Here is a 56,574-nt window from a genome sequence, read left to right on the forward strand (position 1 = left end):
TGCCCCCACCCCAACCCTCCCCCGGAAGGGGAGGGAGCCAATCCAGGCCGAGTGGAGCAAAGGCCCATCGTCGTAGAGAGAGCCAAATCCAAGCCGAGCGAAGCGAAGGCCCGCAACGTCTCGAAAGCCGAGCGCAGCAATGGCGCGTCCGAAAGCCCTTCTGTATGCGCCGAGGAGCGCAGCGTTTCGCGGATCAGGGCTCGCCCTTGTTTGAGCGAAGCGAGTTTGGGCGAGACCCCGCGAAACGCGAGCACCGCAGGTTGCCCGTAGCGAAGCGAAGGGACGCAGACAGCAGGGTCGCCTTTTCTTTGCTTACGTTCTTTTGGCGAAGCAAAAGAAAGTAAGTCGCCCGCCGGGGCGAGACCCGGCCCCGGACCAAAAAACCAAAACCACAAGAAAAACCAAAAACCAAGTCATAAGCTAGCAACGAAGAGTTCGTTGGGAAACCCAAGCCACACCCCTACATTCCCGGCATGACAGCCGTTCTCTCCCCTAACGAACCCGAGGCCGTAAGCCAGCACTTCGAAGTGCGCCCCTTCGCCGCCCCGGTAGGCGCCGAAATCCTGGGCCTCGACATCTCGAAGCCGATCAACGCCGAAGACTTCGCCCGCATCCACCGCGCCCACCTCGACCACCACGTCCTGGTGTTCCGCGACCAGCAGATCACCCCCCAAGCGCACATCGATTTCAGCCGCCGTTTCGGCTCGCTCGAAATCCACGTGCTGCACCAGTTCCAGCTCAAGAACCACCCCGAGATCCTCATCGTCTCCAACATCAAGGAGAACGGCGAGCCCATCGGCCTGGGCGACGCGGGCGTCTACTGGCACTCCGACATCTCGTACAAGCCCAAGCCCAGCCTCGGCTCGCTGCTGCACGCGCAGGAGCTGCCGAGCGAAGGCGGCGACACGCTCTTCGCCGACCAGCACCTCGCATGGGAAGCGCTGCCGGCCGACCTGCAGCAGCGCATCCTGCCGCTCAAGGCCGAGCACAGCTACCTGGCCAAGTACGAAGAGCTGCGTGCCAAGAATCCGTGGCGGCCCAAGCTCTCGCAGGCGCAGATCGACCAGGTCGCGCCCGCCGTGCAGCCCGTGGTGCGCACCCACCCCGAGACCGGCCGCAAGGCGCTCTTCGTCAGCGAACACTTCACCACGCGCATCGTCGGCCTGCCGCAGGACGAAAGCGATGCGTTGCTGGCCGAACTCTTCGCGCACAGCGTGAAGCCCGAATTCGTGTACCGCCACACCTGGGCGCCGCACGACCTGGTGTTCTGGGACAACCGCTCGCTGATGCACCTGGCGGCCGGCACGCCCGACCACCTGCGCCGGCGCCTGAACCGCACGACCATCGTCGGCGACACGCCTTTCTGATCTTTCTTTTTCCGGACTTTTTTTCATGAACCGCTTCACACGCAAGGCCGCTGCATTCGTCACCGGTCTCGGCCTCCTCGCCGGCAGCCTCGCGGCGCACGCCGAGGGCCAGATCCGCATCGCCGAGCAGTTCGGCATCGTCTACCTGCTGCTCAACGTGGCGCAGGAGCAGAAGCTCATCGAGAAGCACGCGAAGGCCGCGGGCGTCGATGCCAAAGTCGAGTGGATCAAGCTCTCGGGCGGCTCGGCGGTGAACGACGCGCTGCTCTCCGGCAACATCGAGATCGCGGGCGCTGGGGTCGGCCCGCTCCTCACGCTGTGGGACCGCACCAAGGGCAAGCAGAACGTCAAGGGCGTGGCCTCGCTGGGCAACTTCCCGTATTACCTGGTGAGCAACAACCCGAACGTGAAGACGATCGCCGACTTCACCGAGAAGGACCGCATCGCGCTGCCTGCCGTGGGCGTGTCGGTGCAGTCGCGCGTGCTGCAGTTCGCCTCGGCCAAGCTCTGGGGCGACAAGGAATTCAACCGGCTCGACAAGATCAGCGTGGCCCTGCCGCACCCCGATGCGGCCGCGGCCATCATCAAGGGCGGCACCGAGATCACGGGCCACTTCGGCAATCCGCCGTTCCAGGAGCAGGAACTGGCTGGCAATCCGAATGCGCACATCGTGCTCAATTCGTACCAGGTCCTGGGCGGTCCGGCCTCGGCCACGGTGCTGTACGCCACCGAGAAATTCCGCAACGAGAACCCCAAGACCTACAAGGCGTTCGTCGACGCGCTCGACGAGGCGGCAAAGTTCGTCACGGCCAACCCCGAGAAGGCGGCCGACATCTACCTGAAGGTGGGCAACGCGAAGATCGACCGCGACCTGCTGCTCAAGATCATCAAGAACCCCGAGGTGCAGTTCAAGACCACGCCGCAGAACACCTATGCGCTGGCGGAGTTCATGCACCGCGTGGGCGCGATCAAGAACAAGCCGGCGTCGGTGAAGGACTATTTCTTCGACGATGCGCAGAACGCTTCGGGGAACTGATGAGCACGGCGAAGGCGTCTTCGGAGGTTGACTCCTTCCCCCTCTGGGGGAAGGTTGGGATGGGGGCGGGCAGAGCGGTGACGAAGCCGGCGCCGTCTGCCCCCAACCCAGCCCTCCCCCGGGAGGGGAGGGAGCAAGACCAGAAGAACGACGCCGCGCCGCTGCTCCAGGTCGACGGCGTCAGCCTCGAATACCGCACCCCCGAACGCGTCGTGCGCGCCACGCACCGCGTGAGCTTCGACGTCCACGCTGCCGACCGCTTCGTGCTGCTCGGCCCCTCGGGCTGCGGCAAGTCCACGCTGCTGAAGGCGGTGGGCGGCTTCATCGCGCCGGTCGAAGGCGAGATCCGCCTCGATGGCCAGCGCGTGACGCAGCCCGGCCCCGACCGCATCGTCGTGTTCCAGGAGTTCGACCAACTGCCGCCGTGGAAGACGGTCAAGCAGAACGTCATGTTTCCGCTGCTCGCATCGCGCACGCTCGGCAAGAAAGAAGCGAATGAACGCGCGTTGCACTACCTCGACAAAGTGGGCCTGGCCAAGTTCGCCGACGTGCATCCGCACCAGCTCTCGGGCGGCATGAAGCAGCGCGTGGCCATCGCCCGCGCGCTCGCGATGCAGCCGCGCGTGCTGCTGATGGACGAGCCCTTCGCCGCGCTGGACGCGCTCACGCGCCGAAAGATGCAGCAGGAGCTGCTCGAGCTGTGGGACGAGGTGCGCTTCACGCTGCTGTTCGTCACGCATTCGATCGAAGAGGCGCTGGTGGTGGGCAACCGCGTGGCGCTGCTGTCGCCGCATCCGGGGCGCATGCGCGCCGAGGTCAACAGCCACGGCTTCTCGCTTGCAAGCCTGGGCGGTGCCGAATTTCAAGGAACGGGGCAGCGCATCCACGACATGCTGTTCGAGGAAGAGCCCGAAGCGGTGACGACGGCATGAACCCGCCGTTTCTCCCTCCCCTTCCGGGGGAGGGCGGGGGTGGGGGGGGCGCGGCGTATCCGTTGCTGTCGGCCTGTCCACCGCCGCTTGCCCCCATCCCAGCCTTCCCTCGCAAGGCGAAGGAGCAAAACTCCATGAGCACCCTCACACCCCCCATCCGACCCGAATACGAACGCACGCTCGAGCCCTTCACCGAAGTCCCGCTCGAACGCACGCTGCCGCTGCCCGCCCGCATCTGGGCGCAGGCCGGCGTTCGCAAGGGCCTGATCCTCATCGTCATCGCCGTGCTCTGGGAACTCGCGGCGCGCTGGCAGAACAACGACCTGCTGCTGCCCACCTTCACTGCCACCGCATCGGCGCTGTTCGACGGGCTTGCGAGCGGCGAGCTGATCGAGAAGGTGCGCATCTCGCTGGCCGTGCTGCTGCAGGGATACCTGGCCGGCGTGCTGCTGGCCTTTGCGCTCACCACGCTCGCGGTGTCCACGCAGATCGGCCGCGACCTGCTGGACACGCTGACGTCGATGTTCAACCCGCTGCCCGCCATCGCGTTGCTGCCGCTCGCGCTCTTGTGGTTCGGCCTCGGACGCGGCAGCCTGGTGTTTGTGCTGATCCACTCGGTGCTGTGGCCGCTGGCGCTCAACACCTACGCGGGCTTCCAGGGCGTGCCCGAAACCTTGCGCATGGCAGGCCGCAACTACGGGCTCAAGGGCCTGCGCTACGTGCTGCAGATCCTGGTGCCGGCGGCGCTGCCGTCGATTCTTTCGGGCTTGAAGATCGGCTGGGCCTTTGCGTGGCGCACGCTGATCGCGGCCGAGCTGGTTTTCGGCGCATCGTCGGGCAAGGGGGGCCTGGGCTGGTACATCTTCCAGAACCGCAACGAGCTCTACACCGATCGCGTGTTTGCGGGCCTCGCGATGGTGGTGTTGATCGGCCTCCTGGTGGAAAGCCTGGGCTTCAAGACGCTGGAGCGCCTGACCGTGCGGCGCTGGGGCCAGCAGCGCTAGTCCCTGCTGGATGGCGGCCGGCTCAACCGCTCGATTTCTTGGCCTGCTGCCGCAGCGCGCGCAGCTCACTGTTGAGGAACTCGTTGGCGTCGCGCACCGCGCCGTTGGTGAGCTTCACCTTGTAGGCCTGCCCGGTCATCTCCGAGCGCGAGGCGCAGCGCTCGATGAAGTCCTCTGCCGTGGCCAGTTCCTTTTTGAAGTAGTCGTACTTCGCCTGCATGTGCTTGGCGGCATCGGCGGCGTTGTATTCGTTGCCGTTGCGCAGGAACACCATGGCGCTCATCTTCGAGACGCGCTGGATCAGCGTGTCGATCAGCTTCTCCTCGGCGTCGGAGGGCGTGGCCTGGGCCAGCACGGCAAAGGCGCCGAGCAGCAGGGTGAGGAGCGCGGCGCGCAGGAATCTGAAGGAGGCCATTGGTTCTATCCCTGGCAATTTTCGCGCCATGCTAGGGCGACAGCCCTTGTCGTGTCAAACCGGCGCCGGCTCGGGTCTAATCGCAGCTTTTGGCACGCGTTCACTCTCCCCAATGAGCCCTCCCACTCCCGATCTGTCGCCGATTGCCCAGGCGCTGGCCGATGCGGCTGCCGCCAAGTCGATGCACTACTTCCGCACGCCGCTGGACATCATCACCAAAGCCGACGAGAGCCCCGTCACGCTGGCCGACCGCGCGGCCGAGACGGCGATGCGCGAGATCCTCGGCACCCGCGTGCCGGCGGACGGCATCTACGGCGAAGAGCACGGCCCCGAGCGGCTCGACGCCGAACGCATCTGGGTGCTCGACCCGATCGACGGCACTCGCAGCTTCATCACCGGCTCGCCGCTGTGGGGCACGCTCATCGGGGTGCTGCAGGGCGAGCGCGTGGTGCTCGGCATGATCGACATGCCGGTGCTCAAGGAGCGCTGGATCGGCCAGGCCGGCCAGGGCGCCACGCGCGACGGCCAGCCGGTGCGCGTGAGCACATGCACCGAGGTGGCCAAGGCCCGCATCGTCACCACCTCGCCCGACATCTTCGCGCCCGCCGACTGGCAGGCGTTCGACCGGCTCAGCCGCCAGTGCGCGATGCGCCGCTTCGGCGGCGACTGCTACGGCTACGCCCAACTGGCCGGCGGCACCATCGACCTCGTGGTCGAGACCGGCCTGCAGCCCTACGACTACCTGGGCCCCGCCGGGCTGATCGAGGCCGCGGGCGGCGTCATCACCGACTGGCAGGGCCGGCCGCTGAACCTGAAATCCGACGGTAGGGTAATTGCTGCCGCAACGCCCGAACTCCACCGACAAGCCATGGCCGTGCTCGCGGCCTAGACTGTTCCCATGTTCCGCTGGCTGATCGTCGTCGTCCTCGCACTGGTGCTCATGAGCGGGTTGACCGCGTGGCTGCGCCGCTTCGGCTTCGGACGGTTGCCCGGCGATTTCGAGTTTCGCGCCTTCGGCCGCGACTGGCAGTTGCCGATTGCGAGCACCCTGGTGCTCAGCATGATTGCGGCGCTGGTGGCGCGCCTTCTTTAGACGACAGAGAAAAGAAAACCCGCAATGAGAGCCTGCGTTGACATCGGCGGCACCAAGGTCGCCGTGAGCCTTTCCGCCTCGAGCGATGCGCCGTTGATCGGCCGCCGCAGCGAGCCGACCGCCAAGACCGGCGACAACGACGCCGTGGCGGTGCAGATCATGCGGATGATCGACGAGGTCTGCGCCGAGCAGGGCGTCGACCCCGCCACCATCGATCGCGTGGGTGTGTCGTCGACGGGCCCTTTCGAGTTGCGCGATGGCATGGTCGAACTGGCGACGCCCAACATCTGCGGCGGCATTGCCGGTCCGGCGCGCGGCCTGCCCAACCAGTGGATGACCGCGATCATCGAGGCGCCGCTGGCCAGGCGCTTCGGGCAGGTGCGCGTGGAGAACGATGCGGTGGCCGGGCTCGAAGCCGAACGCCACTGGGGCGCGCTCAAGGGATTCGATCACTGCGCCTATGCCACCTGGAGCACCGGCGTCGGTGTGGGCCTGTGCGTCGACGGCCGTGCGCTGCGCGGCAAGAACGGCAATGCGGGCCATGCGGGGCACAGCTTCGTCGTCGACGATGCGAGCGGCGCCCTGTGCGGTTGCGGCAACCTGGGCGACGTCGAGGCGCTCGTGGCCGGCAATTCGATTTCGCGCCGCTTCGGCCAGCCCGCCCCCGATCTGTTCTCGTCCGCGTCGGCCGGCGAGCCGCATTCGCTGGAAATCGTGGATGCGCTGTGCCGCGTGATGGGCCGCATGCTCTACAACATGATCATCACGCTGGACCTCGAGCGCATCAGCCTGGGCGGCAGCGTGTTCTGGCACCACCGCGATTTCCTGCTGCCGCGGCTGCAGGCGCAGATCGACGGCAAGCTGATGCCGCTCACCCGCGGCGTGCTGCTGGTGCCCGCGGGGCTCGGCGAGAAGGTCGGCGACTACGCCGCGCTGGCTTTGCTGGACTGAGCGGCCACGCAGCCATACGCTCGGCGAACCATGCGCATCCCGCCACCCCGGTCGCCCCGCCGCAAGCAGTTCGCCTGGCTGCTGCTCGTGGTGGGCGGCTTCCTGGGTGCGCACCGTTTCTACCTGGGAAGCTACCTGGGCGGCGCGGCGCAACTGCTGATGTTGCTGGCCGGGGTCGGCAACCTGCCGGGCTCGCGCATCGCTCTCGCTCTGCTGGGCGCCTGGCTGCTGCTGGACATCTACTGGGTCCACGTGCGGCTCAAGCGCCTGCAGGGGCAGGACGAAAGCGACGCCGTCCGCCGCCCCGCCGCCCAGGCCTACGACCTCGAAGCGCTCGGCCAGGCCGACGAACTGCGTGAACGCTTCCTCGCCGCGACCGAGGTGCGCGACTGGGCCAGGGCCGTGGCGCTGGGCGAGCAGATCGTCGCCAATGCGCGCAAGGTCTTCAAGGGACCGCACCAGAACCTGGCGACGTCGCTGTGCATGCACGGCCAGGCCTGCTACCAGTTCAAGGCGTTCGACCAGGCCAAGGCCAGCCTCGAGGAAAGCCTTGCCATCGGCCACCAGACCGGCATGCGGCCCGAAGACATGGCGATCGTCCGCAAGACGCTGGCCATGACCCTGGCCGGCATCGGCGAGCATGCCGCCGCGCGCCGGCGCCACGCGCACCTGCCCGCACAGCTTTCCGCGGATGGCCGCACCGGCGACGACACCGTGCTGCTGGGCCTCCTCGAAGACCAGGAGCGGCGCTACAAGGCCGCCTTCGAGCGGCGCGACCTGGCACTCGCCGAGCGGCTCTGCGCCGAGGCTGTCCACACCAGCCGCCAGCTGTGCGGCGGGCTTGGCGAGGCCGTCGTGTTCCACCTGGTCAGCCATGCCGAGTTCTGCCGCCAGCTGCAATGGCACGACAAGGCCGTGTCCCTGCTGGACGAGTGCCTGGCCATCATCGACCAGCTGGGCCTGGACGACAGCTGGCGCCTCGGCCCGAGCAACACGCTCGCGCTGCTGCACGCCGGCGCGGGCCGCTCCGACGAAGCGGAGGGCCTCTACAAGAAGACCATCGCGATGGCCGTGGCGCTGAGCAAGGGCAACTCGACCGACGAGGTGGTGCGGGCCATCAACAACCTGGCGTTTCTCTACGCGAACACCGACCAGGACCAGAAGGCCGAGCTCTGCTATGCGCGGGCCATGGTGCACCTGGACAAGCTTCCACCGGAGGAGGGCGATGCCGACCTGCACGCCGACCTCTTGATCAATTTCGCCCAGCTGCACATGTCGCGCAACGAGTCCGAACACGCCAAGCCGTTGTTCGAACGCGCGCTGGCCATCCAGGAGCGCAGCTGCCGGGGCATCTCCACCAGCGCCGCCACCGCCCACAACGACCTGGGCCTGATCGCGCAGGAAGAGGGCGACCTGCGCGAGGCGCTCAAGCATTTCAAGCGCACCCTGCTGCTCAACCAGATCTGCGCGCCGGACCACTCCGGCAACCTCGCGAATGCGCAGCGCAACATCGACAACGTGAGCCTCGCGCTGGCGGCGGTCGCGCGGGCCGCGCGGCTGGAGCCGAGCACGTGAGCATCGGGGGCGCGTTCTACGCCTTCGACCGCTACCGGCTCCGCGAGCTGGTCATCGATCCGTCGCGCGTGCCGGGCTTCCTCTTCCACACCTCGCAGGACAAGGGCGGGCCGCACGCCAGCCAGACGGTGGAGCAGGCCTGGGACGTGGTGCGCGTGCTGCTGCCCGAAGCCGTGGACGGCGAAGAGCTCGAAGGCACCGAGGGCTTGGGCTGCATCTACCTCACGGCCAGCCACGTCGAGCGCGCGGCGGCCCGGCTGGCGCGGCGCAGCGTGCCCGAGCTGGTGGCGCGGTTCACCGGCGAGCCGGCGCAGTTCGCCGAGCTCTATTGGGCGAAGACCTGGCAGGGCAGCGCAGAGGATCTGGCGGACTTCATGGAAGGCGTGAAGCGCTTCTTTGCCGAGGCGGCCGCGCGGCGCGACGCCGTCGTCTTCTACATCGTCTAGGCGTCGGCGGCCCTCGGCAGCTTGCGCGTGGCCGAGACGATCTCTCCGAGCCGCTGCAACCCTGCGTCCACCGCCTTCGAATACGGCCAGCCGCAGTTGATGCGCAGGTAGTTGTCGAAGCGCCCCGAGTTGGAGAACTGCGCACCCGGCGACACCAGCATGTGCTCGCGCAGCGCGGCCTCGAACACTGTGACCGACGAACGCTGCTCGGGCAGCTCGACCCACAGCTGCAGGCCGCCGCGCGGCAGGTTCAGCCGCGTGCCCGGCGGAAAGTACTTCGCGATGGCGTCGGCCGTCTGGTCGCGCTGCACGTGCAGCCGGTCGCGCAGGCGCCGCAGGTGCCGGTCGTAGCCGCCGCTCGCGATGAACTCTCCCGCGGCGATCTGCGCCAGCGCCTCGTTGTTGCGCGTCTGCGCGTACTTGAGCATTTCGACCTGCGCATGCCAGCGCCCCGCGGTGATCCAGCCCAGGCGCAGGCCCGGCGCCAGCACCTTGTGCAGCGAGGCGCAATAGATCACGTTGCCCGTGCGGTCCCACGACTTCACGGCGCGCAGCGGCACCTCGGCCTCCACCAGGTCGCTGTAGGTGTCGTCTTCGACGAGTGCGATGCCGTGGCTCTCGCACAGCTGCACGAGCCGCTGCTTGTGGGCATCGGGCATCACGCTGCCGATGGGGTTCTGCAGGTGCGGTACCACCACCACGGCCTTGATGTCGTCGTAGGTGTGGATCGCGAGGTCGAGCGCCTCGATGGAAATGCCGGTCTGCGGGCTGGTCGGGATCTCCAGCGCGCGCATGCCCAGGCTCTCGAGCACCTGCAGCAGGCCGTAGAAGGTGGGCGACTCCACGGCCACGGTGTCGCCGGGCTTGGCGACCGCGCGCAGCGCGAGGTTCAGCGCCTCGATGCAGCCGTTGGTGACCAGCACCTCGTCGGGCGACACCGTCATGCCGACGCGCAGGCTGCGTTGCGCCACGGCCTCGCGGAATTGCTCGTGCCCCTTCTGCGAAGAAGCGGTGGTCAGCAGCTCGGGCCGCTGGCGCAGCGCCCGCGTCATGGAATTGCGGAGGGCCTCGGCCGGGTACAGCTCGGGCGCGGCGCGCGCGATGGCGAAGTTGAGCTTCACGCCCGCATGGCGCCCGCGTGCCATGAAGTTGGCCATGCGGGTGCGCATGCTGACGAACTGCGCGGGGTCCGGCGGCACGTCGGCCACCGGTTCCTCCATCGGCGCGATGGCCAGGCGCTGCGGGCGCCGCACGAAGTAGCCCGAGCGGTCGCGCGCCTCGACCCAGCCGTCGCTCTCCATCGCGCGGCACAGTTGCAGCGCGGTCGAGAGGCTGATCTCGTGCAGGCGCATGAGGCTGCGCAGCGAGGGCAGCTTGTCGCCCTGCTTGAGCGAGCCGGTGTGGATGGCGTCCACGTAGTGCGCTGCGAGTTGCCGGTAGAGCGGTAGCGAGTCCATGGCGTCGATGCTCCCCCAAACGGGCATCCGAAAACAGATGCAGTTGAACGGGAAAACGACCATAACAGATGGGCTGGCCGGCGGCTGTTCCGGTGCGAATAGCCGATGGTTGTGCCTGTTTTTCGGGCGGCCGAATTTCTACGATCTGGACTCGCCGAATCGCTCTTCACCCACCACCCGAGGCTCGCCATGATCACCACGCTGTCCCAAGCACCCGACTCCATCGTCCTGGAGCCCGGCCAGTCCCTGCGCACCTGCGTCGATGCGGGCACCTGGCTGCAGGTGGCCGAGGGGCGCGTGCGGGTCGTGTCGCCGCCGGGCTGGTTCGGCGGCACGGTGTTCATGAGCGAGACGGCGCTCGACGAAGGCGACATGCATCGCATGGAGCACGGCGGGTGGATCGAGGTATCGGCGCTGACGCCTGTGCATTTGCGGGTCCATTCGCCCCAGATGTCGCCTGCGGCGGGCTCGGCCTCTGCCGAGGGCCGGCCAGTGATGCGCTTTGTGCGGCTGCTCACTGGCTGGTAACTGGAGCATTCAGGGCGGGTGCACAGGCCACCGGGTACTCCCCTCCGCGAATGTCCCCCGGCCTGCGGCCTCCTCCTTGATTTCGCTGCGGGGAGCACCCGATGCCCTGCGCACAGGAGGCGCTCGGCTTGTGCGGCCCGCCCGTTGGCGTGATCGCCGCCCCGAACGGCAGCCTCAGCGTTCGCTGGCCGCCTCGCGCAATGCGTCGAGGAAGGTCCGCCGCCACCAATGGATGTCCTGCTCGCGGATGCGCGACAGCAGCTTCTGGTGGCGCTCGCGCCGCTCCTCCAAGGGCATGTGCAGCGCCTGCTGCACCGTCTCGGCCGTGCCGTGCGTGTCGTACGGATTCACCAGCAGCGCTTCCTTCAACTGCTCGGCCGCGCCCGCGAAGCGCGACAGCACCAGCACGCCCGGATCGGCTGGGTCCTGCGCCGCGATGTATTCCTTTGCGACGAGGTTCATGCCGTCGCGCAGCGGCGTCACCAGCCCCACGGCCGCGGCACGGCAGAGGCCAGGCACGCGCTTGCGCGCCACCATGCGGTGGATGTAGCGCACCGGCATCCAGTCGAGCTCGCCGTAGTCGCCGTTGATCGCGCCGCACAGCGACTCCAGCTCGCGCCGGATGTCGCCATACGCATCGACCGTCTCGCGCGTGGGCGAGGCGATCTGGATCAGCGTCGCGCTGCGCCGGTTCTCCGGATAGTTCGCAAGCAGTTCGCGGAACGCGCGCACGCGCTGCGGAATGCCCTTGGAGTAATCGAGCCGGTCGATGCCCAGCAGGAGGCGCCGGCTCGAATACTCGCGCTTCATGGTCTCGTACATGTCGCGCGATTCCTTCGCGTGCGTGAGCGCGGCGAATTCGTCGACGTCGATGCCGATGGGGAAGGCGCTGCAGCGCACCGTCTGCCCGTAGGCGCGGTACATCTCGTTGCCCAGGTACTCGCCGTGCGCCTCGTTGCGCACGTAGTGCTCGAAGTGCTGCACGTCCTGCTGGGCCTGGAAGCCGATCAGGTCGTAGGAGAACAGCGAGCGCATCAGCCACTCGTGCTGCGGAATGGCCGCCACGATGATCTGCGGCGGCAGCGGAATGTGCAGGAAGAAGCCGATGCGCTGCTTGCAGCCCATGGCGCGCAGCTCGGCGGCCAGCGGCATCAGGTGGTAGTCGTGGATCCAGATGACGTCGTCTTCCTTGAGCATCGGCAGCAGCTTGCGCGCGAACAGCTGGTTCACGCGCCGGTAGCCGCCGATGAAGCCGGCGTCGAAGTGGGCCAGGTCCAGGCGGTTGTGGAACACCGGCCAGAGCACGTCGTTGCTGTAGCCCAAGTAGTAGCTGTCGTGGTCCTCGCGGCTCAGGTCGATGGTGGCGAGCGTGACCTTGCCGGCCTGCTGCTTGTGCAACTCGCCTTCGCCGGTGGGGCCGTCCTCCACGATCTGGCCGCTCCAGCCGAACCAGAGGCCGCCGCTTTGCTGCAGGCTTTCACCCAATGCGACGGCCAGGCCGCCGGCAGCGGGCTTGCGTGGGTCGGCCACGCGATTGGAAACGACGACGAGGCGGCTCATGGAGCCTCCCTGCGGCCGCCGCCGGGCCGCCCCAAGGCGGGCCGCGCCTCCCCCTCGGGGGGTGGAGTTACACGAGCGAAGCGAGTGAAAAGCCGGGGGGCTGTCGTTGTCATATGCAGGAATCCCAGGGAGCGGACAGACGCACAGCCGCATTGATGATGCCGACCATCGAATAGGTCTGCGGAAAATTGCCCCACATCTCGCCCGTGACCGGGTGGGTGTCTTCCGAGAGCAGGCCGAGCGGATTGCGCGCTGCGAGCATGGTCTCGAAGATCTGGCGTGCCTCGGCCTTGCGGCCGATCTTGGCAAGTGCGTCGATGCGCCAGAAGGTGCAGATGTTGAAGGCGGTCTCGGGCTTGCCGAAATCGTCGGCCGCCTCGTAGCGGCGCATGTAGGGACCGTCGCAAAGCGACTTTTCCATGGCGTCGACGGTGGAGATGAAGCGCGGGTCGCGCGCGTCGATCAGGCCCACCTCGACCATCAAGAGGATGCTCGCGTCGAGCTCGTGCCCGCCGAAGCTTTCCGCGAAGGCCTGGCGCTCTTCGCACCACGACTTGGCCAGGATCTCTTCCTTCATGCGCGCGGCATGGCCGTGCCAGTAGGCGGCGCGGTCGGCCAGCTCCAGCCGGCGCGCGATCTTGGAGAGACGGTCGCAGGCGGCCCAGCTCATCAGCGCCGAGCTGGTGTGCACGCGGGCGCGCGTGCGCAGTTCCCACATGCCGGCGTCGGGCGTGCCGTACACCCGCACCGCCTGTTCGCCGACCGCCTCGAGATGCGGAAATTCGGCCAGGCCCGCGCGGGCGAGCAGCCGATGGTCGTGGAAGGCCTGCGCCGCGCCGAGCACGATGTTGCCGTATACGTCGTGCTGGAAATGCTCCTGCGCCTGGTTGCCCACGCGCACCGGGCCCATGCCGCGGTAGCCCGGAAGGCCTTCGACGAACGACTCGGGCAGTTCGCGCTCCAGCCCGATGCCGTAGAGCGGCTGGATGTGCTCGCCGTGCGAGCCGATCACCACGTTGCCGAGCCAGCGCAGGTAGTCTTCCATCGTGCCCACCTCGCTCAGCGAATTGAGCGCGCGCACCACGAAGAAGGCATCGCGCAGCCAGCAGTAGCGGTAGTCCCAGTTGCGCTGGCTGCCCGGCGCCTCGGGGATGCTGGTGGTCATTGCCGCGACGATGGCGCCGGTGTCTTCATACAGCGAGAGCTTGAGCGTGATGGCGGCGCGGATCACCGCGTCCTGGTACTCGAAGGGAATCGCCAGGCGCTTGCTCCAGGTGCGCCAGTAGGCGATGGTCTCTTGCTCGAACTTGCGCGCCGTGTCGGCAATGCCGTCCAGCAGCGTCTCGTCCACGCCGAACATGAAGTTGTATTCGCGCGAGATCACGAAAGGCTGCCGCGCGAGGATGTGCGAGATCGAGGCGTCGGTGTTCAGCCTGAGCGTCACGTCGGGGCCGACGTAGCGGATGTGGTTGCTGCCTCGCGTGACCTCGATGGGTTCCGAGGCGCCCCACTGGAAGCGCGGATCAAGCGACACGCGGATGCGCGGAGCGCCGGCAATCGGGCGGATCCGGCGCACCATCATCAGCGGGCGGAAGTAGCGCGAGCGGCTGTAGAAGCGCGGCGCGAAGTCGGTGATCTCGATGCCCTGGCCGGCGCTGTCGAAGAGCTGCGTTCGCAGCACGGCGGTGTTCGGCTCGTACCACTGCTTGGCTTCGGCGAAGTCTTCGATGTCGATGCTCCAGGCACCCGCGCCTTCGCCGGGATGCAGCAGCGCGTTGAACACCGGGTCGCCGTCGAATCGCGGCAGGCAGCACCACACGGCACGGCCGCGCGCATCGATGAGCGCGCTGTAGGCGCAGTTGCCGATCACGCCGACGTTCAGCGACGGCTCGGCCGGCGGCCCGAAGCCGCGCGGTCCCGGAGCGGCGGCAGCCTTCACGTCGACCGGCGCGCGGTCGTCGGGGCCGGCGGCGTCGGGCAGGGCCTCGCCGGCGCGGTCCTCGGGCGCCTTCGACAGTTGTTCTTCGCTCATCCGGGGCTCCTCGGGTCTTCTGTTTTGTCTTGCGTGTCTTCTTCGGGCTGGGTGGAAGGCTTGGCCACCAGCATGTCGCGCGCCTGCACCAGCCATTCGTACACCGCGCGCGGCGATTCGAGCCGATGCAGCGCAAGACTCGGCCCCGAGCCGACCTTGATCGCAATGCCGCCGCGCGGCTGCACGACTGCGAAGCCGCTCTCGTCGGTGGTGTCGTCGCCCGCGAAGACCGGCGTGCGGCCCGCGAAGGGGGCCTCGGTCATGAAGGCGTCGATGGCGATGCCCTTGTTGACGCCGGCGGGCTTCACTTCGAACACGAACTTGCCGTGCATCAGCTCGAGCGCCGGCCGGCCGTCGATCGCGCGCGACATCGCATCGCGGCACACCGCCTCCAGCTGCGGCGCGAGCCGGTAGTGCAGGGCGATGGCGGCGTGCTTGCGCTCCACCAGCAGGCCTTCGTGCACGCGCGCAAGTTCGTTGGCAATTTCAAGGATGGGCACGAGGTCGGGCGCGTGCTGCTCCTGCATGTGGCCTTTGGCGTCGCGGCGCTGCACGCCGTGCTCGCCGGCCGCAGGCAACCGAAGCGGCGCGAGGAAGCGGTCGATCGAGTCGATCTGGCGGCCCGACACCACGGCCAGGGCGCCGCCGAGCTGGTCGCGCAGGTCGCTCAAAAGGGCGACGAGCGCGGGCGGAATTTCGATGGCCTCAGGGGTGGGCGCAAGGCCGACCAGCGTGCCGTCGAAGTCGAGGAAAAGGGCGGCGTCCCGGCCCAGCGGAGGAGGCAACTGCATGTTGCTGTCGGAGGACTTTGGCATTGGGAAAAACCATAACACGCGCTTCGGACGCCGTGTGTCGGCCAAAACCGGACGTGCTGCGCGGCGTGCGCCGCCATTTCCATGGTGCACGCCAAGCGACAGCGTGGCGCAGCGCGGGCGCGAAATCGGCCAGCGCACGCAGCAGCGTGGCCGCGCTCACCGGGCACCGGCACGCCGGAGGCGGGCACGCGATGCAGCCGCTCGGGCGCGGTTTCGCCGGTCACCCAGCACGCGCGGCGCCTTCAGCCCGAATCGGCGCTGCAGGCGCTGGCCATGCGACAGCGTCGGCCGGGTGTCATTCACCCGATCGATCCCAGCAAGGCGATCCGTCGGGAGAAGTGCCGGAAGGCGTGCCCGCCGCGCCGGTGAAACGCGGGGCGTGCCGTGCCGTTTCTTCAGGCCAGCGACGCCGCTACGGCCTCGATGCGCGCGCGATGGATGGCATCGCCAATCTGCGGCCCGGTGGCGCCCGACTGCTGCGCCTTGCGCGCGACCACTTCGGTGGGCACGGCTGCGGCGGTGGCCAGCACGGCCAGCAGGCGCTCGCGTTGCGGGTAGGGCTTGTCCTCGAAACCGAGCCGGCCGCGCGCATCGCACTCGCAGGCCAGCAGCACCTCGGCAAAGCGCGCGGGCTTGCGGAAGGCGTCGCAGCGCTCCAGCAGGCGCACCAGCGGCGCCGCATCGAGTTCGCCGCTGCGGTGCACGTTGCCATGCTCGCGCGCCACCACCTCGGCCAGCTCGCGGATCTCGACCGGCACGCGCCAGCGGTCGCACACCGCATGCAGCAGCTCGACGCTGCGCTTCTCGTGGCCGATGTGGCGCGGCAGCACGTCGGCGGGCGTGGTGCCCTTGCCCAGGTCGTGCATCAGGCAGGCAAAGCGCACCGGCAGCGAGGCCGCAAGGCGCGCGCTGGTGTCCACGACCATCATCAGGTGCACGCCGGTGTCGATCTCGGGGTGATGGAGTTCGGGCTGCGGCACGCCCCAGAGCCGATCGACTTCGGGCAGCAGCACCGCGAGCGCGCCGCACCCGCGCAGCACCTCGAACATGCGCGAGGGGCGCGTTTCCGCAAGGCCGCGCGCCAGCTCCTGCCAGACGCGCTCGGGCACCAGCGCATCGGCCTCGCCGGCACGGACCATTTCGCGCATCAGTTCCATGGTTTCGGGCGCGACGGAGAAATCGTCGAAGCGGGCGGCGAAACGCGCCACCCTCAGGATGCGCACCGGGTCCTCGCGGAACGCGTCGGTCACATGGCGCAGCAGCCTGTGCTGCAGGTCGCGCTGGCCGTGGAAGGGGTCGGCCAATTTGTCGGGGTCGGGCTCGAATTGGCCGTCCGCGCCCACCAGTTCGGCTGGCAGCGCGATGGCGTTGATGGTGAGGTCGCGCCGGGCGAGGTCCTGCTCCAGCGTGACGTCGGGCGCGGTGTGGATGGTGAAGCCGCGGTAGCCGGGCGCGCTCTTGCGCTCGGTGCGGGCGAGGGCGTATTCCTCGCGCGTCTGCGGATGCAGGAACACCGGGAAGTCGCGCCCCACGGGCAGGTAGCCGCGGGCGGTCATGGCTTCGGGCGTGCCGCCGACGACCAGCCAGTCGTGGTCGGACACCGGGCGCCCGAGCAGCCGGTCGCGGACGGCGCCGCCGACGAGAAAGATTTTCATGGCCGCAGTGTAGGGACGCAGCGGCGGGACGACGCCGAATGAGGTGGGAATGAGCACGGGGCGCGAGATAGGGATACCCCGGACCCGTTAAATAGAACGAGCGTTCGATAATCCGAATTGCAAACAGAACGAACGTTCGTTTATTTGCTCGAACGCAGCGCCCGCCACGGGCCGGCACCGCGTTGACGGGGATTTTTCAACCAAAGGAGCATTCACATCATGAAGAAAACAATGTTTGCACTGGCGGCTCTGGGTGCCTTGGCGTCCGGCAGCGCGTTGGCGCAAAACGCCGGCGACTGGGTCGCGGGGGCGGGCTGGTTTCACCTGGCGCCCCAGGATTCGAGCAAGCCGCTCACAGTGACGGCGCCGGTGCAGAGCGTGCTGCAAGGGTCGGGCGCCAGCGTCAAGGACTCGGACACGCTCGGCCTGAGCCTGGCCTACTTCATCGATAGCCACTGGGCCGTGGAAGGCGTGCTGGGCGTTCCGCCGAAGTTCAAGCTCGAGGGCAAGGGCACGCTCGCCCGCGTGGGCGAACTGGGCGAAGCCCGTCAGTGGAGCCCGACGGTCCTGGTCAAGTACAACTTCAACGAAGGCAACGACGCCTTCCGTCCGTTCGTCGGCCTGGGCGCCACCTACGTCTGGTACAGCGACGTGAAGCTGACCTCGAACCTGCAGGGCGCGCTGGCCAGCCAGTTCCGCCAATCGCCGTATTCGGTCAACACCACCGCCAAGCTCGACAGCTCGTTCGCACCCGTGCTCAACGCCGGTATCGCCTACCAGTTCGACAAGCACTGGGGCATCTCGTTCTCGGTGTCGTACATCCCGCTGAAGACCAAGGCCAAGCTGACCACGACCTCGATCACCGGCCTGCCGGTCGCCCGCAGCGAGGCGAGCCTGAAGCTCAACCCGATCGTCACCTTCCTCTCGGCAACCTACCGGTTCTGAGCCCCCGCACCTGCTCCGAAAGCCTTACCGCGCCGTGCGGTAGGGCTCTTCGAACTGCAGGAAGTCTTTCTCCGCCAGCGCTTCGTCGATCCAGGCCTTGATGCCCGGCAGCGCCTGCACGCGTTCGATGTAGGCCGAGATGGCCGGCGGCACCGGCAACCCATAGGTCTTGATGCGCGTGCCGATGGGCGCGAAGTACGCGTCGGCAATGGTGAATCCGCCGAACAGCAGCGGGCCGCCGTGCGTGTCGAGCAGGTCGCTCCACATCTGCACGATGCGGTCGAGGTCGCTGCGCACGTCGGGCTGCTCCTCGAGCAGCTTCGCGCCGACTTCTGGCAGCGACGCCTCGATGTTCATCCCGCAGTGGCCGCGCAGGCCCCCGAAGCCCGAATGCATTTCGGCGCAGATGCTGCGCGCGCGTGCGCGGTCGGCAACGCCCTGGGGCCACAGTTGCTTCTCGGGAAAGGTCTCGGCCAGGTATTCGGCGATGGCCAGCGTGTCCCAGACGACCAGGTCGCCATCGACCAGCACCGGCACCTTGGCCACGGGGTTGATCGCGGCGATCGTGTGCTTGAACTGCGACTCGGCCTCGAAGGAGTCGAAGCGCACCATCACTTCGTCGAAGGCGATGCCGGCCTGCTTCATGAGCACCCAGGGGCGCATGGACCACGACGAGTAGTTCTTGTTGCCGATGTAGAGCTTGCGCATCAGGGGTTCCTCCGGTTCGGGTTCGGTGCAAAGCCTTCGATGCTAGCCGGCAGGCGCGCGGCCATTGATGCCGAACGCGGTGCGAATTGATGCGGGGCCGATGCCAGTCAGTCGTCGCGCGGCTTGACGTGCGGCGTGTCGTGCGGCGAGGCGAGCACGCGCGGCGCGCCTTGCGCATCGTTCTTGGGGGCGGCGCGCTCCAGCAGGTTCACCAGCCGCGGCACCAGCGACAGCACCGCCAGCGCCAGCAGCGCGCTCAGCACGGCGGTCGCCTCGCGGCCGAGCCCACAGGCCATGCCGATGGCCGCCGTCATCCAGAGGCCCGCGGCGGTGGTGAGGCCCTGCACGTGCGATTCGTCCTTGCCCTGCTTGAGGATGGTGCCGGCGCAGAGAAAGCCCACGCCCGCCACCAGCCCCTGGATCACGCGGCTCATGTCGGCCGGCACGATGCCCGTCTGCTGCGGGATCAGCACGAACATCGCCGAGCCGATCGCCACCAGCATGTGGGTGCGCACGCCGGCCGCCTTGCCCTGCTGCTCGCGCTCGAAGCCCAGCACGAAGCCCAGGATCGCCGCGAGCGTGAGGCGGACGATGATGCGCGTGAGCTGCGCGACGTCCGTCACGTCCGAGAACTCGGAGGCGATGGTGTCCAGGACTTCGTCGCGCCAGCTCATCTCAGGCCTTCCGCCGGGCCGCCCCAAAGGGGGCCTGCGCCCCCTCGGAGGGCAGCGAATGCACGAAGTGATGAGCGTGGGGGCTCATATTTCAGGGCAGGTCCTTGTTCGGCTCGGGTTCCGAGGCGTCGCGCGGACCGACGCGGCCCAGGCGCTCCTTCAGCGACTGCGGCCGGCCGCTGATGATCGCCGCGTAGTTGGTGGTGTTGGCCAGCACCTTCTTCACGTAGTCGCGGGTCTCGCTGAAGGGCACGTTCTCGGCCCAGATCGCGGCGTCGAGCACCGGGCCGTTGCGCCAGTTGCGCGGGCGCCCCGGGCCGGCGTTGTAGGCCGCAGCGGCCAGCGCCATCGAGCCGTCGAAGTCGTCGAGCGCGAGCTTCAGGTAGTTGGTGCCGATGGTGATGTTGGTCTCGCGGTCGTTGATCTGGCCGGGCGTGAAGTCGGTCATGCCGATCTTGCGGGCCGTCCAGCGCGCGGTGGCGGGCATGACCTGCATCAGGCCCGAGGCGCCGACGCCCGAGCGGGCGTCCATGATGAAGCGGCTTTCCTGGCGAATGAGGCCGTAGACGTAGGCCGGGTCCAGGCCGATGTCCTGGCTCTTGCGCAGCACCGTGTCGTGGAACGGCATCGGAAAGCGCTGCTCCACGTCGATCGCGCCCTTGGTGCGCTCGCTGGTGTTGATGCAGCGGTCCCACACCTCGCGCTGGCAGGCGAAGTCGGCCGCGGCGAGCAGCGCGCGATCGTCCATGCCGCCCTTGTCGTGCAGGTTGGTGGCGTAGTTCCACTCGCGCGTGCCCTCGGAGCGCAGGCCGATCGCGATCGCGTAGAGGCCGCGGTTGAGCGCGATGTTGCCGCGCGCGGCGGCCTTTTCTTCGGGCGTGAGCGGCGCGGGCCGCGTGGCCGCGACGACGCGCTGGCCCAGCTCTTCGAGCGCGAGCATCTCGTAGAAGCCGCGCGTGCCGGCGATGCTCGTGTAGAGGTCGCGGGCCTGGGCGCGGCGCTCGTCGCTGCGTTCGGTGGCGAGGGCGCGGGCCTTCCAGTAGACCCAGGTGGGGTCGAGCTGGGCGGTTTCGCTCATGGCGTTGATGGCGGGCGCCACGTCCTTCCACTGGCCGGCGCGCAATGCGGAGCGCACGCGCCAGCCGAGCATGTCGTCGGACAGGTCGCCGTTCTTCGTGACGTTGGCGAAATAGCCAACGGCCTGCGGCGAGAGTTTGTTGGCCGATGCGCGGCCGATGGTGCCCCAGAGCCAGTTGCGCTCTTCGGACGAGAGCATCGGACCCCACTTGCTGTCCAGTTGCGAGGCGGCCATGTCGGGATCGGCGATCGCAACCTTGATGAGCGCGAGCACCACCAGCTCCTTGCGCGACTTGGCGGCCACGAAGGCGCGGCCGGTCAGGAACTTGGCCGAGCTGGCGTTGAGCTCCTCGAAGAGCGGCAGCGCGTCGGGCGCGGCGATGGTGACGGCGCCGCGTGCGGCCTGCGGGCGGTTGGCCTCGATGGCCAGGCGCGCCTTCTTCCAGGCGTCGTTGGGCGACATGAGGCGGGAGGCCACCATGCGGTCGGCGGCGGTGAGGCAGCCGTCGTCGGCGTCTTTCTGGCCGAGCCACGCGCGGCGCACGTCGTCGGCCTGGGCCTGGGTGGCGGTGCCCGAGCGCAGCGTCTCGGCCAGGATCGCGTAGCAGCGCACCTGCGCGTCGTCGCCCATGCGGTAGCCGGCCACGTTGGCGGCAAAGCCGTCCCAGTCGCGGCGCTGGCCGAGCAGCAGCAGCCAGTCGTTGCGCAGGCGGTCTTCCTGGTAGGTGCCGGGGTAGCGGGCGTAGAAGTCCTGCACTTCGTTGGGGGCGGCTTCCTGCAGGCGGGCCTTCAGTTCCCAATAGGCGGCCCAGGGTTCGAGCGCGTGGCCCCGGGCTTGCGGCAGCAGGGCGGTGAGGCGGGCCTTGTCGCCGCGCTGGAAGGCCTGCTTCATCTGCACCAGCACGTCGTCGTTGGTGTTGGTCTGTGCGCTGGCGGGGGGATGAAAGAGCAGTGCGGCGGCAGTCAGGACGAGGGAAAAAGCAACGGCTGGCGTTGCATTGCGCGGGCGGCTGCGCGTGGATGCCAAAATGCTTGGGAACTGCATCGGGGGATTATGGACAAGTCAAAGGGTGCCGACACTTCGGCGACGGCGAGTTTTCTGAAGGACCAGCTGCGCAAGGCATTGATCGAACAACGCCTGGCCATGCCGGATCGGCTGACACGTGCCGACCTGCTGCAGCGCGTCATGCGCATCTGGCTGGTCGGGCGGCCCGACACCGTGATCGGCGCCTACTGGCCGATCAAGGGCGAGTTCGATCCGCTGCCCGCATTGCACCGCTGGAAGGAAGACGGCGAGCTCATGGAAGAAACCCAGCGTCGCCGCATCGGACTTCCCGTGATCGACAAGGTTCACAAGACGCTCACCTTCCATGCCTGGTACCCCGGCTGCCAGATGGAAGAAGACGCCTACGGCATTCCCAAGCCCAAGGACACCGAGCTGATCGTGCCGACCCTGCTGTTCGTGCCCTGCGTGGGCTACAGCGCCGGCGGCTACCGGCTGGGCTACGGCGGCGGCTTCTACGACCGCACGCTGGCGGCGCTGGAGCCCCGGCCATTCACGGTGGGCCTCGGTTTCACGCACGGCTTTCTCGACGACTTCGAGCCCGAGGCGCACGACCTGCCGCTGGACGCGATCCTCAACGACAACGGCGTCGTCTGGCCGACGTCTTGAGCCCCCCGGCTTTTCGCTTCGTGTAACGCCACCCCCAAGGGGGAGGCGCGGCTCGCCTTCGAACAGCCCGGCGGCGGCCGCATTCCCGTTCAGTCGATATCGTCGATGGTGTCCGGGTCGGGCACCTCGCCGATGGTCCCGCGCGTGGTGCCGGCCTGCAGCAGCAGCCAGTCCCAGAAGGCCTTGATCTCGGGCCGCAGCGCGTTGCGCGGGCCGGCGATGAGCCAATAGGACATCGGTGAATCCATGCGGTGCTGGGGCAGCACCTCGATCAGATCGCCGTTGGCCAGGCTCTCGGCGATCAGCGAGCTGCGCGCCAGCACCACCCCTTGGCCGGTCAGTGCGGCCTGCACCATCTGGTAGGCGTAGTTGAAATAGAGCCAGCGCTTGGGCTGGGCGCGTTCCAGGCCGTTCACCTCGAACCAGCGCCGCCACGTCAGCCATTCGAGGTGGGTGCGGTGCGCGTCGCCCGCCTCGATCAGCGTAAAGCGCGTGATGTCTTCCGGCGTCTTGATCGGCGGGCTGCTCTTGATGAGCCAGGGGCTCGCCACCGGCGTCAGGTTTTCGCCGAACAGCCGCACCGCGGTGGGCGGCATGACCTCGCGCGGGCCATAGCGCAGGGCGATGTCCACGTCGGCCACTTCGAGGTCCACCGCCACGTCGCTCGCGTCGATGCGGATGTCGATCTCGGGGTTGTCGCGCTGGAAGGCCTCCAGCCGCGGGATCAGCCACATCGAGGCGAACGACGCAAAAGTGGTGAGCGACACGCTCTTGCGCCCCGCGCTCTGGCGAATCTGGCGCACCGCCATGTCGATGCGCGGCAGCGACTGCTGCACCGCCAGCAGCAACTGCGCCCCCGCACTGGTCAGCTCCACCGCCCGCGTGTGGCGCAGGAACAGGCCCACGCCCACTTCTTCTTCCAGCGACTGGATCTGCCGGCTGACCGCCGATTGCGTGAGCGCCATTTCCTCGGCCGCAGCGCGGAAATTCAGGTGCCGCGCGACGGCTTCGAAGGCGCGCAGGTGCCCGGCCGAGATGGGGCGGGAGCGCAGGTGGGTTTGCGAATGCTGCATGGATGAGCCTTTGGAGGACCGGCCGGCATCAACATGCGCTTTCCCTTCGTGGGACACCGCGGAACCGGCTTTGCCGGGCCGCAGGTGTTGCCCCCGGAGAGGGGGAAGGAGAAGCGACACGAAGTGCGCGGAGCCTGGGGGAGTGCCTGTGATTGATGCGATATCAGCATCAGTAGGCTACTTCGTTTTCATTGGACCTACAACGCCCTGGAAACGATCATTCATTCCCGAACTGCGCCATTGCCACCGTCCTGGCATCGCACTTCGGCACAGCCAAGGAGTCTCCATCATGTCCACCGCCATCTGCACCACCGAATCGCTCGCTTCCCTGTCCATCCCCGCCCGCACCGCCGTCGCCGTGCCCCCGGCCGTGCGCCGCGGCGCCTGGCAGATTGCCCCTGGCGAGGCGATGAGCCTGAAGGCGCGCGCAGCGAGCGTCCTGCGCGTGAAGCAGGGCCGGGTGTGGATCACGCCCGACGCCACGCTGGCCCACCCCAGCGAAGACCTGGTGCTCGCGCCGGGCGAATCGATGGCGGTGGCCGCTGGCCAGCGCATCGTCATGGAAGCGTGGGATGGCTACGGTGCCACTTACACCTGGGACCAGGCCTGAACGGTCGCTCGCTCCCATGGACGGGAAAGGCGGCTTCGGCCGCCTTTTTCTTTTTTGCGAGGGGTTTCGGCCCAGGCCTGCGCTTTCAGCCGTTGATATCGAAGCTGGAGCGCAGCGCCAGGAAGTGCTTGACGGCCGCCTCGCCCTCCAGGACGTGCACGCCGGCCATCAGGTCGGGGCCTTCGCTTTCGGCCAGGCCCAGGCCGAAGCCGCTGTAGCGGCGCGTCTGCAGCGGGCCCCGGTGGATCACCCGCACCTCGACGTGCCGGGGGTCCTGCTCGATGCGCTGCATCAATGCCTCCAGCGCTTCGCGCGGACCTTCCAGGTGCTGGCAGAACCGCATGCCGTCGAAGACCAGGAGGCCGGTGATGTCCTGCGCCGCATTGCGCACCCGTGCGCGGCTGACGATCGCGCCCACGGGGTTGGCGGGCAGGTCTTGCGCGAGCACGCTGCAATAGAAGATTTCGTGAAGCGTCTGTGGTTCTGTCATGCGTCTGGAAAAGGAAACGGTGCGCAGTCTAGACAGCCGCAGTGCGCGGTGAAATGTGAAAAGACATAACCGGAGCGCCTATAGTGAAGCGTGAGATTCGATGACTATCCAATAGCCGCATCCCCTCCCCAGGGTCTCAATCCCTGCGACGACTGCGCATTGCGCCGTCTCGATGCCTTCCTGCCCGCATCGCAGGAGGATCTGAAGACCATCCAGTCGTTTCGTGTCGGCGCGCGGCGCGTCGAGGCCGGCCATTCGATCGTCGAGGAGCACCGGCCCAGCTCGCAGCTCTTCACGCTCTATGCCGGGTGGGCCTTTCGCTACAAGACGCTGAGCGACGGCCGGCGGCAGATCCTGAGCTTTCTCCTGCCCGGTGACTTCATCGGCCTGCAGGACGAGTTCGCCGACGGCCAGACGCACGGCGTCGAGGCCGTGACCGACGTCACCCTGTGCGCCTTCTCGCGCGAGCGGCTCTGGCCGCTCTTCCACGCGCAGCCCAAGCTGGGCTACGACATCACTTGGCTGGCCGCTCGCGAGGAAAAGATGGTGGACGACAACCTCGTCACCGCCGGCCGGCGCAACGCGGGCGAGCGCATCGCGATGCTGCTCATGCACCTCTACCGCCGCGCCGAGCGCGTGGGCATGGTGCGCGACGGCTGGGTGGAATTTCCCTTCAACCAGCAGCATATCGCCGATGCGCTGGGGCTCTCGCTGGTGCACACCAACAAGACCTTGCGCCGCCTGCAGCGCCTGGGCCTCTACAAGCTCGACGCGGGGTGGCTGCGCATCCTGGAGCCGCATGCGCTGGAGGCGCTGGGCGACTACTTCGAGCGGCCGCTGCGGCCCGTTCCCCTGATCTGAGCCTGCGGGCGCGCCCGCCGCCGCCTCAACGCGCGGCCACCAACTGGCGAAAGTCGTTCTGGTAGGCCTGCAGCCGTCGCACGGCCTGCTCGCGCTGGCTGGCGCTGGTGCCGTTGTGCAGGGCCGCGAGGTTGCGGCAGCCTTCTTCCAGCAGCGCCTGCTGCTGGTCGCGCCACGGGCCGGGCGGCGGCTCGGCGATGCGCAGCAGGTAGGCATGCAGCGCGGCGCGCGCCTCGGCCGGCGACGGCTTCTTCGTGCTGAAACCCCGCAGCATCGCCAGCGCCTCCTGCTGGCGCTTGCGGCGCTCGGCGTCCGCGAGTTGCGGGTTGAACGCCGACTGTGCGACCTGCTGCCTGAGCAGGTCGCGCTGCTCGGCCGTCAGCCGGCCGTAGAAGTCTTCCATTCGGTCGAGAAATTGGTCGTAGCGCTTTTCCTGCACCTGCGCGGGTGTGCGGTCGAGCCAGTCCTTGCGGTAGTCGTTGTTGAGCTTGGCGTACTTGCGCTCGAGCTGCTGCAGCTGCGATGGGCTCAGGGTCAGTGCGAGATCGGTGGTGGCGGGCTCCGCGCGCTCGGTCACGGCCAGCAGCCGCTCGCGAATCCCGTCGGCCAGGCTGCAGGCCTGCGCGGGCGTCACCTCGCCCGGTGCCAGGCCTTGCGCTTCCTGCAGCAGGGCGATGACCTTGGGCAGCTCGTTCTGCCGGTGCCAGGCCAGCAGCTGGGCCAGCTCGTCGCGCACCTTGGGCGTCTGCGCGCTGTCGAAGTCGAAGTAGCTGTCGAGCCACCAATAGCTCACCTCGGGCAGGTTGTTGTAGGCCAGCTTGACCGCGCTGCAGGCGCCCAGCGCGGTGATCAATGTCAGCACGCCGATAATCCGCGCGAGCTCCGCGCAACGAATCCGGAAAGAAGAAAGCATGAATCAGACTCCGCAGCAGCAAGACATCCAGGGGCCGATCGACGTGGTGATCATGGCGGCCGGCAAAGGCACGCGCATGAAAAGCAAACTGCCCAAAGTGTTGCATCGTTTGAGCGGTCGCGCACTGATCGCGCATGTGGCCGACACCGCCGCGCGGATCGGCGCCCGCCACGTGGTGGTCGTCACCGGTCACGGCGCGGCCGAGGTCGAGGCGGCGATGGCCGGCGCCGTGGGCGGCGCCACGCCGCGCTTTGCGCGCCAGGAGCCGCAACTGGGCACCGGCCACGCCGTGCAGCAGGCGACGCCGCTGCTGCCTGACGACGGCGCGGTGGTCGTGCTCTCCGGCGACGTGCCGCTGATCGGCGAAGACACATTGCGCGCCCTCGTGGCCGCGTGCGCAGGCCAGCGGCTCGCGCTGCTGACCATCGAATTCGACGACCCGAGCGGCTACGGCCGCGTGATCCGCACATCGGCCGGCGGCGCCGTGACCGCCGTCGTCGAACACAAGGACGCAACCGAAGCCCAGCGCGCCGTGCGCGAGATCTACAGCGGCGTGATGGCCGTGCCTGCGCGCCTGCTCAAGGGCTGGCTCGCGCGGCTGGACAACCGCAACGCGCAGAACGAGTACTACCTGACCGACGTGGTGAAACTCGCCGCGGCCGATGGCGTGCCGGTGGTGGCGCACATCACGACCGACGCGCTGCAGGTGGCGGGCATCAACAGCCCGGCGCAGCTCGCGGCGCTCGAGCGCGCCTGGCAACTGCGACAGGCCAACGCGTTGATGGAGCAGGGCGTGCGCCTGGCCGATCCGGCGCGCTTCGACCTGCGCGGCACGCTGGACTGCGGCGCCGACGTCGAGATCGACGTCAACTGCGTGTTCGAGGGCCACGTGTCGCTGGGCGAAGGCGCGCGCATCGGCGCCAACTGCGTGATCGCCAATGCGCGCATCGAGGCTGGCGCGGTGATCCATCCGTTCACCCACATCGAAGGCGAGAAGGCCGGCGTGACGGTGGGGGAGCGGGCGCTGATCGGCCCGTTCGCGCGGCTGCGGCCCGGTGCCCAGCTCGGCGCGGAGGTGCACATCGGCAATTTCGTCGAGGTGAAGAATTCGACCCTCGCGGCCGGCGCCAAGGCCAACCACCTGGCTTACCTGGGCGATGCGACGGTGGGCGAGCGCGTGAACTACGGCGCGGGCAGCATCACCGCCAACTACGACGGCGCGAACAAGCACCGCACCGTGATCGAGGCCGACGTGCACGTGGGCAGCAACTGCGTGCTGGTGGCGCCGATCACCATCGGCGCGGGCGGCACCATCGGGGGCGGATCGACCATCAACAAGTCGACCGAGCCCGGCGCGCTGACCGTGGCGCGCAGCAAGCCGGTGAGCTTTCCCAACTGGAAGCGGCCCCAGAAGAAGCCCAAGGCCTGACGGGAAGCCCGGGCTTCAGCCCAGCGGCACCCGGGGCTCGAATTTCGCGCGCTTGAGGCTGAAGAACGCCTTGACGTTGCGCACGTTGGCGTCGGCGGTGAACAGGCGCTGCGTCAACGCGCCGTAGTCCGGCATGTCGCGCGCCGCGACCACGAGCACGAAGTCGGGGCCGGGCGAGACGCGCCAGCACTGCTGCACCGCGTCGTCGGCGATCACGCGGGCTTCGAAGGCGTCCAGCGCGGCGGCGTCCTGCCGGTCCAGGGAGATTTCGACGACCGCCTGCAATCCGTGGCCGAGCACCGCTGCCAGCCGGTCGGGCGAGAGCAGCGCGACCTGGCGCTCGACGAGGCCTTCGTCCTTGAGCCGCTGCACGCGTCGCAGGCACGTGGGCGGGGAGATGCCGACGTCGGCCGCCAGCCGCTGGTTGGTCTGCGAAGCGTCGCGCTGGAGGGCATCGAGCAATCGGAGGTCTATTGCATCGAGGGAGATTGATTCCATATATCTGCAAATTATGGAATAAAAATCCAAATTGAAGGAATGATGAAATAAAACTCCGAAATTCACGAAATTTCGAGGGCATATTTTTCATCCGGCTTCTTACGATCGACCCATTCTCTTGATCCAAAGGCAGTTCACCATGTGCGGCATCGTCGGGGCAGCGTCCCATCGCAACATCGTTCCGGTCCTCGTGCAGGGCCTCCAGCGGCTCGAATACCGCGGCTATGACTCCTGCGGCGTGGCGGTGCATGCGGGCGGCCTCACGCGGGCACGCACCACCTCGCGCGTGGCAGACCTCGTCACGCAGGTGCGCGAAGACAAGGTCGAAGGCCTCACTGGCATCGCCCACACGCGCTGGGCCACCCACGGCGCGCCGGTGGTTCACAACGCCCACCCGCACTTCAGCCACGGCCCCGGCGCCGATGCGCAAGGCACGCGCCCCGGCCGCATCGCGCTCGTGCACAACGGCATCATCGAAAACCACGAACCGCTGCGCGCCGCGCTCGAAGCCAAGGGCTACGTGTTCGAGAGCCAGACCGACACCGAAGTCATCGCCCACCTGGTCGACAGCCTCTACGACGGCGACCTGTTCGAGGCTGTGAAGGCCGCGGTGCTTCAACTGCACGGCGCCTACGCCATTGCTGTCATCTGCCGCGACGAACCGCAGCGCGTGGTCGGCGCGCGCGCCGGCTCTCCGCTGATCCTCGGTGCGGGCAAGGAAGGCGACGAGAACTTCCTTGCGAGCGACGCGATGGCGCTCGCGGGCGTGACCGACCAGATCGTCTATCTCGAAGAAGGCGACGTGGTCGACCTGCAGCCGGGCAAGTACTGGATCGTCGACAAGAACCACAAGCCGGTCACGCGCCAGGTGCGCACCGTGCAGGCCCACAGCGGTGCGGCCGAGCTCGGCCCCTACCGCCACTACATGCAGAAGGAGATCTTCGAGCAGCCGCGAGCCATCGGCGACACGCTCGAGGGCGTGGCGGGCATCGTGCCCGAGCTGTTCGACGGCATCGGCCAGGACGGCGCCACGGGTGCCAGCGCGCACCGCGTCTTCAAGGACATCGACAAGATCCTCATCCTCGCCTGCGGCACCAGCTACTACAGCGGCTGCACCGCCAAGTACTGGCTCGAAGGCATCGCGAAGATGTCGACGCAGGTCGAGATCGCCAGCGAATACCGCTACCGCGAATCGGTGCCCGACCCCAAGACGCTGGTGGTCACCATCAGCCAGTCGGGCGAGACGGCCGACACGCTCGCCGCGCTCAAGCACGCGCGCTCGCTCGGCATGGAGCAGACGCTGACGATCTGCAATGTCGCCACCAGCGCGATGGTGCGCGAGTGCAAGCTGGCGTACATCACGCGTGCGGGCGTGGAGATCGGCGTGGCTTCGACCAAGGCCTTCACCACGCAGCTGGCCGGCCTCTTTCTCCTGACGCTGGCCATTGCGCAGACCAAGGGGCATCTGAGCGAAGCCGACGAGGCGCGTTACCTGAAGGAAATGCGCCACCTGCCGGTGGCGCTGCAGTCGGTGCTCGCGCTGGAGCCGCAGATCATCGGCTGGGCCGAGGACTTCGCGCGCAAGGACAACGCACTGTTCCTCGGCCGCGGGCTGCACTACCCGATCGCGCTGGAAGGCGCGCTCAAGCTCAAGGAAGTGACCTACATCCACGCCGAGGCATACGCGGCCGGCGAACTCAAGCACGGCCCGCTCGCGCTCGTGACCAGCGAGATGCCGGTCGTCGCGGTCGCGCCGAACGATGCGCTGCTCGAAAAGCTCAAGAGCAACCTTCAGGAAGTGCGTGCGCGCGGCGGCGTCCTGTATGTGCTGGCCGATGGCGACACCAAGATCAAGAGCAGCGAAGGGCTGCACGTGATCCGCATGCCGGAACACTACGGTCAGTTGTCGCCATTGCTGCATGTGGTGCCGCTGCAATTGCTCGCGTATCACACGGCGTGCGCGCGGGGGACGGATGTGGACAAGCCGAGGAATCTGGCCAAGAGCGTGACGGTGGAGTAACGCGTCTTTCGCGGAACTGCGCCTGTTCTTTGCCATTGAAGTCCGAGACAAGGCGGCCAGCGATCGAACGCAGCGCATGGCGCAGACGATCATGCCTCTCATGCCGCTTCCGGCGACTTCGCGTTTTGCTCAGACCGACGCCATCGGGTGACCGTTCAGGCGTCGCGTGTGGCCTGCCTGGTGTTCCAGACAATCGAGAAGCTCGCTGTCTGCCGGGTGATGAGGCCATCCGACACCACGAAGGTGTCGGTGCCGAACCTGACGCTCGAAGCTGCCGATTCACATGCCCATTCCACATAGGCCAAGTCTTCGTGAATCACCGCGACATCGGTACGCCATGTCGCGTCGGGGAGATCACGGATCAAGGTAGCGTAGAGAAGCGCGATTTCGTCCGGTCCCCGATAGGTGGCCCCGTTGACGACGACGACTGCGTCCGTTGCGTAGTGGGCCGCAATCCTGCCGGGGTTCTGCGCGCCCAGGGCAGCCTCATGGCTCGCCAGAACTTCTGCGGTGGTCAGCACCCGTCGCCCCCTTTCACGTAGATCCCCGATCGAAGGTGCCCGACCCGCGGGTGCATGCGTCGATCAGGCAACGGAAATCACCACTTTCCCGTGGAAGGGCTGGCCATCGACTTCCCCCCGTTCGAGGGCGGCGTGGGCCTGCGGGATCTGCTCCAGCGAGAACCGCGCACCGATGATCGGGCGGATGCGGCCGCTCTCGAGCAGCGTCCTGAGCGCGAGCAGCTTGCCCCGATTCTGGCGCGTGAAGACGAAGTGGTACTCGGCATTCACGCCCCAGGCCGCGACCAGGTTCTGGGGCGTGGCGAGATCCACGATCGACACGACGCGGCCCCCGTCGCTGAGCACATGGGGCGACTGGGTCAGGGTCATCCCTCCGATCGTGTCGAGCACCACGTTCACGCCTTTGCGGCCGGTCATCGCGGCGATCTCCTCGATGTAGTCCTGGCTCGTGAAGTCGATGGCATGATCCGCGCCCAAGTCGCGAACGAACGCCGTATCTCGGCCCCTGCAAGTCGTGTACACCGTGGCGCCCATCGACTTGGCCAGTTGAATCGCGATGGAGCCCACGCCACCGGCGCCGCCATGGATCAGCACGGACTCGGCCGGCTGCAGCTTGGCCCGTGTGACGAGGGCCTCCCAGGCGGTGCCGCCGACAAGCGTCATCGAGGCCGCTTCCTCGTGCGTCAGGTTGGCGGGCTTGCGGGTCACCAGCGCCTCTGCCACGACGTTGTACTGGGCGTAGGAGCCGCCCTTCGGGCCAAAGATCTGCGGGGTATAGAACACCTCGTCCCCGACCGCGAAATCGGCCACGCCTGGCCCCACCTTTTCCACGACGCCGGAGACGTCGTGGCCGATGATGGCCGGGAGGCGAACATACGACGGGTAGTCACCCCGGCGGATCTGATAGTCGAGCGGATTGATGGCCGTGGCGTGCACGCGCACCAGCAACTCGCCCGCGCCGACTTCGGGAATTGGCACTTCCTGCAGCTCGAAGCTGTCGGGGCCGCCAAACTTCGTAAGAACGATCGCTTTCATTTGAGGGTCTTTCGGTAAGGACAGGAACTTGTCATGTGACCCGTGAGAGTCACCACAACTTGCCGCGAGAGGCGTCGACGCTTTCGAACCTCAGCCGGCATGCATCGAATCATATCGATAATTCGCGAAATGACGCTGCGACTTTTCAATTCCCTTTGGATCGAGGGCCTACCCGTCTGACGGGCCAGGCCGTCGGCTTTGCGAGTTGGTCGATGGGGCTGCACCGAATACTTTGTGAGCGCGGCTGTAACGAGCCGTGGCCGGGGTCTTTTGCGGAGTCTTCCGGTCATAGACATCGACACATCGCCTGATGCGGTTGACCAGGTTCAACCTCGAGAGAGCGGTCTGAAGCAGAGAGGGGGAGGCCGTACGTCCCGCGGGCAGGGTGCAGGATGGATGCTCGTCACCTATGCGAGGTGGGACCCGGGCGTGCGGAAGCGGCGTCGCCTTGGCGCTCTCGCACATGAAACTGCTAGAGTCACTTCGGCTCTCGACCTGACAGAAACCGCATGGGAAGCCGTGCACCGACGCTGACTGATGAAAGAAGAACAGGTCCCCCTCATCCAAATCCTCGACGTCCTGGCGAATGCACAGCGGATGGAGATTCTTCGCAAGCTCAAGTCCCCACGGAGCAGCTTCCCGCCGCAGGACGAGGGCGATCCGGTACTGGACGGCGTCTGCGTGTCGTCGATCCAGGCTGGACAGGGCTTGGCGTTCTCGACGACTTCCAAATACCTCGCGGACCTCGCGCGCATCGGCTTGGTCACCGTCAAGCGAAGCGGCAAGTGGTCCTACTACAAGCGCAATGAGAAGGCCATCACTGCGGCGGTTGCCCGCCTGAAGACGGAGTTGTGACTCGGCCTTGCGCGATCTCGTCCGGCCCGGTAGATGGAGCGATTGAGGACGACCACGACTTCTCTGGCGTAGCGGGTCGCGATCCTTTTCAGGGCGGCACCGGGTTTCGATAAACGCTGCGAAGCCGACGTTGGATGCACTGTTTCAAACGTCGGCTTCGAACAGCGCATCAATGCTGAGAGAGCCCCGGCAACCGGGGCGAACGTGGGCTGCGCGGGTATTCATACCAAGGCCGCGAGCTGGCTCTCATCTCTCAATCGTGCATCTACCTGCTACGACAGATTGAAGCCCCCACTGAGTGCGGCGACATGCGCGCGCGAGGCCAAAGGGGTTGTTTCGCCGTGACCGTGCTCGAGCTGTCCGCACTGCGCAAGCTGCATTTCGGTTCCTGACGCGCAGTCCGCAAACCATTCATCTGCGTGGAGCGCGGCGATTGGTGTGATTTGGTTTGGCCGCTGCAACCCACGCATTTCCATTGATTACGGCCTTATGCCACGCGCTTGAATTGGCCCAGCCAAAACAGGCTGCGTCCGCGTGAGCGTTGGATGAGGAAAGATTGCTTTCAAGAGCATAAAAAGCGATCGGCCGCATATCGAGATCGTGAGATTTGTCGCGTTTTCTGAATCCCCGTGGGACGAAATGAGAAGAAGATTACTTTAGAAGAAGTAATTTTCTCTTCTTGCATGTAAGTCATATTTACAGTTGACCTGCAAATTCGGTGCTCATCTGATTTGCAATTCGAATTCATCTTTGATGTTAATTTATTAACAAATCAGCCCGAATGGTATGTAACCTTTCCAACTCTGAATCGCGCTCGAGCGAATTCGCGCCAAAGCACAGGAAGCTCGGCAGCATTTCGCAAAATGTGCTCTCGCTGATCTCCGTTTATCGCTGCGGACATCAACTTTTTGCGATGTCATCCAGCATTTTGTCGATGCACGGCTCGACCAAAGTTGTGCGAGCGCGTGTCGAAAACCGCGCAACCTCTCTCCAGCCGCTGGTCAGCTGATCTTTCTCCCGCACTGAGCCACTCGTGCGAGCTGGCTTACAAGCTTCCATCCTTCAATCTTTTTACTCGGCGATGTCATTGATTCAATGAAAAAATTACTCAAAACCATCTGGAGCGAATTCTTCGTTGAAAACAAATTCGGCGGAGCGGCCGTGATTGCGGAGCCGATGAATTTCCGGGGAGGGCGCGTCCTGGGAGCAGCTTGCGCGGCCATTTCGTTGGCTGCATGCGGTGGCGGTGGCGGAGGTGGAGGTGGCGGAATGCCCGCTTTTCCGGTGATGCCGATGCAGGAAGCTGCCATGCCGGCACCCGCTTCCGTGGCAACACCAGCTCAAGTTCCCGACCCGGCTCCAGTTCCAGTTCCAGATCCAGATCCAGATCCGGTTCCAGATCCGGCTCAGGTTTCAAATCCGACTCCAGTTCCAGATCCGACTCCAGTTTCAGATCCGGCCCAAGTCCCACATCCGGTTCCAGTTCCCGTTCTAGTTCGAGACCCGGCTCCAGCTCCAGGTTTAGAGCCGGAGCCAGTCCCCGCGCAACCCGTGGCAGCGCCCCCGGCCGCCACCACTGTCACATTGACTGGCAGAGCTACCTACGACTCCGTTCCCAATCGAAGCGGCCCGCTCGTCTACGCCGACGTCACTGCCAACCCGGTCCGCGCCGCCTCGGTGGAAGTCCTTGACGCCAACGGTGCTCCGGTGGCCACAGCCGCCACTGACGACAACGGTATCTACACAGTGACAGTGCCTGCCAGCGCAATGCTGACCGTGCGCGTTCAGGCGCTTCTTCTGCGCAACGGGGCTGCGGCCTGGAATGTCAGCGTCAGGGACAACACGAAAGAGAACGCCCTGTACACCATGGATTCCCTACCATTCTCCTCCGGCACAGCCGCAGTCAGGCAAGACCTGCATGCAGCTTCGGGCTGGGACGGTACGGGCTACAAATCGCTGCGCGTGGCTGCACCCTTCGCCGTGATGGACACGGTCTACACCGCGATGCAGAAGGTTCAGTCCGCGGCGCCCGGAACGCGGTTTCCGGCGTTGAAGGTGTTCTGGAGTCCCAACAATCTCCCGGCCAGTGGCAACAAACTCGTCGGACAGATCGGCTCCAGTCGTTTCACAAACGCACCCGCGGGTGCGGAGATCTATGTGCTTGGCAAGGAGGACGTAGATACCGACGAATTCGACGCGTCCGTGATCGCGCACGAATGGGGTCACTACTACCAGGCCGTCTTCAGCCGCGACGACTCCACCGGCGGTAGCCATGGAACACAAGACCGCCTCGACCGCCGCATCGCGTTCTCGGAGGGCTGGGGCACTGGATGGTCGGGTATTGCGCTCGAACGCCGAAATTATGTGGATTCCAGCGGCTTGCGGCAGGCAGACGGCGCCAACATAGCTATTTCCCGAGGGCCCGCGGACAACCCAGGGTGGTTCCGCGAGTTCTCGATCCAGTCGATCTTGTGGAACCTGAATGAGCAGGTCGGTTTCAAGCCGATTCACGATGCGTTGACCAGCGCACAGTTCAGAAGCGGGGCACCGCTGACCTCCATTCATTCTTTTGCTGCCGCTTTCAATGCCGTGGCGCCGGAGAGCATGGCTGCTCTGGCAGGGTTACTGCGCGGCCAGCGCATCAGCGATGCACCCAACGATCCATTCGGTTTGCTGGAGGCCAACGACAGCGGTGCGCCTGCGGTACCGAACGCCCTCCCGATGCACACCGAGGCGCAGGTTGGCGTTCCCACGGCGGCTTGCGTTTCGAATGTCGCGGGAGGTCCCAACAAGGTCGGCAACTTCAGCTACTTCCACTTCACGGCGCCCGTGTCACGCGACTACCTGTGGGAACTGGTGCCCACTACCGCAGACGCCAATCTCGACATCAGCTTCTACCGGGGCGGAGCAATTCCCCGACTCTTCCGCGGCGCTGCGGTGCCATTCGTGAGGCTCACCGCAAACACCGACTACATCGCTGCAATCAACGACCGCAATGGCACTTCGGCGTGCTTCAACCTCACCATCCGATAAGGACAACAGCCATGATGAGAATCTGCAAAAGCCCGGGTCTCGCGGCCGCTTCGATTGCCGTGTTGTTTGCTGCGGCGTCGCTGCAAACCCACGAGGCCACCGCCACGACACTCGCGCCACGTAAGAGCAATGACTCCGGGGTTAGCGTCAACTACAGCATCGACGCCACATCACAGCTTCAAAGAGTGACGCCCGTCGTTCTGCAGTTCGAGGGCGTGACCGACGCCAAGGGTGCGGCAGTGCGCTTGAGCACCGACCCTGGCCTTTCCATCCAGGGCCATCGCACGCTGGCCCTGCCGGCCGGCAAGAAGACCACGGCCACCGTGCTTCTGGTCAGCGAAAGCAAGGGCCTGTCGTACCTCCATGTGTTCGTGACGCAGGGCAGCGGCGTGAGCGCCATATCCGTTCCGATCCAGACCGGCAGCACGGCCGCCGCCCTGAAGCCGTCTGGCGAGTTCAAGCGCAACGCGCGCGGCGACAAGATCATCTCGATGCCCGCCAAGTAACGGATACCAATTGGGCATTCACTGCCTAGCGCCTCCGCATCCTGGTTGCCGGATGTCGGCACCTGCGTGAGCCTTGGCTCCGCGGCCTGCGACTTCGCGGTCGCGCGTGGGCTCGGGATGCTGACTTGGTGCAGGCGCTGCCCTTGAGACCCCCTGGCCTGAAAGCATTGGCTAGAGGAAAACGATTACGCCCAGGTGTCGCGCCGTTCCCTCAGAATGCCGCGCATGCCATCCTCTGCATCGACCAAGATTGCTCTGGCCCTGTGCGTTGCGGGCGTGGCCCTGCACGTCTACACCGTCGCCTTCAAAGCCCAGGGAGACGCGAGCGCATTTCTTTTCGGCTTGTTGCTCCTGTCCTCTGCGCCCTACGCCATCGCAGCGATCCTCGCACGGCGCCGTGGCAAGGCACTGCTGGGTCTTGGCGCTGCCGCGGCATGTCTTGCTGCGGACCTGTACATGCACCATGCCGTCTTCTTCGCGCCCAAGAGCTCGACCGCTGCGCTCGGCCTGCTTTTCATGCCGATCTGGAACCTGCTCGCCGTGGGGCCTGCGGGCGCGCTTCTCTTTTGGCTCGGGCACAGGTTCGTCGGCATGCGACGCGATACGACCTAGTTGCACGCGTCGGCGTCCCGTCAGGTCGTGTTTACGAATGCGTGCGGTATGCGCTTCGGGGCGCAAAGACGCGGTCGGACTGGATGCGTTGAGGATTCAAGCTGCACGAAACGAGACGGCCGGTATCGTTTCACAGAACTCCCGCACGGACTTCACTTCGACTTCACCTGGGACAAGCACACTGCCGCTCGACAGTGGTTCGGCGATGGTAGAGGCCAGGGAGAAAAAAACCGCTCAGGGAACCGCCTCGATGCCGGCCACTGTCACTCTCTTGCCGCCTTCGCGCGCGCGCCCGAGCCCGACTGCCTTGTGCAAGCGGCGGCCGGAATTCCCAGTGGGCCATCGACAAGCAGTCAAGCGCCTTATTGGCCAAGCTCATGACAAGTCCGTTGAGCCAACGAAGCCCACGTGACGGTGGTCGGCCTGCGGCGCCGACACCGAAGGCATGGCCAAGGCCTGAACCAGACCTCGCTAGCGACCAGGCACAGCGAGGCGGGCTCGGGCGCTGTCCCCCGTGTTCACGCTCAGCGAGGCGCTGACACCGGGAAGGTGTCCGCGGAACTACCCCAAGGCGTGCTGAAGCTGCGGATCCCATGTGGAGCATGCGAAGCCCCGAAGGATCAGGTAGTTCAAGCAAGCAGTCGGTTCAAGTCTCTTGCGCCGCAGATTGCCCACTCGCTTCTCCGTCCAACGGGAGGCGAACGGAGAACTCGCTCCCCTTGCCTTTTCCATCGCAGCGCACCTCGACGAAGCCGCCATGGGCGTGGACCAGGTCCCTCACCAACGAAAGCCCGACCCCGAAGCCGCCGCCGGATCGATGCGGATCTTCTTGCGTGAACAATTCAAAGATCACGGGCAGCAACGCCGGGTCGATACCGATGCCGGTGTCCTCGACGCGGATCACTGCGTGATCGATCTCCACCGTGCAGCGGATCCATATCTTTCCCTCTGCCGGTGTGTACTTGATGGCGTTGTGCAGCAGGTTGAAGATGATCTGATGCACCCGCTGCCGGTCGGCAAGGATCGGCACGGCCGAAGGGGGGACGAGGACCTGCAAAGTCTGCTGCTTTTTGGTGGCATCGGCCAGCACGACATTCGCGATCTCGGCAATGTCCGCAGCCAGGTCGAACGCAGTCTTCGTCAGGCGAAGCTTTCCGGCGCCGAAGCGCACGACCTCGGCCAGGTCGTCCATCATCCGCTCCATCAGCGTGACCTGGCGGCGAAGCACATCGGCGGACCTGGAAGACTCGTCCGATGCGTGCCCTTTCTTCTCGATGAGCTGCGCGGCCAGATGCAACGGTCCCAGGGCGTTGCGCACTTCATGCACCAGGCGGCTGAAAAACGCGTCGCGTTCCTGCAACGTCTGGTGGGCGCGCTCGAGCCGGTTCTCGGTGGTTTCGATCTGCGCCCGCAAGTTGGTTCGGTCCGCCATGGCCTTGACGAATCCCACATGCCTGCCGTCCTCCTGCAGGGCGATCAGGCTGCCTGTCACCCATATGCGCGCGCCGTCCTTGCGCAGGTGCCATCGGTCGTCCTCCGAGCGCTGCGCGGAGACGGCGACCTGCAGTTCCAGTTCGGGCAGACCCAGGGCCCGGTCTTCCTCGACGAAAAGAATGTCGATCGAGCGGCCGACGATCTCCGATTCGGTATAGCCGAAGAGGGCCTGCGCCGCACCGCGCCATGCGGTGATGACGCCGCTGGTGTCCAGAACGACGAAGGCGATGTCTGGCGATTGCTCCCACAGAAGTACCGAAGCGCGTTCGGGATCCAACACCATCAGGGAAGCTCCATTCCGTTCATGTGACGCGGGGCGGCGATGTCGATTGACGGCCGCCATGTCGCCATCCTAGGCACATTGTCCGGGCTGGGCCAGCAGTTCCGGCCGGCTTCGGCGTTGCCTGGCCTGTCCGACGCGTTGAAAACGAAAGGAACAGCGCAGATGCACGGCTTGACGGATGCGCACGGGCGCACCCTGCAAAGCCCGGGCAGAACGTGCGCTCAGGTGAGTGTTCGCGCCGGCACTGCATAGCTCAGCGGTGCCAGCGCGGCCTGGATGCGCGCCATCTGCGCCTCGCTGACCAGCCTGCCCAGCACCTTCTGGAAGCGCGGCTCCAGCGCGCCGGAGACGATGTACTGCCAGCGGTAGGCTTTCAGCAGCGTCGTGTTCACCTGCTCCGCGCGCTCGCCGTCCCGGGCCATGCCGCTCGCTTCCAGGAAATACGCTGCATCCGCCTGGGCCTGGCCTTGCAGTATTCCGTCGACGCCGGCGACCAGTGCGATGAGGTCGTCCACCGCCGCGTCGCGCTGTGCGTCGGACTCCAGCTTGCCATCCTCGCGTTCCCATTCCAGCTCGTCGATGATCGCGTGCTGCGACTCCTCCCTCCAATGGAACAGGAACACGTCCTTGAACAGCGGCGACAGGTCCTTGGCCGCGTCGATGCTCGCTCGGTAGTGCGCCTGCGAGAAGAGCTCGATGTGGCAGGTGAGCGCGAGCACGGCCCAGGTGCACTTGCCCAGCACGAACGACGCCACGTCGTTGGGCGACACCGCGAACCGGTAGCCCGCCGGCATGTCGCTGCCCGCGAGAAGTTCGATGCGGCGAAAGAGTTCCTGGTGCTTGAGCTCCTCGTCGGTGAAGCGCACGATGGCTTCGAGTGCCGTCTGGTCGCCCAGCCAGTGGTCGCGGCTCACTTCCAGCATCTTCGCGCCGATGAAGCGTTCGACCAGTCCGAACATGTTGGCGTAGGTGCGGCCCTGCACCTGGCTGAGGAACCGGTGCTCGGCCGGGGTCAGGAAAGGCAGTTCGTCGGCCAGCGAGAGTCCGTCGGGCAGGAAGGTGTGCGACAGGTCGAAGGTGCGGCCGCGGATCACGTCGCGATCGATGTCCCAGCGGATGCGCTTGGAAGCCTCGATGGTCCGGGCATAGCGGGAGCCTTCGGCAGGGGCGGTGTGGGTTTGCATGGCAGTTCCTTTCGAGTGGGAGCCGTCGGGTCGACGTGGTTCGAAGGATTCACCGGCGCGGGCCGCGGCGCATGGGGCGCCTGTCCCACGCACCCGGCAGGAAAAGATCGCTCACACACCGGCATGGGACCGATGGCCCAGGCGCGAGACAATCCGGCATGCCCGGTGTACAGAGTCCACCTCCGCTTCCGCGCCAGAGCCTGCGCTTCTGCACCGCGGCCGACGGCACCCGCATCGCGATCGCCTCGATCGGCTCGGGCGCGCCGCTGGTGCGTTGCGCGCACTGGCTCAGCCACGTCGAGCACGACCTGCACAGCCCCGTGTGGCGACCGTGGCTGGCCGAACTTTCTCGCGATCACCGATACATCCGCTACGACCAGCGCGGCTGCGGCCTCTCCGACAGCACGGTGACCGACTTCTCGCTCGACGCCTGGGTAGGCGACCTTGAGGCCGTGGTCGACAGCCTGGGCCTGCGGCGCTTTCCGCTGATCGGGATGTCGCAGGGCGGCGCGGTGGCGATTGCCTTCGCGGTGCGCCACCCCGACAAGGTGTCGCACCTCGTGCTGCCCGGCGCATATGCGCGCGGCGCGCTGCAACGCGCCACCGGCAGCGCCGAGCGCCTGGAAGCCGAGACCCTTGTCAACCTGATCCGGCTGGGTTGGGGGCGCGACAACGCCGCCTTCCGCCAGGTGTTCACCAACCAGTTCATCCCCGGCGGAACGCCGACGCAGCACCAGTGGTGGAACGAACTGGAGCGCCTGACCGCCAGCCCGGAAAACGCCGCGCGCACGCTCGAGGCGTTCCACCGCATCGACGTGACCGAACTCGCGCGCCAGCTGCGGGTGCCCACGCTGGTGCTGCACGCGCGCGGCGATGCGCGCGTGCCGTTCGACGAAGGGCTTCGGCTCGCGGCGCTCATCCCGGGGGCCCGCTTCGTGCCGCTGGACAGCGACAACCACGTGCTGCTCGACACCGAACCGGCGTGGCCCACCTTCCTGGCGGAGCTGCGGGCCTTTCTGGGCGCCCAGCCGTCCGATGACGGCGACAGCGCCGGCGATGCGGCGCTGACCCGGGCCGAGCGCGAAGTGCTGAGCCTCGTGGCGATGGGCCTGGACAACCAGGCCATCGCCCAGCACCTGCGCAAGAGCGAAAAGACGGTCCGCAACCAGCTGTCGAGCATCTTCGACAAGCTCGGCCTGCACACCCGCGCCGAAGCGATCGTGTATGTCCGAGACCGGGCGTCCTGACCCACCGGGCATACCCGGAGGGACCCCTTGCGGGCGATGGAAGTCTCTTTGGAAGCGTGAACTAAGTCTCAAAATTCAAGAATCAGCTCGCCAGATGTAATCCATTGGTATTGGTCTTGCGTACTAATTGCTCGGCTTCGATTTCGAAGCGCATGCGCTTCACAAGGGCGCCAAACCAAGAGAGCACCGTCAAAAGACGGTCAAGACCAATGACACACGAAGATCAAATATTGGCCTCCGAGGCTGCGGGGCGCCTCGGCGATATCGACGTTCTGGACACGCAGATCTCCGGCATCTGCTCGATGCTCCATGCGCTCTACATGGCGCATCCGGCGCCCGAACAGGTGCGCCATCAGTTCGATCGGCTTCTTGCCAAACTGCTGAACTCGCCCTACGTGGTGGACGAACCCGATCGCGCGCTGGTGCTGCAGGCAACGGCCGCCGCCTTGCTGAGGAACAGCTAGGCGCAGCGGGCCGCGCGGCCTGTTGGCAGCGGCCGCATTCAGGCCGGCGCATCTGCCGCCTTCCGTTGCGCGCGCCGCCACGCGGCCGGCGGCAGGCCGGTGGCCCGCTTGAAGGCCCGCGCGAACGCCGCCTCCGAGTCGTAGCCCACTTCCAGTGCCACCGCCGCCACGGGCGAATGGCTTTCGCGCAGCAGGCGGGCACCGCACTGCATGCGCCAGTTCGTGAGGTACTGCATCGGCGCCAGGCGGGTCAGTGCGACGAAACGTTCGTGCAGCGTGGAGCGCGACAAGCCCACGTGGCGGCCCAGGTCCTCCACCGTCCAGCGCGCGGACGGGTCGCCGTGCATCAGCCCGATCGCGCGCCCGACCTGCCGGTCGCGCAGCGCACCGAGCCAGCCCTGGGCCTCCGGCGGCAACGAGTCGAGATAACGCCGCGCGCCATCGACGAAGACCATCTCGCTGATGCGTTGCAGCAGCGCCGCGCCGCCCGCGCGCGCGTCCACGGATTCGGAGGCGGCGTGCTCCAGCATCGGCGCGACCCAGGCGCCCACGCCCTCGGCGCGCAGGTGCAGCAGCCTGGGCAAGGCATCGATCAGCGGATTGAACGGCCGCAGGTCGCAGGCGATGAAGCCGCACACGATGACGGTGCTGGCCTCCTCGGGCGGCAGCAATCCCAGCTCGACCATGTTCCCGCGGTAGGTCACCGGCAGCGGCCTGTCGTCCTTGCGCATCTGGAAGAGCCACTCGCCGCCGACCTCCGGCTGCAGGCCCGGCGCGCTGGAGACCACGTGCGCATCGCCGTGGGGCAGCATGACGATGTCTCCGCCAGCCAGCCGCAGCGGCGGCTCGCCATGGACCGCGATCCAGCCCTCGCCCTTCACGAACAGGTGGTACTCGATGACGTGCTCGGCCCCCGGCATCACGGCCGGCGCGAGCTCGCGCGAGTCCGGCGCCATGGCAGCCCACTGGTCGCGGCAGCTGACGTGGAAGAAAACCGAACCCCGCAGCCGCACGCTGCGCAGCACGTCGGACAGCGGATCGAGCCCTGTCATGTGCCCGCCGTGCCGGTATCGGCGGACGCACGGGCAAACCGCCGCGACAACGGGTGAAGTGCCCGGAGGTGCCGGCGGGAATCATCGGCATACCGACTGCGGCTGCAGCGGCATTCAACATCCACTCCGAAGGAATTCATCATGTCCACCATGACCGCTCCCCCGTCCACCCCCGCCGCTCCCGCGGCTGCTCCGGACTATGCCGCCATCAAGCAGCGCCAGCAAGCCACCTGGGCCAGTGGGGACTACACCGTCGTCGGCACCACGCTGCAGATCGTGGGCGAGACCCTGGCCGAGGCGGCCGACGTGCGCGCCGACGAGCGCGTGCTCGACGTGGCCGCCGGCAACGGCAACGCGACGCTGGCCGCCGCGCGCCGCTTCGCCAGGGTGACCTCCACCGACTACGTGCAGGCGCTGCTGGACAAGGGCCGCGCCCGGGCCGCCGCCGAAGGGCTGGACGTCGCCTTCGAGATCGCCGACGCCGAGGCGCTGCCCTACGGAGACGCCACCTTCGACGTCGTGATGTCGACCTTCGGCGTCATGTTCGCGCCCGACCATGCGAGCGCCGCACGCGAGATGCTGCGCGTGGTGCGCCCCGGCGGACGCATCGCCCTGGCCAACTGGACGCCGGAGGGCTTCATCGGCCGCCTCTTCAAGATCATCGGTGCCCACGTGGCGCCGCCCGCAGGCGTGCGCTCGCCCGCGCTCTGGGGCTCCGAGCCGCACCTGGTCGCGCTGTTCGGACCGCGCGCTCGCGACCTGCGCGTCGCGCACAGGAAATTCCACTTCCGCTATCGCTCGGCCGCGCACTTCGTCCAGGTGTTTCGCGAGTTCTACGGCCCGACGCACAAGGCCTTCGGCGCGCTGGATGCGGCGGGACAGGCGGCGCTGCAGCGCGACATCACCGCACTGCTCGAGGAACTGGACATCGGTGGCGGCCGCGGCCTGGTGGTGCCCAGCGAGTATGCGGAGGTCGTGATCACCGTGGGGTGAGGGTGGGGGGTGAGGGTAGGGCGGGAGGACCTGTCCGGCGGGGTGGTTCGCCCCGGTTCGCCGGAGCCTCCGTCAACGTGGAAGCGGAACAGCCGCCCGGAGCCGGTCGGAGGACAGCAGGCCCTCGAACCAGTCGATGGTCTTGCGCAAGCCTTCCTCGAGGCTGACCCTCGGCTCCCAGCCGAACATCTGCCTGGCCGCGCCGACATCGGGCCGGCGCTGCAGCGGATCGTCGGAAGGCAGCGGTGCGAAGGCGAGCATCGACGAGGAGCCCGTGAGCTCGATGACCAACCTCGCAAGATCGCGCACGGTGAACTCCTCCGGATTGCCGATGTTCACCGGCCCCGGTCCGCCCGGCTCGGCCTCCATGAACCGGGCAAGCCCGTCGACCAGGTCGTCCACGAAGCAGAAGCTTCGCGTCTGCTGGCCTTGTCCGTAGACGGTGATCGGCTCGCCGCGCAGCGCCTGGACGATGAAGTTCGGCACCACGCGTCCGTCTTTCGGGTCCATGCGCGGACCGTAGGCGTTGAAGATGCGCGCCACGCGGATGTCCACCCCGTGCTGGCGGTGGTAGTCGAAGAACAAGGTCTCGGCGCAGCGCTTGCCTTCGTCGTAGCAGCTGCGCACGCCGATCGGATTGACGTTGCCCCAGTAGCTCTCCGGCTGCGGATGCACTTGGGGGTCGCCGTACACCTCGCTGGTCGATGCCTGCAGGATGCGTGCGTCCGTCCGCCTGGCGAGTTCGAGCATGTGGATGGCACCGAGGACATTGGTCTTGGTCGTCTGCACCGGGTCGTGCTGGTAGTGGACAGGCGAGGCGGGGCTTGCAAGGTTGTAGATGCGATCGATCCCCGCCTCCACAGACGTCGGCAGCGAAAGCGGCAGGGTCACGTCGTGGCGCATCAGTTCGAAGCGCGCATTGCCCAGCAGATGCTCCACGTTGCGCCGGGTGCCGGTGAAGAAGTTGTCCACGCACAGCACCCGGTGGCCTTGGGAAAGAAGCCGCTCGCAGAGATGGCTGCCCAGGAAGCCCGCGCCTCCGGTCACGAGGACGTGGCGCTGGGGGCTGTCGATATGCATGAGGGGTTCTCCCGCTTTCTTGTTCAACGGCCAATGGCCAGGTGGTCGCTGCCGGCAAGACCGGTGCCGGGGACGGAGGCTTTCATGGAGGGAGTTGCAATGCCGTGGCGTCGGCCGTCAACCGGCGACGCGAAACCGCAGCAGATATCCAAGCGCCTTGACGCCGTCGCGCCAGTTGATCTTCTTGCCCTCTTTCGCGGTGCGGCCGCGATAGCCGATGGGGACCTCGCGCATGTCCCACCGTCGGGCCCGCACGATTTGCGCGCTGATCTGGATCTCGCAGCCGAAATCGGCGCACGTGATCTCGAGGGTGTCGTTCACTTCCTTGGTGAACATCTTGTAGCAGACCTCGATGTCGGAGATCCACTTCCAGTAGAGGAGCCCGAAGAGCGTCGAGATCACCCAGTTCGCCGCCGCTTGCTGGAAGGAGATGAACTTCGCCCGGCCCATCCGCCTGCCCTTGAACCTCGATCCGTACACCACGTGGGCGGCTTTCTGGTTGACGATCAGGTCGTACATGGGGCGCCAATCCTGCGGGTCGTATTCGAGGTCCGCATCCTGGACGACGATGACGTCTCCCGTCGCTGCGGCCAGGCCCGTCGTGAGGCCCGCACCCTTGCCCCGGTTGCGCTCGTGATAAAGCGCGCGAACGGTGATGCGGGCGGCCGCCGGCCCGCCGTTGCAGACAAAATTCCCGCCGCTGTCGATGCTCATGTGAGAGACCGCGCGCCGGTCGTCCGGAAACGTGGCCCGGATCCATTCGCGGGTGCCATCGACGGAGCCGTCGTCGACCAGAAGAATCTCCTTGTCCACCTCGGGAAGGGCCCTGGATACGGCGACGAGGACGCTGGGCAGCGTCCGGACTTCGTTGAGGACGGGGATGACGATGGAGAGCATGAGGGGCGATGCCTGTTGGGTGTCTGACTCTGGACGCGCGGGCGACGCGGCTACCACGGCGCGACGGTGGCCAGCATGGCCAGGCCGATGACGACGTGGATGTTCCTGTAGACCGTCTGCAGCCGGCGAACCGCCGGGTAGGTGAGGTCGTCCCGCAGGGCCATCCACGCTGCGCGCAGATGGATGACGTAGAGCACGGCGGCCATCGACAGCACAAGGGGTACGAATCCGAGCAGCGCGAGCACGGTCAGCCAGCCGTACGCCGCGCTGAACAGGAACAGGCTGGCGAAAAAGCTCGTTTTCTTGCCGAACGCGACGGCGTTCGTTCGGATGCCGTTGTGCAGGTCGCCGTCGTGGTCGCGCGTCTCGTGGGTCAGGTGTCCCGCGGCAAACACCAGGCCGAAATAGCAGCCGATGGCCGCGCCGTGCGGCGAAATGGGTGCGAGGGCCGCGTAGCCCAGCAGGAAGTGGAGCGTGCCGCCGGACACATGGAGCAGCGAGTTCAGCACCGGCACGCCCTTGCCGTGGATTCCCGGGAACGAATAGACGGCGCTCAAGACCGCGATGGTCGACGCGATAAAGAACGACGCCGGGCTCACCAAGCCGAAGATCAGCAGCGCGAGCGCCAGGAGCGCCCAAGCCAGGCGGCCCATCCGGGCGGCGTTCTCGCCCCTGGCCACGTAGGTCTGCGAGGCCCGCCGGGGGTCCTGGAGGTCGCCATGGATGCCTGCCCAGTCGTTGACGACGAAGACGTGCGCGACCAGGCAGAGATTGCCGGCAACCAGCGCGGCGATCGTGAGCAGCGTGGCGGCACTGAAATCGGCCATGGCGAAGCACGCGCCGATGACCGGTGCGCCCTGCAGCACGCAGACCTCGTCCATGCGTATGCACGACACGAGGCGCTGCAGCGAGGCGCGCGGTGCATGGGCCGGCGCGGCCCCGGTTTCGGCCCCGGTCTTCGGCTGCGTCACTGGACGGCACCCTCTGCGCTGGCGCGGGATGGCTGGGCCGGCGTCGCGCCCCTGGTCCCGTGATAGAGCCTCAGCCACAGCGCATAGCCCACGTCCTGCGACCAGTAGTAGCGCCGCACGGTCGCGCTCATGTCGTTGTGATAGAGCAGGGGCGGATTGCCGGCCAGTGCAGAGAAGTCATTGGCCGCCAGCTCCCGCAGGAGCCGGGTGGCCTCGGTCTTCACGGCCGCACTCTGCGGGGCGCCGTCGATCTGCTGCACGAGCGCCGCGGCCCGCGCCCACACTTCCTGGCCGGGAGCGGCGGGCTGCAGGCGCGATGCCGGCAACTGCAGCGGGCAACCCGCGCGATGCAGGTCCGCCTGGCGAAGGATCGCCATGGGCGGGGCGCCCGCGTAGTAGACCCAGAGGCTGCTGTCGTCGGCTTTTCGCATGAGCGCTTCGCACAGCGAGCGCGCCCCGGAAGGGTCCCGCTCGGCCAGGAGCATGTAGATGTGCATCTGGATGCCGATGTCGGCCGGGTTCGGGTCCGCGCCCGGGTCCAGGCACTGGTAGTCGTCGCGCTTGGCGAGCCACGTGCGATACAGCCCGTCGCCGGTACGAAACTTCCGCATGACCCCGAGCGCCGTCTCGAGCTGTGCGCTGTCTTCGCCCGGCGCCACGCGCCACACCAGCGCGGTGTCGTCCGAGTCGGGCGTGATGGCGCAACCCAGCACGCCGATGGTCGGCGCATCGGGCCGGCCGTGATAGCGCACGAGACCGCCGGCCTCGATCTGGCTGCGCAGGAAGCCGCGCGCCCGGGCCAGCATGCCCTGCATCCGTGCGGCGTCCGCGACCGGGCCCGCAACGTCGAGCATGATCGCGTTGAGGTAGGTGTTCATCTCGGGCTGCGGCTTCTCGAAGCGCGGCTCTCCTGTGAACGAGGTGAGCCAGTAGCCCTGCGCCTGCTGTCCGCTGGCAATGCGCTCGACCGCCTGCCGGGATGCATATCGCAGGAAGCGCTCCGCCGGATCGGCGGCGTCGTCGGCTTTCAGTTCGAAGGCGCGTTCGCGCAGGAGCCGGACCTCGCCACCGGCATGTGCACGAACCAGGACCGCCAGCACATGCCTGCCGGGCGCAAGGCCGCCGACCGGCACGCGCAGCCTCCACCCCGCGGGGCTCGTCTCGCCGAGCGTGCGGGCCACGTCCGGCCGCTCGAAGAACTGGCTCGTTCCCGCCACCTCGCGTCCATCGATGAGCAACGCGATGTCCCGCGGCGAGCTCGAATCCACGAGCGTCCATCCGGCGACATCGAGTTGCCGCTCCATCAGGTCGCCCGCCGCGGCGTCACGGACGGCCACGTCGACCGTGTCGATCAGGTCCACGTTGCCTTGCAGGTCCATGAAGAGATCGGCCGGTGCGCGCGGGTGCTTCAGCTCGGCGATGAACGCGGCATTGCGCCAGTCCCACATGGGCTGCATGCGGTCGTCGGCCTTGGCCGTCAACACCGCGGTGTCGGTGGCGCCGGTGTACCAGAAGGCGCCGACGGCCTGGATGCCGATGGACACGACGCAGGCGGCACCGAACAGCGCGCGCCCGCCGCGCGACAGCGCCGCCACGATGGGTGGCAGCATCCACACGAGCAGCGGCACCATGTCCGTGAGCCATCGCGGCCCCCAGGCGATGCCCTGTCGCCAGTCGACATTCGCATAGCCGACGATTTGCACCGCCATGGCCGCGCACAGCGCCAGCGTCAACGCCCGCGTGCTGCGCTCCCGGAGCGCGAGAAGAAGCAGGCAGGGCACGAAGAGCAGGAACGGCGAGAACACGAAGAGCCCCCGCGTCGGGCTGACGAGCAGGCCGGCCACGCCTTCCAGGAGGTTGTCGTTGAAGTCGGTGGGATGCACTGCCAGCGCGTAGGCCCCGGCCACGTGGCCGACCGTTCCGAGGTTGTAGGCCAGCGTGAGGGCGACCGGCACTGCGCCCGCGAGCACGAACCAGGGCCAGCGCCTGCCCGCCCACCACAGCCCGCAGAGGCCGAGCGCGGCGGCCAGGATGGCGTCGGGCGGCCGGTTCGCTGCGATCAGTGCGCACAGGAAGCCGGCCAGCGCCACGCGCAGCGGCGTGCCCGGCCCGGTCACCAGCCACAGGGTCGCGATGACCAGGAGTTGCGCCAGGCCGTGCATCCACAAGGCCTGGCTGCTGATCACCCAGGTGGTCGTGCCGAAGGCGAAGACGAGGCTCAGCACGATGGCGGTTCGGGGGCCGCTGCGCCTTCGCAGCAGCAGATAAAGCCAGGCCACCGATATCGCGGCGATCAGCGAAGCGCACAGCTTCTCCATCGCGCGGGCGACCTTGTCGAAGATGTGCGGGCCCCACGCAATCGACTCGAGGTAGTGCACGGCCGGCAGGTACAGCGGCGCAACCACCAGCGGCACGACGAGCGGGTACTTGGAGACCAGGTGCTCCCCTCGCCCCTTCATGATCCAGAACGCCGTGCCGGGTTCGCCCTGCGCACCTGGCGGGGTGCGGCCCAGTGCGACTTCGCTGGCGACCGGGTCCAGCACGACGCTGCCGTGCCGCACCATCGAGAACGGCAGGTACCGCGCCGCGTAGGTGTCGGCGGCCGAGATCAGGCGGCCATTGGCGTTGAAGACAAGGAACGCGACGATCGCCAGCAGGAGCGCGATGGCCGCGTCGCGGAGCGAAGACATGGCCCGCGGGGGCTGTGCTGTATCGCTTCCTGGCCGTGCGGGCACGTTTGCGCTCATCGCCATGCTTTCCTGGTGCCAGCGCGTGGCGCGGGGGTTCGTGGGTTCTATGCTGGGCGGCAATTATGACTTCGTAAACTAGAGTTAACAGTTTTGCCGTCCCGCGGCCGGAGTCTTCATGCAGCGCCGCCCATCTGGCGATCGGCATCCATTGCCGGCCGATCTCGCCATCTTCACGATTTGTGCAAGCAACTATCTGGCCCATGCGTGCGTGCTCGCCGCCTCGGTGCGAGAGCATCAACCGGGGGCCACGCTCGTCGTCTTCCTGCTCGACGAGCCGCCTGCCGGCGTCCAGCTGCCCGGATTCGTGCACGTCGTCGCGGCCGAGGCGACGCTCGACCACAAGGAGTGGAACCATCGGCGATGCCACTACAGCATCCTGGAATTCGCAACGAGCGTGAAGCCGGCGTGCTTTCGCTACCTGTTCGACCAAGGCGTGCGGCGCGCCGTGTACCTCGATCCCGACACCCGGCTCTATCGCCGGGTCGATCAGTTCTGGAGCGGCGATGCGAGCGATGCCGAACTGGTGCTCACGCCGCACATCCTGTCGCCCTTGCCGGACGACGGATGCATGCCGGACGACCTCGTCATCCTGCGTGCCGGCCTCTACAACCTGGGGTTCGCGGCACTGCGCGACACCGAGCGCGCGCGCTCCCTGCTCGCGTGGTGGGACCACAAGCTGCACACGCTCTGCCTGGAGGACGTGCGCACCGGCGTCTTCACCGACCAGAAGTGGATGGACTTCGCGCCGCTGCTCGTCCCCGGCGCCACCGTGCTGCGGCACGCGGGCTTCAACGCCGCCTACTGGAACCTGCACGAACGCACGCCTCGCTGGGTGGACGGCCAATGGCGCATGGAAGACCCGGCCGGCGATGCGCATGACCTGGTCTTCTTCCACTTCAGCGGCTTCAACCCGGACGTGAAGCAGCTCTCGCGCTACGAGAGCCGTTTCGGCTGGAACCTTCCGGGGGATGCGCAACGCCTCTTCGGCGACTACGCAAAGGCGCTGATCGACGCCGGCATCGCCCGGTTTCGCGCGCTGGGCATTCCGCAGGTCGCCTTTGCCGACGGTACGGCGTGGGACCTCGTGTGCCGCGCGCTGTACCGCGAGTCGCTCGCCGAGCGGCTGGACCTGGGCGATCCGCTGGAGGAGCCGCACTTCGTCGAGTGGGCCGCCAGCCAGGCGCCGGGCGACCACCTGACACGCTATGCCCGCGCCGTGCTGCGCATGCGCAGCGACCTGGTGGGCAGCTTCGACGATGGCCGCAACATCGCCGGACTGATGGCGTGGATGCGGACCTCGGGCCGGCACGAGGCCGGCCTCTCGGCGGAGCTGGTCGAGCGCCTGGGCGTGCCCGGCAAGTCGCCGCGCATGCGCGCGAACTACGTGGGCTATCTCCGCTCGCACCTGGGCGTCGGGGAAGCGGCCCGCAATAGCGTCGCGGCGCTCGATGCGGCAGGCGTGGCCGTCCACAGCCACGACATCTCGCCTGAAGCGGCGGCGCCGACGGGCGAGTACGCGCTCGCGGGGCGGCGCTGGCCTGCCAGCGGCGCCGCGGCCACCATCCTGGCCTGCAACGCCGACATGCTGCCGGATGTGCTGTCCAGGCTGCCGGCGCACCTTCTCGCCCCGTATCGCATCGGGTGCTGGTATTGGGAGACCCCCGACTTTCCCGACGCATGGACGGACCGCTTCGATCTGGTGGACGAAGTCTGGGCCGGCACGCAATTCATCGCCGATGCCATCGGGCAGAAGACCAGGATTCCCGTCATCGTCATGCCGCCGATGGTGATGCCGCCGCCCATCGCAAGAAACCGCGAATGGCTCGCGAGCCTGCTGCCTGAAGCGGCGCACGATGAGTTCACCTTCCTGTTCCAGTTCGACGTGGCCTCCGTCCCGTTCCGCAAGAACCCGGAGGGCGTGGTGGCCGCCTTCGTCGAAGCGTTCCTGCCTGACGAGCCGGTGCGGCTGGTCGTCAAGGCGCTCAACGGCCAGGCGGCTCCCGAACTGATGGCGTCGCTTCGCGAAGCGTCCCGCGGGCATCGCGTCACTTTTCTCACTGCTGCGCTGGAGAGCGCCGATCGCTTCCGGCTCCTGGCTTCGGTCGACAGTTTCGTCTCGCTGCATCGGGCCGAAGGCTTCGGCCTGTCGATCGCGGAGGCGATGGCCTATGGCCTGCCGGTGGTGGCCACGGGCTGGAGCGGAAATGTCGATTTCACGCACGCCGGCAATTCGGCCCTGGTGCCCTTCGATCTCGTTCGCAGCGACGCCGCCCACGGACCTTATGCGGCAGGCACGCTCTGGGCCGAGCCCAGGCTCGACGCGGCGGCCCGGCTGATGCGGCGCGTATGGCAGGACCCTGCATGGCGCGCGCAGATCGCGCGGGCCGGCCAGGAAACGGTGGCTGCAAAGTTCTCGGCCGCGGCGGTCGGCTCTGCGATGCGCGAGCGCCTCGACCGGATCGCAAGCGCGCCTCAGGTCCAGGCCAGCCTGCGGGAGCCGTCGGCAGCCGGGCAGGCCGGCCGGGTGCCGGCCTCCGCAACGCCGCTCCTGGTGCGGGTGATGCGCGACGTGCTGAGTTTTCCCGGCTACTACTTCGTGCGGCTTCCGCGCGTACCGCTGCTGCTATGGCGCCATGGAATTGCGGGCACGTTGACGAGGGCCGAACTGGTCACCAGCGCGGATGTGGACATCAAGGGGCAATACCTCGTCACCCATGTCCTGACGAGATGGCGCAGGCGCATCCTGCGCTGGCGGCAAGACGGCTGGCTGCGGCGATAGCGCAGATCGCCGCTCGGCGGACGCCTTGCGGCGATGCGCCGGACCGTCCCCCCCCAGGCCGCACTGCGAAATATGTAGCTTGCGCTTCTGGCGCGGAACGCCTACCTTGGCCGCCGGCACAAAACCTTCGATTGCGAGGCTTCCGGCAGGTCAATGAACTCACCAGATACCACGAAATTCCGCATTGGCCTGAACACGCGCCTGAGCCTCGGCGTTGCTGCAGTGGTCCTCGCAGCCACGTTCGCCGTCGCCACCGTCGCGCTGCAATTCGTCAAGACCAGCATGCGGGAGTCGATCGCCAGGGATGAGTTCGCGCGCGTCTCGGCCCTGGCGGACGCGGTAGACCAGAAGTTCGTGAGCCGGCGCACGCTGCTGAAGACTTTCGGCGACAGCGTGGAGTCGCTGAAACTGCCGAACGCCGCGCCGCTGCAGGCCTTCCTGGAGCAGCACAAGTCGCTGCGCGAGGCCTTCGACAACGTGGCCTTCCTCGACATCGAGGGCAACCTGGTGGCCAACCTCAACAGCGCCAGCCAGATCGGCCGGGTCAACGTCAAGGATCGCCCGTACTTCCGGGACACGGTCGCCGCCAAGGCCGGCGTGACCTCGCAGCCCTTTCGCAACCGGCTGAACGGCCTGGCGCAGGTGGCGATCACCGAGCCGGTGCTCGACAGCGCGGGTCGGGTGCAGTTCGTGATCTCGGGCTCCATCAACCTGAAGGAGCGCAACATCCTGGGCGAGCTTGCGAGCGTCAGGTTCGGCGACACGGGCTACGTGTTCATCACCACGACGGACGGCATCGTGGTCGATCATCCGCGCGAAGAGCGCGTTCTCGATGCGGCAAGCCCGGACACGGCGCGCAACCCCGAGATCGAGCGCGCGATCGCGGGCTTCGAGGGCGCGACCGAAGGCGTCAACCGCGAGGGCGTGCACGGCCTGTATGCCTTCCGGCGCCTGCGGCAGGCGGACTGGATCATGGGCGCCATGTATCCGCGCGACGAGGCGTTCGCGCAGGTCGACGCCATCGAGCGCGCAGCCTGGGCGGGCGCCCTGGTGCTTGCGCTCCTGGCGGGCGCGATCGCGCTGGCTGTCGTGCGGCATCAGCTCAAGCCCGTCACTGCCCTGCACCGGCACATGCTGAACGCGCAGGCTGCGCCGGCCGAGGTGACGGCGCTGCGCAGGTACAGCAACGACGAGATCGGCGACCTGTCGCGCACCTTCGACCGGTTGATGCGACAGCGGCAGGCGAGCGAGAAATTCCTGCGCGACATCACCGACAACCTGCCGGCCATGGTGTCGCATGCCGATGCGCAAGGCCGCTACACCTTCGTGAACGCGCGCCTGTGCGAGAAGCTGGGCCGAAGCGCCGAACAGCTCATCGGGCAACCGGTGCAAAGCATGAGCAGCCCGGGCGACGACGCGGCCCTGAAGGCGGGCCTTCTGCGCGTGGCCGCGGGCGAGTCGGTCACCCTCGAGCGAAGCGACTCGCAGGGGACCGGTGGCGACAGCGGTGAAAACGGCGAGGTGCGCTTCTTCCAGACCGACCTGATCCCCGACCTCGACCAGGCCGGCCAGTACCGCGGGTACTACGCGATGACCTTCGACGTGACCGAGCGCAAGCGCATCGAGGTCAGCCTGGCGCACAGCGAGGCGCAGGTGCGCATCATCGCGGACAACATTCCTGCGCTGGTGTCGCATGTCGATGCGTCGCTGCACTACACCTTCGTGAACGCCCACATCAAAGCGCTGCACCAGAAGGATTCGATGGTCGGCCAGTCGATGCCCGAGGCGCGCGGTCCGACGGACTTCGCCATCGTCGAGCCCTACATCCGGCGCGCCCTAGCCGGCGAGACGGTGGTCATCGAGAAGAGCGGCGATCCGGCGCGCGGCATCGGCGATCGCACCTACAAGGCGCACTACATTCCCGACCAGGACGCGAGCGGCGCGGTGCAGGGCGTGTTCGCGATGACCTTCGACATCACCGACGAAGTGAACGTGCGCAAGGCCCTGACCGAGCAGCAGAAGCGGCTGCGCGACGTGACCGACAGCATTCCCGCCCTGGTGGGCTATTTCGACACCGAGCAAAACTGCCTCTATGCCAACAGCCGCGCGCGGCAGATGGCCAACCATGGCGACCTTTCGCTGGATGGCGTCACGCTGCGCTCGGCCCTGGGCGAATCGATGTACAGGCAGCACGAGCCGTACATCCCCGTGGTGCTGGCGGGCAAGCAGGTGCGCTTTCCGCTTCACGCGCCGCTGCATGGCAGGCAGGGCTACTTCCAGGCGCACCTCATACCGGACAGGGACCTCTCGGGCCGGGTGCTGGGGTTCTACCTCATGACCTTCAACATCACGGCGCTGAAGCAGGCGGAGTTGCAGCGCGCGGAGAGCGAAGACCGCTTGCGCACCATCACCGACAACCTGCCCGCGCTCATCACCTACATCGACCGCGAGGAAAAAGTGACGTTCGCCAACGGCACCTACCGCGAGTGGCTGGACGTCGAGCCGGCGGACCTGCTCGGCCGCCACATCAGCGACGTGGCGGGTGTCGAGCTGTATGCCATGCGCAAGGGCATGATCGCGCGGGCGCTGGGCGGCGAGCGGGTCGAGTTCGAAGCCGAGACCAAGACGAAGGACCAGGTGCGCGTGACCCGCATCAGCTACGTGCCCGACAAGGCGGCGGACGGAACGACCCGCGGCATCTTCTCGCTGAGCCTCGACATCACCGCGCTGAAGGCCGTGGAAAGCCAACTGATCGAACTGGCCCGGCTCGACACGCTCACGGGACTGCCGAACCGGCTCGCCCTGAACGAGTTGTTGCCCGCGGCGATCCTGCGTGCGCGGCGCACCGGAAGCGCCATGGCCCTGATGTTTCTGGACATCGACTCGTTCAAGGCCATCAACGACACCCTGGGCCATGCGAGCGGCGACAGCGTGCTGACCGAATACGCCGGCCGGCTGCGGGCCAGCGTGCGAAGCACCGACATCGTGGCGCGGCTCGCCGGGGACGAGTTCGTCGTCGTGCTGGAGAACCTGAATGCGCGGGAGGCGGCCGCCGCAGTGGCGCAGAAGATCCTCGAGCGGATCCGCGCGCCCGCATTCAGCTTCGACGACCGGTCCCTCCAGGTCACGACGAGCATCGGCGTGGTCTTTCGCGAAGGAGGCAATCCCCCGGCCAGCGCCGAGGAATTGCTGGCACGCGCGGACAGCGCGCTCTACGCTGCAAAGTCGGCGGGAAGGAACAGGTTCGAGTTTTCCGTTTGATTCATCGTCCCTAACCCGCGGCTGCGGCCGCAGCCTGTTCCACGCCGTGGCGCGCGGGAACAGATTCGCCAGAACAAGAGGCCCCCATCCCATGTCATCCAACGAAGTCACCACACCCGAGCAACTGCTGGCCGAACTCGATACCCAGAGCCGCATGCCGATCGCACGGATCGGCCAGGCGCTGATATCGCTGGGCATGATCACCGACGCGCAGTTGAGCGCGGGGCTGGCCCAGCAGCAGCTCACGCCCCAGGTGCCGCTGGGTGAAACGCTGGTGCGCATGGGCATGGTCAACCGTGCCCAGCTGCAGACCGCGCTGGTGCACAAGATGGGCTATCCGCTGGTGAACCTGCATCTGTTCGCGCCGCAAGCCGAGGCCCTGCGCAAGGTCGGCCACGGCGCGGCACAGCGGCTGCAGGTGATGCCGCTGATGCTTCACGAAGGGCGCCTGGTCCTCGCGCTGGACGACCCGGCCAACCGGCGCTCGGCCATCGACGAGGTGGAGTTCATCGCCCAGGTGAAGGTCATTCCGGTGCTGGGCAAATGCCTCGACCTGGACGGCGTGCTGCACAAGGCCTACGAACGGGTCGGAGAGCCCGCGAGCGTGCGCTCGGCGAGCCTCGACCCGATGCGGCCGCTGGACTTCGACATGGCCGGCACCAGCGAGCTGCTCGAAACCCTGGAGAAAGAGGGCCCCTCGGTCGCCAGCGCCGAGGCGCCGATCGAGCAATCGGACAACTCGCTGGTGCGCATGATCAACAGCATGATCCTGGAAGCGCACCGCGAGGGCGCATCGGACATCCACATCGAAAGCTCCCCCGGCAACGAGAAGACCCGCATCCGGTTTCGCCGCGATGGCCGGCTCTATACCTACCTGGAGCTTCCGTCCAACTACCGCAACGCGATCGTCGCGCGCATCAAGATCATGTGCGACCTGGACATCAGCGAGAAGCGCAAGCCGCAGGACGGCAAGATCAACTTCGGCAAATATTCGCCGCAGCACCGCATCGAGTTGCGCGTTGCCACCATTCCCACCAACAACGGCCTCGAAGACGTGGTCATGCGCATCCTTGCGTCGGCCAAGCCCATCCCGATGAGCGAACTGGGCCTGTCGCCGCGCAATCTCGCGCAGCTCACGCAGGCCGTCGAGCGGCCCTACGGCATGGTGCTTTGCGTCGGGCCGACGGGCTCGGGCAAGACCACCACGCTGCACTCGGCGCTGATGCACATCAACACGCCCGAGCGAAAGATCTGGACCGCGGAAGATCCCATCGAGATCACGCAGGCGGGCCTGCGCCAGGTGCAGGTCAATCCCCGCATCGACTGGACCTTCGCCAAGGCGCTGCGGGCCTTCGTGCGCGCCGATCCGGACGTGATCATGGTGGGCGAGATCCGCGACGAGGAAACCGCCAGGACCGCCATCGAGGCCTCGTTGACCGGGCACCTCGTGCTCTCGACGCTGCACACCAACAGCGCCCCCGAAACCGTGACCCGCCTGCTGGACATGGGCATGGACCCCTTCAATTTCGCGGACTCGCTGCTGGCGGTGCTCGCGCAGCGGCTGGTGCGCCGGCTCTGCACCCAGTGCACCACCAGCACCCCCGCGAGCCCGGAAAGGGTCGAGGAGCTTCTCGCCGACTACATGCATGCGTTCGGCGAACAAGACGCCCCCGCCGAGCGCCAGGCCGTCTACAGCGACTGGATCGCGCGCTACGGGCGCG

Annotated in this window: 48 protein-coding genes (1 of these 48 only partly in view); 26 read left to right on the plus strand and 22 right to left on the minus strand. The window is 67.1% G+C overall.

Annotated features, from left to right (window positions below):
• Window positions 1–473 precede the first annotated feature (473 nt).
• The 4 genes from RT97_RS30810 to RT97_RS30825 all read left to right on the plus strand — a co-directional run bounded on the left by RT97_RS30810 (window position 474) and on the right by RT97_RS30825 (window position 4,339).
• Entirely contained in the window at window positions 474–1,367 is an 894-nt protein-coding gene (locus RT97_RS30810) for a TauD/TfdA dioxygenase family protein (protein ID WP_042582673.1), read from the plus strand.
• A gap of 25 nt (window positions 1,368–1,392) precedes the next feature.
• Window positions 1,393–2,403 (plus strand): ABC transporter substrate-binding protein, encoded by a 1,011-nt coding sequence (locus tag RT97_RS30815; RefSeq protein WP_042582674.1) that lies wholly within the window; start codon window positions 1,393–1,395, stop codon window positions 2,401–2,403.
• Between the two features lie 59 nt (window positions 2,404–2,462).
• Entirely contained in the window at window positions 2,463–3,335 is an 873-nt protein-coding gene (locus RT97_RS30820) for an ABC transporter ATP-binding protein (RefSeq protein WP_216595200.1), read from the plus strand.
• A 134-nt stretch (window positions 3,336–3,469) separates the two neighbouring features.
• Window positions 3,470–4,339: an ABC transporter permease gene (locus RT97_RS30825; RefSeq protein ID WP_042582675.1), complete on the plus strand. Its 870-nt coding sequence runs from the start codon at window positions 3,470–3,472 to the stop codon at window positions 4,337–4,339.
• 22 nt (window positions 4,340–4,361) lie between these two features.
• Here RT97_RS30825 and RT97_RS30830 read toward each other — a convergent pair whose 3' ends face one another.
• Window positions 4,362–4,754, minus strand: coding sequence for a DUF5329 family protein (locus RT97_RS30830; protein ID WP_042582676.1), 393 nt, complete (start codon window positions 4,752–4,754; stop codon window positions 4,362–4,364).
• Window positions 4,755–4,866: 112 nt separating this feature from the next.
• Here RT97_RS30830 and hisN point away from each other — a divergent pair, with 112 nt between their 5' ends.
• Genes hisN through RT97_RS30855 form a run of 5 tightly spaced genes read left to right on the plus strand, consistent with a single transcriptional unit; the run spans window position 4,867 to window position 8,819 of the window.
• Window positions 4,867–5,643 (plus strand): histidinol-phosphatase, encoded by a 777-nt coding sequence (gene hisN, locus RT97_RS30835; RefSeq protein ID WP_042582677.1) that lies wholly within the window; start codon window positions 4,867–4,869, stop codon window positions 5,641–5,643.
• 9 nt (window positions 5,644–5,652) lie between these two features.
• The gene (locus RT97_RS30840; RefSeq protein ID WP_013539508.1) at window positions 5,653–5,847 is read left to right on the plus strand and encodes a DUF2905 domain-containing protein; all 195 of its coding nucleotides are present in this window, start codon (window positions 5,653–5,655) and stop codon (window positions 5,845–5,847) included.
• A gap of 24 nt (window positions 5,848–5,871) precedes the next feature.
• Window positions 5,872–6,798, plus strand: coding sequence for an ROK family protein (locus RT97_RS30845; RefSeq protein WP_042582678.1), 927 nt, complete (start codon window positions 5,872–5,874; stop codon window positions 6,796–6,798).
• A gap of 30 nt (window positions 6,799–6,828) precedes the next feature.
• Window positions 6,829–8,373 (plus strand): tetratricopeptide repeat protein, encoded by a 1,545-nt coding sequence (locus tag RT97_RS30850; RefSeq protein ID WP_042582679.1) that lies wholly within the window; start codon window positions 6,829–6,831, stop codon window positions 8,371–8,373.
• A complete protein-coding gene (locus tag RT97_RS30855; RefSeq protein ID WP_042582680.1) occupies window positions 8,370–8,819 on the plus strand; it encodes a DUF1877 family protein in 450 nt (149 codons plus the stop codon). The genes RT97_RS30850 and RT97_RS30855 overlap by 4 nt, the downstream gene beginning before the upstream one ends.
• On the opposite strand, the gene RT97_RS30860 is transcribed toward RT97_RS30855, so the two are convergent.
• A complete protein-coding gene (locus RT97_RS30860; protein WP_042582745.1) occupies window positions 8,816–10,276 on the minus strand; it encodes a PLP-dependent aminotransferase family protein in 1,461 nt (486 codons plus the stop codon). The two genes, RT97_RS30855 and RT97_RS30860, sit on opposite strands and share 4 nt — an antisense overlap.
• A 189-nt stretch (window positions 10,277–10,465) precedes the next feature.
• Here RT97_RS30860 and RT97_RS30865 point away from each other — a divergent pair, with 189 nt between their 5' ends.
• The gene (locus RT97_RS30865; RefSeq protein WP_042582681.1) at window positions 10,466–10,804 is read left to right on the plus strand and encodes a hypothetical protein; all 339 of its coding nucleotides are present in this window, start codon (window positions 10,466–10,468) and stop codon (window positions 10,802–10,804) included.
• Between the two features lie 174 nt (window positions 10,805–10,978).
• Here the strand turns inward: RT97_RS30865 and otsA are convergent, their stop codons facing one another.
• From otsA to RT97_RS30885, 4 genes are all read right to left on the minus strand, one after another.
• On the minus strand, window positions 10,979–12,364 hold the full coding sequence (gene otsA / locus RT97_RS30870) for an alpha,alpha-trehalose-phosphate synthase (UDP-forming) (protein WP_042582682.1): 1,386 nt from the start codon (window positions 12,362–12,364) through the stop codon (window positions 10,979–10,981).
• Window positions 12,365–12,473: 109 nt separating this feature from the next.
• Window positions 12,474–14,396: a glycoside hydrolase family 15 protein gene (locus RT97_RS30875; protein ID WP_042582683.1), complete on the minus strand. Its 1,923-nt coding sequence runs from the start codon at window positions 14,394–14,396 to the stop codon at window positions 12,474–12,476.
• Window positions 14,393–15,211: a trehalose-phosphatase gene (gene otsB / locus RT97_RS30880; RefSeq protein ID WP_042582684.1), complete on the minus strand. Its 819-nt coding sequence runs from the start codon at window positions 15,209–15,211 to the stop codon at window positions 14,393–14,395. Before otsB ends, RT97_RS30875 begins: the two co-directional genes overlap by 4 nt.
• A 395-nt stretch (window positions 15,212–15,606) precedes the next feature.
• Window positions 15,607–16,866: a multifunctional CCA addition/repair protein gene (locus RT97_RS30885; protein ID WP_042582746.1), complete on the minus strand. Its 1,260-nt coding sequence runs from the start codon at window positions 16,864–16,866 to the stop codon at window positions 15,607–15,609.
• 219 nt (window positions 16,867–17,085) lie between these two features.
• On the opposite strand from RT97_RS30885, the gene RT97_RS30890 reads away from it, so the two are divergent.
• A complete protein-coding gene (locus RT97_RS30890; protein ID WP_042582685.1) occupies window positions 17,086–17,811 on the plus strand; it encodes an OmpW/AlkL family protein in 726 nt (241 codons plus the stop codon).
• Window positions 17,812–17,835: 24 nt separating this feature from the next.
• Here the strand turns inward: RT97_RS30890 and RT97_RS30895 are convergent, their stop codons facing one another.
• From RT97_RS30895 to RT97_RS30905, 3 genes are all read right to left on the minus strand, one after another.
• The gene (locus tag RT97_RS30895) at window positions 17,836–18,519 is read right to left on the minus strand and encodes a glutathione S-transferase family protein (protein WP_042582686.1); all 684 of its coding nucleotides are present in this window, start codon (window positions 18,517–18,519) and stop codon (window positions 17,836–17,838) included.
• A gap of 107 nt (window positions 18,520–18,626) precedes the next feature.
• Window positions 18,627–19,193: an MgtC/SapB family protein gene (locus tag RT97_RS30900; protein ID WP_042582687.1), complete on the minus strand. Its 567-nt coding sequence runs from the start codon at window positions 19,191–19,193 to the stop codon at window positions 18,627–18,629.
• Between the two features lie 91 nt (window positions 19,194–19,284).
• The gene (locus RT97_RS30905) at window positions 19,285–21,315 is read right to left on the minus strand and encodes a lytic transglycosylase domain-containing protein (RefSeq protein WP_042582688.1); all 2,031 of its coding nucleotides are present in this window, start codon (window positions 21,313–21,315) and stop codon (window positions 19,285–19,287) included.
• 9 nt (window positions 21,316–21,324) lie between these two features.
• Here RT97_RS30905 and RT97_RS30910 point away from each other — a divergent pair, with 9 nt between their 5' ends.
• On the plus strand, window positions 21,325–21,942 hold the full coding sequence (locus tag RT97_RS30910; RefSeq protein ID WP_042582689.1) for a 5-formyltetrahydrofolate cyclo-ligase: 618 nt from the start codon (window positions 21,325–21,327) through the stop codon (window positions 21,940–21,942).
• A gap of 89 nt (window positions 21,943–22,031) precedes the next feature.
• Here RT97_RS30910 and RT97_RS30915 read toward each other — a convergent pair whose 3' ends face one another.
• Window positions 22,032–23,015, minus strand: coding sequence for a LysR substrate-binding domain-containing protein (locus tag RT97_RS30915; protein WP_042582690.1), 984 nt, complete (start codon window positions 23,013–23,015; stop codon window positions 22,032–22,034).
• Window positions 23,016–23,304: 289 nt separating this feature from the next.
• Here RT97_RS30915 and RT97_RS30920 point away from each other — a divergent pair, with 289 nt between their 5' ends.
• Window positions 23,305–23,625 (plus strand): DUF2917 domain-containing protein, encoded by a 321-nt coding sequence (locus RT97_RS30920; RefSeq protein WP_042582691.1) that lies wholly within the window; start codon window positions 23,305–23,307, stop codon window positions 23,623–23,625.
• An 85-nt stretch (window positions 23,626–23,710) separates the two neighbouring features.
• On the opposite strand, the gene RT97_RS30925 is transcribed toward RT97_RS30920, so the two are convergent.
• Window positions 23,711–24,115 carry a BLUF domain-containing protein gene (locus RT97_RS30925; protein WP_042582692.1) on the minus strand — a complete coding sequence of 135 codons (405 nt, stop codon included), beginning with the start codon at window positions 24,113–24,115 and terminating at the stop codon, window positions 23,711–23,713.
• A gap of 159 nt (window positions 24,116–24,274) precedes the next feature.
• Between RT97_RS30925 and RT97_RS30930 the strand changes: the two genes are divergently transcribed.
• A complete protein-coding gene (locus tag RT97_RS30930; RefSeq protein WP_155403948.1) occupies window positions 24,275–24,976 on the plus strand; it encodes a Crp/Fnr family transcriptional regulator in 702 nt (233 codons plus the stop codon).
• Between the two features lie 25 nt (window positions 24,977–25,001).
• Here the strand turns inward: RT97_RS30930 and RT97_RS30935 are convergent, their stop codons facing one another.
• The gene (locus RT97_RS30935) at window positions 25,002–25,889 is read right to left on the minus strand and encodes a DUF6279 family lipoprotein (protein WP_253278355.1); all 888 of its coding nucleotides are present in this window, start codon (window positions 25,887–25,889) and stop codon (window positions 25,002–25,004) included.
• Here RT97_RS30935 and glmU point away from each other — a divergent pair.
• Window positions 25,888–27,318: a bifunctional UDP-N-acetylglucosamine diphosphorylase/glucosamine-1-phosphate N-acetyltransferase GlmU gene (gene glmU, locus RT97_RS30940; protein ID WP_042582693.1), complete on the plus strand. Its 1,431-nt coding sequence runs from the start codon at window positions 25,888–25,890 to the stop codon at window positions 27,316–27,318. The genes RT97_RS30935 and glmU overlap by 2 nt on opposite strands.
• A gap of 15 nt (window positions 27,319–27,333) precedes the next feature.
• Here glmU and RT97_RS30945 read toward each other — a convergent pair whose 3' ends face one another.
• Entirely contained in the window at window positions 27,334–27,816 is a 483-nt protein-coding gene (locus tag RT97_RS30945; RefSeq protein ID WP_042582694.1) for an Lrp/AsnC family transcriptional regulator, read from the minus strand.
• A 139-nt stretch (window positions 27,817–27,955) separates the two neighbouring features.
• Here RT97_RS30945 and glmS point away from each other — a divergent pair, with 139 nt between their 5' ends.
• Entirely contained in the window at window positions 27,956–29,836 is a 1,881-nt protein-coding gene (gene glmS, locus RT97_RS30950; RefSeq protein ID WP_042582695.1) for a glutamine--fructose-6-phosphate transaminase (isomerizing), read from the plus strand.
• Window positions 29,837–29,991: 155 nt separating this feature from the next.
• Here the strand turns inward: glmS and RT97_RS30955 are convergent, their stop codons facing one another.
• Both RT97_RS30955 and RT97_RS30960 read right to left on the minus strand, forming a co-directional pair.
• Window positions 29,992–30,357, minus strand: coding sequence for a nuclear transport factor 2 family protein (locus RT97_RS30955; protein WP_042582696.1), 366 nt, complete (start codon window positions 30,355–30,357; stop codon window positions 29,992–29,994).
• Between the two features lie 63 nt (window positions 30,358–30,420).
• Entirely contained in the window at window positions 30,421–31,392 is a 972-nt protein-coding gene (locus RT97_RS30960) for a zinc-dependent alcohol dehydrogenase family protein (RefSeq protein ID WP_042582697.1), read from the minus strand.
• 537 nt (window positions 31,393–31,929) lie between these two features.
• Here RT97_RS30960 and RT97_RS30965 point away from each other — a divergent pair.
• The 4 genes from RT97_RS30965 to RT97_RS30980 all read left to right on the plus strand — a co-directional run bounded on the left by RT97_RS30965 (window position 31,930) and on the right by RT97_RS30980 (window position 36,398).
• Window positions 31,930–32,247 (plus strand): ArsR/SmtB family transcription factor, encoded by a 318-nt coding sequence (locus tag RT97_RS30965; RefSeq protein ID WP_042582698.1) that lies wholly within the window; start codon window positions 31,930–31,932, stop codon window positions 32,245–32,247.
• 1,551 nt (window positions 32,248–33,798) lie between these two features.
• Window positions 33,799–35,280 carry a hypothetical protein gene (locus RT97_RS30970; RefSeq protein WP_253278356.1) on the plus strand — a complete coding sequence of 494 codons (1,482 nt, stop codon included), beginning with the start codon at window positions 33,799–33,801 and terminating at the stop codon, window positions 35,278–35,280.
• 11 nt (window positions 35,281–35,291) lie between these two features.
• The gene (locus RT97_RS30975) at window positions 35,292–35,786 is read left to right on the plus strand and encodes a hypothetical protein (protein ID WP_042582699.1); all 495 of its coding nucleotides are present in this window, start codon (window positions 35,292–35,294) and stop codon (window positions 35,784–35,786) included.
• Between the two features lie 225 nt (window positions 35,787–36,011).
• Window positions 36,012–36,398: a hypothetical protein gene (locus RT97_RS30980; protein WP_155403949.1), complete on the plus strand. Its 387-nt coding sequence runs from the start codon at window positions 36,012–36,014 to the stop codon at window positions 36,396–36,398.
• 646 nt (window positions 36,399–37,044) lie between these two features.
• On the opposite strand, the gene RT97_RS30985 is transcribed toward RT97_RS30980, so the two are convergent.
• Together RT97_RS30985 and RT97_RS30990 are read right to left on the minus strand one after the other, a co-directional pair.
• Window positions 37,045–38,175, minus strand: coding sequence for a PAS domain-containing sensor histidine kinase (locus RT97_RS30985; protein ID WP_042582701.1), 1,131 nt, complete (start codon window positions 38,173–38,175; stop codon window positions 37,045–37,047).
• Between the two features lie 221 nt (window positions 38,176–38,396).
• On the minus strand, window positions 38,397–39,359 hold the full coding sequence (locus RT97_RS30990; protein ID WP_042582702.1) for a hypothetical protein: 963 nt from the start codon (window positions 39,357–39,359) through the stop codon (window positions 38,397–38,399).
• A 158-nt stretch (window positions 39,360–39,517) separates the two neighbouring features.
• On the opposite strand from RT97_RS30990, the gene RT97_RS30995 reads away from it, so the two are divergent.
• Together RT97_RS30995 and RT97_RS31000 are read left to right on the plus strand one after the other, a co-directional pair.
• The gene (locus tag RT97_RS30995) at window positions 39,518–40,606 is read left to right on the plus strand and encodes an alpha/beta fold hydrolase (RefSeq protein ID WP_042582703.1); all 1,089 of its coding nucleotides are present in this window, start codon (window positions 39,518–39,520) and stop codon (window positions 40,604–40,606) included.
• A gap of 209 nt (window positions 40,607–40,815) precedes the next feature.
• On the plus strand, window positions 40,816–41,070 hold the full coding sequence (locus RT97_RS31000; protein WP_042582704.1) for a hypothetical protein: 255 nt from the start codon (window positions 40,816–40,818) through the stop codon (window positions 41,068–41,070).
• A 38-nt stretch (window positions 41,071–41,108) separates the two neighbouring features.
• Here RT97_RS31000 and RT97_RS31005 read toward each other — a convergent pair whose 3' ends face one another.
• Window positions 41,109–42,122: an AraC family transcriptional regulator gene (locus RT97_RS31005; RefSeq protein ID WP_042582705.1), complete on the minus strand. Its 1,014-nt coding sequence runs from the start codon at window positions 42,120–42,122 to the stop codon at window positions 41,109–41,111.
• A gap of 150 nt (window positions 42,123–42,272) precedes the next feature.
• On the opposite strand from RT97_RS31005, the gene RT97_RS31010 reads away from it, so the two are divergent.
• Window positions 42,273–43,115 (plus strand): class I SAM-dependent methyltransferase, encoded by an 843-nt coding sequence (locus tag RT97_RS31010; RefSeq protein ID WP_042582750.1) that lies wholly within the window; start codon window positions 42,273–42,275, stop codon window positions 43,113–43,115.
• Window positions 43,116–43,187: 72 nt separating this feature from the next.
• Here the strand turns inward: RT97_RS31010 and RT97_RS31015 are convergent, their stop codons facing one another.
• The 4 genes from RT97_RS31015 to RT97_RS31030 all read right to left on the minus strand — a co-directional run bounded on the left by RT97_RS31015 (window position 43,188) and on the right by RT97_RS31030 (window position 48,753).
• On the minus strand, window positions 43,188–44,195 hold the full coding sequence (locus tag RT97_RS31015) for a UDP-glucuronic acid decarboxylase family protein (protein WP_042582706.1): 1,008 nt from the start codon (window positions 44,193–44,195) through the stop codon (window positions 43,188–43,190).
• A gap of 117 nt (window positions 44,196–44,312) precedes the next feature.
• Window positions 44,313–45,092, minus strand: a complete 780-nt coding sequence (locus RT97_RS31020) for a glycosyltransferase family 2 protein (RefSeq protein WP_042582707.1) — start codon at window positions 45,090–45,092, stop codon at window positions 44,313–44,315.
• A 50-nt stretch (window positions 45,093–45,142) separates the two neighbouring features.
• Entirely contained in the window at window positions 45,143–46,063 is a 921-nt protein-coding gene (locus RT97_RS31025) for a UbiA family prenyltransferase (protein WP_042582708.1), read from the minus strand.
• Window positions 46,060–48,753, minus strand: coding sequence for a hypothetical protein (locus RT97_RS31030; protein WP_042582709.1), 2,694 nt, complete (start codon window positions 48,751–48,753; stop codon window positions 46,060–46,062). The genes RT97_RS31025 and RT97_RS31030 overlap by 4 nt, the downstream gene beginning before the upstream one ends.
• A 175-nt stretch (window positions 48,754–48,928) precedes the next feature.
• Here RT97_RS31030 and RT97_RS31035 point away from each other — a divergent pair, with 175 nt between their 5' ends.
• The 3 genes from RT97_RS31035 to RT97_RS31045 all read left to right on the plus strand — a co-directional run.
• Window positions 48,929–51,592 carry a glycosyltransferase family 4 protein gene (locus RT97_RS31035; RefSeq protein WP_080898498.1) on the plus strand — a complete coding sequence of 888 codons (2,664 nt, stop codon included), beginning with the start codon at window positions 48,929–48,931 and terminating at the stop codon, window positions 51,590–51,592.
• A gap of 153 nt (window positions 51,593–51,745) precedes the next feature.
• Window positions 51,746–54,853 (plus strand): sensor domain-containing diguanylate cyclase, encoded by a 3,108-nt coding sequence (locus tag RT97_RS31040; RefSeq protein WP_042582711.1) that lies wholly within the window; start codon window positions 51,746–51,748, stop codon window positions 54,851–54,853.
• A 91-nt stretch (window positions 54,854–54,944) separates the two neighbouring features.
• Window positions 54,945–56,574, plus strand: the 5' portion of a protein-coding gene (locus tag RT97_RS31045; RefSeq protein WP_042582712.1) for a GspE/PulE family protein. The gene runs 257 nt beyond the window's last position; 1,630 of the gene's 1,887 nt are visible here — the first part of the coding sequence; the start codon lies at window positions 54,945–54,947; its stop codon lies off the right edge, out of view.

The organism is Variovorax paradoxus, from assembly GCF_000834655.1.
Classification (GTDB): Bacteria; Pseudomonadota; Gammaproteobacteria; order Burkholderiales; family Burkholderiaceae_C; genus Variovorax; species Variovorax paradoxus_F.

Excerpts from the sequence above, each read along its gene's own strand:
- RT97_RS30945 (WP_042582694.1), bottom strand. The coding sequence starts at position 27,816 with ATGGAATCAATCTCCCTCGATGCAATAGACCTCCGATTGCTCGATGCC.
- RT97_RS30845 (WP_042582678.1), top strand. The coding sequence starts at position 5,872 with ATGAGAGCCTGCGTTGACATCGGCGGCACCAAGGTCGCCGTGAGCCTT.
- RT97_RS31020 (WP_042582707.1), bottom strand. The coding sequence starts at position 45,092 with ATGCTCTCCATCGTCATCCCCGTCCTCAACGAAGTCCGGACGCTGCCC.
- RT97_RS31040 (WP_042582711.1), top strand. The coding sequence starts at position 51,746 with ATGAACTCACCAGATACCACGAAATTCCGCATTGGCCTGAACACGCGC.
- RT97_RS30920 (WP_042582691.1), top strand. The coding sequence starts at position 23,305 with ATGTCCACCGCCATCTGCACCACCGAATCGCTCGCTTCCCTGTCCATC.
- RT97_RS31005 (WP_042582705.1), bottom strand. The coding sequence starts at position 42,122 with ATGACAGGGCTCGATCCGCTGTCCGACGTGCTGCGCAGCGTGCGGCTG.
- RT97_RS30895 (WP_042582686.1), bottom strand. The coding sequence starts at position 18,519 with ATGCGCAAGCTCTACATCGGCAACAAGAACTACTCGTCGTGGTCCATG.
- RT97_RS30905 (WP_042582688.1), bottom strand. The coding sequence starts at position 21,315 with ATGCAGTTCCCAAGCATTTTGGCATCCACGCGCAGCCGCCCGCGCAAT.
- RT97_RS30900 (WP_042582687.1), bottom strand. The coding sequence starts at position 19,193 with ATGAGCTGGCGCGACGAAGTCCTGGACACCATCGCCTCCGAGTTCTCG.
- RT97_RS31035 (WP_080898498.1), top strand. The coding sequence starts at position 48,929 with ATGCAGCGCCGCCCATCTGGCGATCGGCATCCATTGCCGGCCGATCTC.
- RT97_RS30850 (WP_042582679.1), top strand. The coding sequence starts at position 6,829 with ATGCGCATCCCGCCACCCCGGTCGCCCCGCCGCAAGCAGTTCGCCTGG.
- RT97_RS30820 (WP_216595200.1), top strand. The coding sequence starts at position 2,463 with ATGGGGGCGGGCAGAGCGGTGACGAAGCCGGCGCCGTCTGCCCCCAAC.
- RT97_RS31030 (WP_042582709.1), bottom strand. The coding sequence starts at position 48,753 with ATGTCTTCGCTCCGCGACGCGGCCATCGCGCTCCTGCTGGCGATCGTC.
- otsB (WP_042582684.1), bottom strand. The coding sequence starts at position 15,211 with ATGCCAAAGTCCTCCGACAGCAACATGCAGTTGCCTCCTCCGCTGGGC.
- RT97_RS31010 (WP_042582750.1), top strand. The coding sequence starts at position 42,273 with ATGACCGCTCCCCCGTCCACCCCCGCCGCTCCCGCGGCTGCTCCGGAC.
- RT97_RS30815 (WP_042582674.1), top strand. The coding sequence starts at position 1,393 with ATGAACCGCTTCACACGCAAGGCCGCTGCATTCGTCACCGGTCTCGGC.
- RT97_RS30935 (WP_253278355.1), bottom strand. The coding sequence starts at position 25,889 with ATGCTTTCTTCTTTCCGGATTCGTTGCGCGGAGCTCGCGCGGATTATC.
- RT97_RS30975 (WP_042582699.1), top strand. The coding sequence starts at position 35,292 with ATGATGAGAATCTGCAAAAGCCCGGGTCTCGCGGCCGCTTCGATTGCC.
- RT97_RS30865 (WP_042582681.1), top strand. The coding sequence starts at position 10,466 with ATGATCACCACGCTGTCCCAAGCACCCGACTCCATCGTCCTGGAGCCC.
- RT97_RS31000 (WP_042582704.1), top strand. The coding sequence starts at position 40,816 with ATGACACACGAAGATCAAATATTGGCCTCCGAGGCTGCGGGGCGCCTC.
- hisN (WP_042582677.1), top strand. The coding sequence starts at position 4,867 with ATGAGCCCTCCCACTCCCGATCTGTCGCCGATTGCCCAGGCGCTGGCC.
- RT97_RS30965 (WP_042582698.1), top strand. The coding sequence starts at position 31,930 with ATGAAAGAAGAACAGGTCCCCCTCATCCAAATCCTCGACGTCCTGGCG.
- RT97_RS30990 (WP_042582702.1), bottom strand. The coding sequence starts at position 39,359 with ATGCAAACCCACACCGCCCCTGCCGAAGGCTCCCGCTATGCCCGGACC.
- RT97_RS30875 (WP_042582683.1), bottom strand. The coding sequence starts at position 14,396 with ATGAGCGAAGAACAACTGTCGAAGGCGCCCGAGGACCGCGCCGGCGAG.
- RT97_RS30915 (WP_042582690.1), bottom strand. The coding sequence starts at position 23,015 with ATGCAGCATTCGCAAACCCACCTGCGCTCCCGCCCCATCTCGGCCGGG.
- glmU (WP_042582693.1), top strand. The coding sequence starts at position 25,888 with ATGAATCAGACTCCGCAGCAGCAAGACATCCAGGGGCCGATCGACGTG.
- otsA (WP_042582682.1), bottom strand. The coding sequence starts at position 12,364 with ATGAGCCGCCTCGTCGTCGTTTCCAATCGCGTGGCCGACCCACGCAAG.
- RT97_RS30840 (WP_013539508.1), top strand. The coding sequence starts at position 5,653 with ATGTTCCGCTGGCTGATCGTCGTCGTCCTCGCACTGGTGCTCATGAGC.
- RT97_RS30910 (WP_042582689.1), top strand. The coding sequence starts at position 21,325 with ATGGACAAGTCAAAGGGTGCCGACACTTCGGCGACGGCGAGTTTTCTG.
- RT97_RS30985 (WP_042582701.1), bottom strand. The coding sequence starts at position 38,175 with ATGGTGTTGGATCCCGAACGCGCTTCGGTACTTCTGTGGGAGCAATCG.
- RT97_RS30925 (WP_042582692.1), bottom strand. The coding sequence starts at position 24,115 with ATGACAGAACCACAGACGCTTCACGAAATCTTCTATTGCAGCGTGCTC.
- RT97_RS30960 (WP_042582697.1), bottom strand. The coding sequence starts at position 31,392 with ATGAAAGCGATCGTTCTTACGAAGTTTGGCGGCCCCGACAGCTTCGAG.
- RT97_RS30980 (WP_155403949.1), top strand. The coding sequence starts at position 36,012 with ATGCCATCCTCTGCATCGACCAAGATTGCTCTGGCCCTGTGCGTTGCG.
- RT97_RS30830 (WP_042582676.1), bottom strand. The coding sequence starts at position 4,754 with ATGGCCTCCTTCAGATTCCTGCGCGCCGCGCTCCTCACCCTGCTGCTC.
- RT97_RS30885 (WP_042582746.1), bottom strand. The coding sequence starts at position 16,866 with ATGAAAATCTTTCTCGTCGGCGGCGCCGTCCGCGACCGGCTGCTCGGG.
- RT97_RS30860 (WP_042582745.1), bottom strand. The coding sequence starts at position 10,276 with ATGGACTCGCTACCGCTCTACCGGCAACTCGCAGCGCACTACGTGGAC.
- glmS (WP_042582695.1), top strand. The coding sequence starts at position 27,956 with ATGTGCGGCATCGTCGGGGCAGCGTCCCATCGCAACATCGTTCCGGTC.
- RT97_RS30810 (WP_042582673.1), top strand. The coding sequence starts at position 474 with ATGACAGCCGTTCTCTCCCCTAACGAACCCGAGGCCGTAAGCCAGCAC.
- RT97_RS30890 (WP_042582685.1), top strand. The coding sequence starts at position 17,086 with ATGAAGAAAACAATGTTTGCACTGGCGGCTCTGGGTGCCTTGGCGTCC.
- RT97_RS30825 (WP_042582675.1), top strand. The coding sequence starts at position 3,470 with ATGAGCACCCTCACACCCCCCATCCGACCCGAATACGAACGCACGCTC.
- RT97_RS31015 (WP_042582706.1), bottom strand. The coding sequence starts at position 44,195 with ATGCATATCGACAGCCCCCAGCGCCACGTCCTCGTGACCGGAGGCGCG.
- RT97_RS30995 (WP_042582703.1), top strand. The coding sequence starts at position 39,518 with ATGCCCGGTGTACAGAGTCCACCTCCGCTTCCGCGCCAGAGCCTGCGC.